Annotated in this window: 56 protein-coding genes and 2 pseudogenes (2 of these 58 cut by a window edge); 28 read left to right on the top strand and 30 right to left on the bottom strand. The window is 72.4% G+C overall.

Annotated elements, in window-relative coordinates; all coding sequences use genetic code 11:
- Positions 1–654: the 5' portion of a DUF1206 domain-containing protein gene (locus HNR22_RS29795; RefSeq protein WP_179783167.1), read on the bottom strand. Its footprint begins 168 nt before the window's first position; only the first 654 of its 822 coding nucleotides appear in the window; the start codon lies at positions 652–654; its stop codon lies beyond the left edge, outside the window.
- Between the two features lie 59 nt (positions 655–713).
- Positions 714–1,079, bottom strand: coding sequence for a hypothetical protein (locus tag HNR22_RS29790; RefSeq protein ID WP_343060018.1), 366 nt, complete (start codon positions 1,077–1,079; stop codon positions 714–716).
- 96 nt (positions 1,080–1,175) lie between these two features.
- On the opposite strand from HNR22_RS29790, the gene HNR22_RS29785 reads away from it, so the two are divergent.
- Positions 1,176–2,402 carry a cysteine desulfurase-like protein gene (locus HNR22_RS29785; protein ID WP_179783166.1) on the top strand — a complete coding sequence of 409 codons (1,227 nt, stop codon included), beginning with the start codon at positions 1,176–1,178 and terminating at the stop codon, positions 2,400–2,402.
- Positions 2,399–2,686: a GNAT family N-acetyltransferase gene (locus tag HNR22_RS29780; RefSeq protein ID WP_179783165.1), complete on the top strand. Its 288-nt coding sequence runs from the start codon at positions 2,399–2,401 to the stop codon at positions 2,684–2,686. Before HNR22_RS29785 ends, HNR22_RS29780 begins: the two co-directional genes overlap by 4 nt.
- Before the next feature lie 14 nt (positions 2,687–2,700).
- Here HNR22_RS29780 and HNR22_RS29775 read toward each other — a convergent pair whose 3' ends face one another.
- Complete coding sequence (locus tag HNR22_RS29775; protein WP_179783164.1) at positions 2,701–4,191, bottom strand: glycoside hydrolase family 3 N-terminal domain-containing protein; 1,491 nt, start codon at positions 4,189–4,191, stop codon at positions 2,701–2,703.
- A 215-nt stretch (positions 4,192–4,406) separates the two neighbouring features.
- Here HNR22_RS29775 and HNR22_RS31780 point away from each other — a divergent pair, with 215 nt between their 5' ends.
- The 4 genes from HNR22_RS31780 to HNR22_RS29760 all read left to right on the top strand — a co-directional run bounded on the left by HNR22_RS31780 (position 4,407) and on the right by HNR22_RS29760 (position 7,912).
- Positions 4,407–4,532: a hypothetical protein gene (locus HNR22_RS31780; protein WP_255421242.1), complete on the top strand. Its 126-nt coding sequence runs from the start codon at positions 4,407–4,409 to the stop codon at positions 4,530–4,532.
- Positions 4,533–4,631: 99 nt separating this feature from the next.
- Positions 4,632–5,582, top strand: coding sequence for a TIGR03557 family F420-dependent LLM class oxidoreductase (locus HNR22_RS29770; protein ID WP_179783163.1), 951 nt, complete (start codon positions 4,632–4,634; stop codon positions 5,580–5,582).
- 105 nt (positions 5,583–5,687) lie between these two features.
- Positions 5,688–7,319: a RecQ family ATP-dependent DNA helicase gene (locus tag HNR22_RS29765; RefSeq protein WP_179783162.1), complete on the top strand. Its 1,632-nt coding sequence runs from the start codon at positions 5,688–5,690 to the stop codon at positions 7,317–7,319.
- An 89-nt stretch (positions 7,320–7,408) separates the two neighbouring features.
- A complete protein-coding gene (locus HNR22_RS29760; RefSeq protein ID WP_179783161.1) occupies positions 7,409–7,912 on the top strand; it encodes a hypothetical protein in 504 nt (167 codons plus the stop codon).
- Between the two features lie 145 nt (positions 7,913–8,057).
- Here the strand turns inward: HNR22_RS29760 and HNR22_RS29755 are convergent, their stop codons facing one another.
- Positions 8,058–9,644, bottom strand: a complete 1,587-nt coding sequence (locus HNR22_RS29755) for an MFS transporter (RefSeq protein WP_218906791.1) — start codon at positions 9,642–9,644, stop codon at positions 8,058–8,060.
- Between the two features lie 82 nt (positions 9,645–9,726).
- On the opposite strand from HNR22_RS29755, the gene HNR22_RS29750 reads away from it, so the two are divergent.
- Together HNR22_RS29750 and HNR22_RS29745 are read left to right on the top strand one after the other, a co-directional pair.
- Positions 9,727–10,488, top strand: coding sequence for a TetR/AcrR family transcriptional regulator C-terminal domain-containing protein (locus tag HNR22_RS29750; RefSeq protein WP_179783160.1), 762 nt, complete (start codon positions 9,727–9,729; stop codon positions 10,486–10,488).
- A 9-nt stretch (positions 10,489–10,497) separates the two neighbouring features.
- Positions 10,498–11,532, top strand: coding sequence for a helix-turn-helix domain-containing protein (locus tag HNR22_RS29745; protein WP_179783159.1), 1,035 nt, complete (start codon positions 10,498–10,500; stop codon positions 11,530–11,532).
- 153 nt (positions 11,533–11,685) lie between these two features.
- Here HNR22_RS29745 and HNR22_RS29740 read toward each other — a convergent pair whose 3' ends face one another.
- The 9 genes and pseudogenes from HNR22_RS29740 to HNR22_RS29705 form a co-directional block, all read right to left on the bottom strand.
- Positions 11,686–12,669 carry a DNA topoisomerase IB gene (locus HNR22_RS29740; RefSeq protein WP_179783777.1) on the bottom strand — a complete coding sequence of 328 codons (984 nt, stop codon included), beginning with the start codon at positions 12,667–12,669 and terminating at the stop codon, positions 11,686–11,688.
- Positions 12,653–13,606, bottom strand: a complete 954-nt coding sequence (locus HNR22_RS29735) for a glycosyltransferase family 9 protein (RefSeq protein WP_179783158.1) — start codon at positions 13,604–13,606, stop codon at positions 12,653–12,655. Before HNR22_RS29735 ends, HNR22_RS29740 begins: the two co-directional genes overlap by 17 nt.
- Positions 13,603–14,304, bottom strand: a complete 702-nt coding sequence (locus HNR22_RS29730; protein ID WP_179783157.1) for an SDR family oxidoreductase — start codon at positions 14,302–14,304, stop codon at positions 13,603–13,605. The genes HNR22_RS29735 and HNR22_RS29730 overlap by 4 nt, the downstream gene beginning before the upstream one ends.
- Positions 14,301–14,792 (bottom strand): annotated as a pseudogene (locus HNR22_RS32095) (adenylyltransferase/cytidyltransferase family protein); the annotation flags it as partial. The gene HNR22_RS29730 and the pseudogene HNR22_RS32095, both read right to left, overlap by 4 nt.
- A gap of 150 nt (positions 14,793–14,942) precedes the next feature.
- Positions 14,943–15,713, bottom strand: a pseudogene (locus tag HNR22_RS32090) (PfkB family carbohydrate kinase); the annotation flags it as partial.
- A gap of 76 nt (positions 15,714–15,789) precedes the next feature.
- Positions 15,790–16,491 carry a D-sedoheptulose-7-phosphate isomerase gene (locus tag HNR22_RS29720; protein ID WP_425488084.1) on the bottom strand — a complete coding sequence of 234 codons (702 nt, stop codon included), beginning with the start codon at positions 16,489–16,491 and terminating at the stop codon, positions 15,790–15,792.
- The gene (locus HNR22_RS29715; protein ID WP_179783155.1) at positions 16,491–17,708 is read right to left on the bottom strand and encodes a glycosyltransferase; all 1,218 of its coding nucleotides are present in this window, start codon (positions 17,706–17,708) and stop codon (positions 16,491–16,493) included. Before HNR22_RS29715 ends, HNR22_RS29720 begins: the two co-directional genes overlap by 1 nt.
- On the bottom strand, positions 17,693–18,667 hold the full coding sequence (locus tag HNR22_RS29710; protein WP_179783154.1) for a glycosyltransferase: 975 nt from the start codon (positions 18,665–18,667) through the stop codon (positions 17,693–17,695). The genes HNR22_RS29715 and HNR22_RS29710 overlap by 16 nt, the downstream gene beginning before the upstream one ends.
- The gene (locus HNR22_RS29705; protein ID WP_179783153.1) at positions 18,664–20,355 is read right to left on the bottom strand and encodes an HAD-IIIA family hydrolase; all 1,692 of its coding nucleotides are present in this window, start codon (positions 20,353–20,355) and stop codon (positions 18,664–18,666) included. The genes HNR22_RS29710 and HNR22_RS29705 overlap by 4 nt, the downstream gene beginning before the upstream one ends.
- 154 nt (positions 20,356–20,509) lie before the next feature.
- Here HNR22_RS29705 and HNR22_RS29700 point away from each other — a divergent pair, with 154 nt between their 5' ends.
- The 3 genes from HNR22_RS29700 to HNR22_RS29690 all read left to right on the top strand — a co-directional run bounded on the left by HNR22_RS29700 (position 20,510) and on the right by HNR22_RS29690 (position 22,905).
- A complete protein-coding gene (locus HNR22_RS29700; protein WP_179783152.1) occupies positions 20,510–20,956 on the top strand; it encodes an SRPBCC family protein in 447 nt (148 codons plus the stop codon).
- Complete coding sequence (locus HNR22_RS29695; RefSeq protein WP_179783151.1) at positions 20,953–21,954, top strand: SDR family oxidoreductase; 1,002 nt, start codon at positions 20,953–20,955, stop codon at positions 21,952–21,954. The genes HNR22_RS29700 and HNR22_RS29695 overlap by 4 nt, the downstream gene beginning before the upstream one ends.
- A 183-nt stretch (positions 21,955–22,137) precedes the next feature.
- Positions 22,138–22,905 (top strand): polyprenol monophosphomannose synthase, encoded by a 768-nt coding sequence (locus HNR22_RS29690; RefSeq protein WP_179783150.1) that lies wholly within the window; start codon positions 22,138–22,140, stop codon positions 22,903–22,905.
- A gap of 50 nt (positions 22,906–22,955) precedes the next feature.
- Here HNR22_RS29690 and HNR22_RS29685 read toward each other — a convergent pair whose 3' ends face one another.
- On the bottom strand, positions 22,956–24,563 hold the full coding sequence (locus HNR22_RS29685; protein WP_179783149.1) for a phytoene desaturase family protein: 1,608 nt from the start codon (positions 24,561–24,563) through the stop codon (positions 22,956–22,958).
- Positions 24,564–24,635: 72 nt separating this feature from the next.
- On the opposite strand from HNR22_RS29685, the gene HNR22_RS29680 reads away from it, so the two are divergent.
- Entirely contained in the window at positions 24,636–26,069 is a 1,434-nt protein-coding gene (locus tag HNR22_RS29680; RefSeq protein ID WP_179783148.1) for an aldehyde dehydrogenase family protein, read from the top strand.
- 54 nt (positions 26,070–26,123) lie between these two features.
- Here the strand turns inward: HNR22_RS29680 and HNR22_RS29675 are convergent, their stop codons facing one another.
- Positions 26,124–26,525: a ChaB family protein gene (locus tag HNR22_RS29675; protein WP_099852103.1), complete on the bottom strand. Its 402-nt coding sequence runs from the start codon at positions 26,523–26,525 to the stop codon at positions 26,124–26,126.
- 175 nt (positions 26,526–26,700) lie between these two features.
- On the opposite strand from HNR22_RS29675, the gene HNR22_RS29670 reads away from it, so the two are divergent.
- The 4 genes from HNR22_RS29670 (at position 26,701) to HNR22_RS29655 (ending at position 29,089) form a co-directional block, all read left to right on the top strand.
- Positions 26,701–27,687 carry a YihY/virulence factor BrkB family protein gene (locus HNR22_RS29670; RefSeq protein ID WP_179783147.1) on the top strand — a complete coding sequence of 329 codons (987 nt, stop codon included), beginning with the start codon at positions 26,701–26,703 and terminating at the stop codon, positions 27,685–27,687.
- A 99-nt stretch (positions 27,688–27,786) separates the two neighbouring features.
- The gene (locus HNR22_RS29665; RefSeq protein WP_179783146.1) at positions 27,787–28,203 is read left to right on the top strand and encodes a DUF2795 domain-containing protein; all 417 of its coding nucleotides are present in this window, start codon (positions 27,787–27,789) and stop codon (positions 28,201–28,203) included.
- A 51-nt stretch (positions 28,204–28,254) separates the two neighbouring features.
- Complete coding sequence (locus HNR22_RS29660; protein WP_179783145.1) at positions 28,255–28,716, top strand: SRPBCC family protein; 462 nt, start codon at positions 28,255–28,257, stop codon at positions 28,714–28,716.
- 109 nt (positions 28,717–28,825) lie between these two features.
- Entirely contained in the window at positions 28,826–29,089 is a 264-nt protein-coding gene (locus tag HNR22_RS29655; RefSeq protein WP_179783144.1) for a hypothetical protein, read from the top strand.
- On the opposite strand, the gene HNR22_RS29650 is transcribed toward HNR22_RS29655, so the two are convergent.
- A complete protein-coding gene (locus HNR22_RS29650) occupies positions 29,044–30,333 on the bottom strand; it encodes an MFS transporter (RefSeq protein ID WP_179783143.1) in 1,290 nt (429 codons plus the stop codon). The two genes, HNR22_RS29655 and HNR22_RS29650, sit on opposite strands and share 46 nt — an antisense overlap.
- A 158-nt stretch (positions 30,334–30,491) precedes the next feature.
- On the opposite strand from HNR22_RS29650, the gene HNR22_RS29645 reads away from it, so the two are divergent.
- Positions 30,492–30,701, top strand: a complete 210-nt coding sequence (locus HNR22_RS29645; protein ID WP_179783142.1) for a hypothetical protein — start codon at positions 30,492–30,494, stop codon at positions 30,699–30,701.
- Here HNR22_RS29645 and HNR22_RS29640 read toward each other — a convergent pair.
- A complete protein-coding gene (locus HNR22_RS29640) occupies positions 30,698–31,147 on the bottom strand; it encodes a hypothetical protein (RefSeq protein ID WP_179783141.1) in 450 nt (149 codons plus the stop codon). The two genes, HNR22_RS29645 and HNR22_RS29640, sit on opposite strands and share 4 nt — an antisense overlap.
- 161 nt (positions 31,148–31,308) lie before the next feature.
- Between HNR22_RS29640 and HNR22_RS29635 the strand changes: the two genes are divergently transcribed.
- On the top strand, positions 31,309–31,662 hold the full coding sequence (locus tag HNR22_RS29635) for a DUF6401 family natural product biosynthesis protein (RefSeq protein ID WP_179783140.1): 354 nt from the start codon (positions 31,309–31,311) through the stop codon (positions 31,660–31,662).
- Between the two features lie 69 nt (positions 31,663–31,731).
- Here HNR22_RS29635 and HNR22_RS29630 read toward each other — a convergent pair whose 3' ends face one another.
- A complete protein-coding gene (locus tag HNR22_RS29630; RefSeq protein ID WP_179783139.1) occupies positions 31,732–32,541 on the bottom strand; it encodes a mechanosensitive ion channel family protein in 810 nt (269 codons plus the stop codon).
- A 198-nt stretch (positions 32,542–32,739) separates the two neighbouring features.
- Here HNR22_RS29630 and HNR22_RS29625 point away from each other — a divergent pair, with 198 nt between their 5' ends.
- The 3 genes from HNR22_RS29625 to HNR22_RS29615 all read left to right on the top strand — a co-directional run bounded on the left by HNR22_RS29625 (position 32,740) and on the right by HNR22_RS29615 (position 36,983).
- Entirely contained in the window at positions 32,740–34,878 is a 2,139-nt protein-coding gene (locus HNR22_RS29625; RefSeq protein WP_179783138.1) for an ATP-binding SpoIIE family protein phosphatase, read from the top strand.
- A 25-nt stretch (positions 34,879–34,903) separates the two neighbouring features.
- Positions 34,904–35,581, top strand: coding sequence for an HAD family hydrolase (locus HNR22_RS29620; protein ID WP_179783137.1), 678 nt, complete (start codon positions 34,904–34,906; stop codon positions 35,579–35,581).
- Positions 35,582–35,687: 106 nt separating this feature from the next.
- A complete protein-coding gene (locus HNR22_RS29615) occupies positions 35,688–36,983 on the top strand; it encodes a cation:proton antiporter domain-containing protein (protein WP_179783136.1) in 1,296 nt (431 codons plus the stop codon).
- Between the two features lie 63 nt (positions 36,984–37,046).
- Here the strand turns inward: HNR22_RS29615 and HNR22_RS29610 are convergent, their stop codons facing one another.
- Positions 37,047–37,985: an FAD-dependent oxidoreductase gene (locus HNR22_RS29610; protein ID WP_179783775.1), complete on the bottom strand. Its 939-nt coding sequence runs from the start codon at positions 37,983–37,985 to the stop codon at positions 37,047–37,049.
- 109 nt (positions 37,986–38,094) lie between these two features.
- Here HNR22_RS29610 and HNR22_RS29605 point away from each other — a divergent pair, with 109 nt between their 5' ends.
- A complete protein-coding gene (locus tag HNR22_RS29605) occupies positions 38,095–38,310 on the top strand; it encodes a DUF3072 domain-containing protein (protein WP_172861994.1) in 216 nt (71 codons plus the stop codon).
- A gap of 110 nt (positions 38,311–38,420) precedes the next feature.
- Here the strand turns inward: HNR22_RS29605 and HNR22_RS29600 are convergent, their stop codons facing one another.
- From HNR22_RS29600 to HNR22_RS29590, 3 genes are all read right to left on the bottom strand, one after another.
- Entirely contained in the window at positions 38,421–38,921 is a 501-nt protein-coding gene (locus tag HNR22_RS29600; protein WP_141908735.1) for a metallophosphoesterase family protein, read from the bottom strand.
- 80 nt (positions 38,922–39,001) lie between these two features.
- Positions 39,002–41,896, bottom strand: a complete 2,895-nt coding sequence (locus HNR22_RS29595) for a ricin-type beta-trefoil lectin domain protein (protein WP_179783135.1) — start codon at positions 41,894–41,896, stop codon at positions 39,002–39,004.
- A 152-nt stretch (positions 41,897–42,048) separates the two neighbouring features.
- Entirely contained in the window at positions 42,049–43,878 is a 1,830-nt protein-coding gene (locus tag HNR22_RS29590) for a glycoside hydrolase family 15 protein (RefSeq protein WP_179783134.1), read from the bottom strand.
- A 122-nt stretch (positions 43,879–44,000) separates the two neighbouring features.
- Between HNR22_RS29590 and HNR22_RS29585 the strand changes: the two genes are divergently transcribed.
- On the top strand, positions 44,001–44,588 hold the full coding sequence (locus HNR22_RS29585) for a YflT domain-containing protein (RefSeq protein ID WP_179783133.1): 588 nt from the start codon (positions 44,001–44,003) through the stop codon (positions 44,586–44,588).
- 44 nt (positions 44,589–44,632) lie between these two features.
- On the opposite strand, the gene HNR22_RS29580 is transcribed toward HNR22_RS29585, so the two are convergent.
- Positions 44,633–45,220 carry a DUF1684 domain-containing protein gene (locus HNR22_RS29580; protein ID WP_179783132.1) on the bottom strand — a complete coding sequence of 196 codons (588 nt, stop codon included), beginning with the start codon at positions 45,218–45,220 and terminating at the stop codon, positions 44,633–44,635.
- A 33-nt stretch (positions 45,221–45,253) separates the two neighbouring features.
- Positions 45,254–45,823 carry a TetR/AcrR family transcriptional regulator gene (locus tag HNR22_RS29575; RefSeq protein ID WP_179783131.1) on the bottom strand — a complete coding sequence of 190 codons (570 nt, stop codon included), beginning with the start codon at positions 45,821–45,823 and terminating at the stop codon, positions 45,254–45,256.
- 60 nt (positions 45,824–45,883) lie between these two features.
- Here HNR22_RS29575 and HNR22_RS29570 point away from each other — a divergent pair, with 60 nt between their 5' ends.
- The gene (locus HNR22_RS29570) at positions 45,884–46,372 is read left to right on the top strand and encodes an FBP domain-containing protein (protein ID WP_179783130.1); all 489 of its coding nucleotides are present in this window, start codon (positions 45,884–45,886) and stop codon (positions 46,370–46,372) included.
- Here HNR22_RS29570 and HNR22_RS29565 read toward each other — a convergent pair.
- Positions 46,362–46,907, bottom strand: coding sequence for a GNAT family N-acetyltransferase (locus HNR22_RS29565; protein ID WP_179783129.1), 546 nt, complete (start codon positions 46,905–46,907; stop codon positions 46,362–46,364). The genes HNR22_RS29570 and HNR22_RS29565 overlap by 11 nt on opposite strands.
- 157 nt (positions 46,908–47,064) lie before the next feature.
- On the opposite strand from HNR22_RS29565, the gene HNR22_RS29560 reads away from it, so the two are divergent.
- Positions 47,065–47,547, top strand: coding sequence for a MarR family winged helix-turn-helix transcriptional regulator (locus HNR22_RS29560; protein ID WP_179783128.1), 483 nt, complete (start codon positions 47,065–47,067; stop codon positions 47,545–47,547).
- 9 nt (positions 47,548–47,556) lie between these two features.
- On the top strand, positions 47,557–48,543 hold the full coding sequence (locus HNR22_RS29555; RefSeq protein ID WP_179783127.1) for a pirin family protein: 987 nt from the start codon (positions 47,557–47,559) through the stop codon (positions 48,541–48,543).
- A 64-nt stretch (positions 48,544–48,607) separates the two neighbouring features.
- Here HNR22_RS29555 and HNR22_RS31775 read toward each other — a convergent pair whose 3' ends face one another.
- The gene (locus tag HNR22_RS31775) at positions 48,608–48,736 is read right to left on the bottom strand and encodes a hypothetical protein (protein ID WP_255508778.1); all 129 of its coding nucleotides are present in this window, start codon (positions 48,734–48,736) and stop codon (positions 48,608–48,610) included.
- A 133-nt stretch (positions 48,737–48,869) separates the two neighbouring features.
- Here HNR22_RS31775 and HNR22_RS29550 point away from each other — a divergent pair, with 133 nt between their 5' ends.
- Positions 48,870–50,459 carry a phospholipase D family protein gene (locus HNR22_RS29550; protein WP_179783126.1) on the top strand — a complete coding sequence of 530 codons (1,590 nt, stop codon included), beginning with the start codon at positions 48,870–48,872 and terminating at the stop codon, positions 50,457–50,459.
- Here the strand turns inward: HNR22_RS29550 and HNR22_RS29545 are convergent.
- A complete protein-coding gene (locus HNR22_RS29545; RefSeq protein ID WP_179783125.1) occupies positions 50,408–51,163 on the bottom strand; it encodes a hypothetical protein in 756 nt (251 codons plus the stop codon). The two genes, HNR22_RS29550 and HNR22_RS29545, sit on opposite strands and share 52 nt — an antisense overlap.
- 375 nt (positions 51,164–51,538) lie before the next feature.
- Between HNR22_RS29545 and HNR22_RS29540 the strand changes: the two genes are divergently transcribed.
- Positions 51,539–52,363 carry a SigB/SigF/SigG family RNA polymerase sigma factor gene (locus HNR22_RS29540; protein ID WP_088947300.1) on the top strand — a complete coding sequence of 275 codons (825 nt, stop codon included), beginning with the start codon at positions 51,539–51,541 and terminating at the stop codon, positions 52,361–52,363.
- 89 nt (positions 52,364–52,452) lie between these two features.
- Here the strand turns inward: HNR22_RS29540 and HNR22_RS29535 are convergent, their stop codons facing one another.
- The 3 genes in view from HNR22_RS29535 to HNR22_RS29525 are tightly spaced (at most 47 nt apart) and all read right to left on the bottom strand, a layout consistent with a single transcriptional unit that may run on beyond the window.
- Positions 52,453–53,043, bottom strand: coding sequence for a GNAT family N-acetyltransferase (locus tag HNR22_RS29535; protein WP_179783124.1), 591 nt, complete (start codon positions 53,041–53,043; stop codon positions 52,453–52,455).
- A complete protein-coding gene (locus tag HNR22_RS29530) occupies positions 53,040–54,551 on the bottom strand; it encodes an APC family permease (RefSeq protein WP_179783123.1) in 1,512 nt (503 codons plus the stop codon). The genes HNR22_RS29535 and HNR22_RS29530 overlap by 4 nt, the downstream gene beginning before the upstream one ends.
- Before the next feature lie 47 nt (positions 54,552–54,598).
- On the bottom strand, positions 54,599–54,953 hold the 3' portion of the coding sequence (locus HNR22_RS29525; RefSeq protein ID WP_179783122.1) for a GOLPH3/VPS74 family protein. 272 nt of this gene lie beyond the right edge of the window; only the last 355 of its 627 coding nucleotides appear in the window; its start codon lies beyond the right edge, outside the window; the stop codon is at positions 54,599–54,601.

The following is a 54,953-nucleotide window of genomic DNA, read 5'->3' as shown; positions in this document are numbered from 1 at the left end:
GACCAGCAGACCGGCGATGCCGTACGCGACGCCCTTGGCCACGTACCCGGCCATACCGAGACGGCGAGCCAGTTGGCGGGTCTTCGGGCTCATCTCACCGGTCTTCAGGTGCTTCTCGAACTTCTTGCGGATGCCGTAGATGACCAGGCCGATGCCGATCGCGGCGAGCACCAGGCCCGCCAGGCCGACGAGCCAGCGACCGCCGCTGGAGGTCATCAGCTTGCCGGTCAGCGCCTCCTGCTGGTCGGCGCTGTTCGACCCGGCGTCCTTGAAGACCTTGAACGCGGTCCAGGCGAAGTAGAGGTAGACGATGGTCCGGCCGGCCGAGGCGAGCCGTTCGATGACCCGCTCCCTGCCCCGCTCGGCGCGGTGCCCGACCGCCGCCTCCAGCGCCTGCCAGATCGCCATCGCGAGCAGGCCGACCGCGACGGCGATGACCAGGAACTTACCGAGGGGCTGTTCGGAGAGGGTACGCAGCGCGCCGGACTGGTCGCCGTCGTCGGACGACTTGTCGAAGGCGATCTGCAACGCCAGCCAGGCGAAGAGGAGGTGGACGATGCCGTAGCCGATGAAGCCGGCCCGGGCGAGGAGTTCCAGCCACCGGCTGTCCGCCGTACGGGAGGCGGTGGCTTCTGCGCTACGGGTGAGTGACATGGCGCCACAATCTCCGATTCGGAAGATTCCCAAACGTCGGCCACCGCCGCCCGCCCAGGTCAGCTGCCCGGGTTACGCGACACGCGAATCTTGACCTGTTGGTCGGTGACGCTGTCCAGGGTCACCCCGAAACCCCCGGCCTCGGCGGCCTGCTGGCCGGTGGTGAGGGTGAGCTGTTCGCCGGCGACCTCGACGGTCACCTGGTCACCCTCGGCGCCGACCAGCTTGGCCTCGACGCCCAGGATCGTGGTCCTCGCGTCGACACCCCGATCGAAGGTGACAGTGCAGGCGTCCACCGAACAGTCTGTGGAGGCGCCCTGGGAGCTGCAGCCGGCGAGCACGGCGATGCCGAGCGCCAGACCGGCGAACAGACCGGCGGCGCGGCGGACGGGGGGCATGGGCATGGTGGCGGGTCGGTTCGTCACCTCGCCAAGAGTACGAGACGCCCGCGATGTCACGGTCGATCGGTGATCACCCGGTGGCCGGACGGCGTCGCGGGAGCACCGGCTAGGGTCCGGGACATGCCGTTCGACATCGCCCGCACCCGGGCCGCGTACCCCGCCCTGACCGAGGGCTTCGTCCACTTCGACGGGGCCGGGGGCACCCAGACCGCCGCCGGTGTGATCGACGCGGTCGCCGACGCCATGCGCGCGGCGGTCGGCAACCGCAGCGCTGCCAACGTAGCGGGCCGCCGGTCGTTGGAACTGGTGGCCGAGGCCCGCTCGGCGGTGGCCGACCTGCTGGGCGCCGACCCGGCCGGGGTGGTGCTCGGCCCGAGTGCCACCGCGCTGACGTACACCCTGGCCCGCACGCTCGGCGCGACCTGGCGCCCGGGTGACGAGGTGGTGGTGTCCCGGCTCGACCACGACGCCAACGTCCGGCCGTGGGTGCAGGCCGCCGAGGCGGCCGGTGCGACGGTGCGCTGGGCCGAGGTCGACCGGCACACCGGCGAGCTGCCCGCCGCCCAGTACGCCGACCTGGTCGGCGAGCGGACCCGGCTGGTCGCGGTGACCGCCGGCAGCAACGCCATCGGCACCATGCCGGACGTGCCGGCGATCGCCAAGATCGCGCACGCTGTCGGCGCACTCGTCCACGTCGACGGGGTGCACTCCGTTCCGCACGGGCCGACCGACCTGACCTCACTCGGTGCCGACATGCTGGTGACCAGCGCGTACAAGTGGTCCGGGCCGCACCTGGCGGCGATGGTGGCCGACCCGGCCCGCTGGGCGGCGCTACGCCCGGCGAAGCTGGTGCCGTCCTCCGACGCGGTGCCGGACCGGTTCGAGTACGGCACGCCGAGCTTCCCGCTGCTGGCCGGTGTGACGGCGGCGGTCGATCACCTGGCCGGCCTGGACCCGGACGCGGTCGGGGACCGGCGGGCGCGACTGCGGGCCGGTCTGGCCGCCGCCCAGGCGCACGAGGAGGCGCTGCTTGACCGGTTGCTCGGCGGGCTGGCGGAGCGGCCGGCGATCACCGTCTACGGCTCGCCGGCCCGGCGCTGTCCCACGGTGTCGTTCCGGGTCGCCGGGATGTCACCGGCGGCCACCCAGGAGGCGTTGGGCGCCGCCGGGTTCTGCCTGTCGGTCGGCGACTACTACGCCTACGAGTACTTCCAGATGATGGGTCTGCGGGACAGCGGCGGCGCGGTGCGGGCCAGCATCTACCACTACAACACGGCCGACGAGGTGGACCGGTTGCTCGGCGAACTCGACGCGCTGACCGGCGGCACGGGGAGAATGGCCGGATGAGCACCCTGGTCGAGGACAACCCGGCGAAGCACCGCTTCGAGATCCTGGTCGACGACGCGTTGGCCGGCTTCACGGCGTACCTGATGCGCGGGGAGGTCCTGGTCTTCACCCACACCGAGGTGGACCGGGGCTTCCAGGGCAAGGGCGTGGGCGGCGCGTTGATGCGGGGCACCCTGGACGAGGTCCGCGCCCGGGGCGCCACGGTGGTGCCGCAGTGCCCGTTCATGGCCGCGTTCATCGACAAGCACCCCGAGTACGCCGACCTGGTCGCCGACCTGCCGTAGGCGCGACGGTCGGCTCAGCGGGTGCCGGTCAGCACCTCGGCGGCGGCCCAGCCACTGGCCCGGGTCGCGCCGTGGGTGGCCAGGTGCACCGACCCGGTCACCAGCTCCGGCACACCCAGCTCGACAACGATCGCGTCCGGCCGGGCGGCGAGGGCCCGCTGCACGGCGGAGCGCATCCAGTCGTGCCGGTGCAGGTCGCGGACCACCAGGACCAGTGGGCGGGTGCCCGCTGCGGCGCCCGGGTCGGCCGGCACGTCGGGCTCGGCGTAGCGGACCGTGCTGGTGCCGGGCAGCAGCTCGCCCAGGGGAGCGCCGATCCCCCACGGGGTCTCCACGCCGATGGCGATGTTGCGCAGCGGCTCGAACTCGACGACGTACGCCGGGCGGGTCAGCGGCAGCGCGTCCGTCGCGGTCCGGGAGGCGGTGACCCGCACCGCGCGGCGGGCGGCGACAAGCCCGACGTCGGCGGCGTCACGTCGCCCGGCCGACCCGGCGGTGCGGGCGGCCACCGTCCAGGCGGCGAGTTGCCCGACCCGCTTGGCCGCCTCGGCGAGTCGCTCCTCGGGCAGTTCACCGGAGACGACGGCGGCCACGATGGCGTCGCGCAGCTCGATCGCCGCCTGCTCGTCGGCCCGCTCGCCGCCGATGCAGATCGCGTCGGCGCCGGCCGCCAGGGCGCGAACCGTCGCACCGGCGAAGCCGTACCGGTCGGCGACGGCGCGCATCTCCATCGCGTCGGTCACCACCACGCCGGAGAAGCCCATCTCGTCGCGGAGCAGCCCGCTCAGGATGCGCTGACTCAACGTGGCCGGCAGTTGCGGGTCGAGCGCCGGCACCAGCAGGTGGCCGGTCATCACCGCCTGCACTCCGGCGGCCACGGCGGCCCGGAACGGGGCCAGTTCGTAGGCGTCCAGCCGGTCCCGGTCGGCGGTGATCCGGGGTAGGTCGTGATGCGAGTCGACGCGGGTGTCGCCGTGCCCCGGGAAGTGCTTGGCGCAGGCGGCCACGCCGCCGGCCTGCAAGCCGCGTACCCAGGCGGCGGTGTGCCGGGCGACCAGCGCCGGGTCGGCGCCGAAGGAGCGCACGCCGATCACCGGGTTGTCCGGGTTGGAGTTGACGTCGGCGTCCGGGGCGTAGTTGAGGGTGACGCCGGTCGCGGCCAGCTCGACGCCGAGGTCCCGGGCGACCGCCTCGGTCAGCTCCGGGTCGTCGACAGCGCCGAGGGCGAGGTTGCCGGGTCGGGAGCTGCCGTGCACCGATTCGAGCCGGGTCACGTCGCCGGCCTCCTCGTCGATCGCCACGATGACGTCCGGCCGTTCGGCGCGCAGCGTCGCGGTGAGCGCCGCCACCTGCGCGGGGTCGACGACGTTGCGGGCGAAGAGCACCACCCCGCCGAGGCCATCACCGAGCCAGCGGCACACCCACGGCGGCGGGGTGGTGCCGACGAACCCGGGTTGCAGGACGGCGGCGGCGAGCGCCGGAAGGTGCCCGGCGGACGCGGTCACACCGCCCCCTCGGGACGGTCGGTCTCCAGCACCGGCGTCGGTGCGCCCCCGTCAAACCACTGGTCGCGCTCGTTCATGCGGCCCCGTACCCCATCTCTCGCGCGCCCTCGGCGCACCGCCACCGGCAGGCGGTCATGCCATGGTCACACCGTGCGATTCAATAGTCAATAAACCTTACAGTTGCCTGCCGGCCCGCTCCCCGGGAGAGTGCGGGGATGGACCCCGCCCTGCTGGCCGACGCGACGAGCCCGGCCGACATCCCCGGCGTACGCCTGCTCGGCCTGGTGGTCGGCGCGCTGCTGCTGCTCGCCGCGATCCGGGCGATGTTCGGTCGACGCTGAGCGCCCCGCACCAATCGGGGCCCGGCGAGCCGTGTGTGGCCGTCCGCGCCCGGGGTACGGCATTCCCCATCAGCAGGATCGCGCGCCGAAGGGGAAACGATGAAGATCGGATATTTTCTGTCCAGTGAGGAGTTCACGCCAGCCGAGCTGCTGGAGCAGGCGCGCGGTGCCGAACGGGCCGGCTTCGAGGCGCTGTGGATCTCCGACCACTACCACCCGTGGGTGGACGCGCAGGGCCAGAGCCCGTTCGTCTGGTCGATGATCGGCGCGCTCAGCCAGGTCTGTTCGCTGCCGGTGACCACCGCGGTGACCTGCCCCACGGTCCGGATCCACCCGGCCGTGATCGCGCAGGCGGCGGCGACCAGCGCGGTGCTGCACGGCGGGCGGTTCGTGCTCGGCGTCGGCACCGGCGAGGCGCTCAACGAGCACATCTTCGGCGACGCGTGGCCGCAGGCCGACGTCCGCCTGGAGATGCTGGAGGAGGCCGTCGAGGTGCTGCGCAAGCTGTGGACCGGCGACTTCGTCAACCACCACGGCAAGCACTACACCGTCGAGCACGCCCGGATCTACACGCTGCCGGACACTCCCCCGCCGATCTACGTCTCCGGGTTCGGCCCGAAGTCCATCGAGCTGGCCGCCCGAATCGGTGACGGGTACGTGAGCACCATGCCCGACGGCGAGATGGTCCGGCGCTTCCGGGAGAACGGCGGCGGCGACAAGCCGTGCCAGGCCGGCTTCAAGGCGGCGTACGCGGACAGCGAGGACGAGGGCATGCGCATCGCGTACGAGCGCTGGCCGAACGCGGGGGTGCCGGGCGAGCTGTCCCAGGTGCTCCCCTCACCGCGCCACTTCGAGCAGGCCGCCGAGCTGGTCAAGCCGGAGATGGTCAGGGACGCGTTCGTCTGCGGCAACAACGTCGACGCGCACCTGGAGATGATCGACAAGTACGCCAAGGCCGGCTTCGACGAGGTGTACGTGGCCAACACCGGCCCGAACTACCAGGGCCTGTTCGACCTGTACCAGCGCGAGGTCCTGCCCCGAGTCCGCTGAGCCCCGGATCGGACGAGCCGGCTACCCAGGGGCATGGCCGATGCCCTGCCCATGATCGTGCGAATGTGTTTCGGCGGTCATGGGCTCGGGTACCTCCGGCCCTCGATGAAACTGTCCACGCACTCGATGACGTTGCGCCGCGCGGCCCGCAGCCTTTTCGGCTGGAAGGCGCTGCGGCCCAACCAACTGGCCGCCATGCGCGCGGTCATGAAGCGACGCGACGCACTGGTGGTGTTGCCCACCGGTGCCGGCAAGTCGGCGATCTACCAGATCCCGGCCAGCCTGATCCCCGGCCCTACCGTGGTGATCTCCCCACTGCTGGCCCTCCAGCAGGACCAGATCGCCTCCCTCAACGAGCGGCAACGCCCGGAGTTGCGAGCGGTGCGGATCAGCTCGAACGAGTCGCCCACCCAGCAGGCCGAGGCGATCACCGAGATCCGCGAGGGCCGGGCGGAGTTCCTGTTCATCACCCCGGAACAGCTCAGCAACCCGGACCGGATGGCCGAGGTCGCCGATCTGAAGCCGGCGCTGGTGGCGATCGACGAGGCGCACTGCATCTCGGCGTGGGGGCACGACTTCCGCCCCGACTACCTGGCGCTCGGGCACCTCATCGACGGCATCGGTCGGCCGCCGGTGGTCGCGCTGACCGCCACCGCTTCCCCTCCGGTACGCGACGACATCATCGCCCGGCTGCGGCTGCGCGAGCCGGAGGTGGTGGTCTCCGGGCTGGACCGGCCGAACCTGTTCGTCGAGGTGGCGCACTGCCCCGATGAGGGCTACCGGTGGCGGCGCCTGATGACCCTGCTCCGCGACGAGGGGCGGCCCGGGATCATCTACGTGCCGACCCGTCGGGCCGCCGAGGAGTTGGCCACCCGGTTGACCGACGCGGGCTTCCCGGCGCAGTTCTACCACGGTGGGATGGCCGCTGGCGCGCGCAACGAACTGCACGAGGCGTTCCTCGCCGACCAGGTCCCGATCATGGTGGCGACCTCGGCGTTCGGCATGGGCATCGACAAGCCGAACATCGCCTGGGTGGTGCACATGGCGCTGCCCGACTCGCCGGACAGCTACTTCCAGGAGATCGGCCGGGCCGGTCGGGACGGGCAACCGGCCCGGGTGCTGCTGCTCTGGCAGGCCGAGGACGTGGGTCTGCAACGGTTCTTCAGCGGCGGCCTGCCCGACGTCGACGAGCTGCGCGACCTGGCCGCGCTGCTGCGCCGTAAGCCGGCCACCAAGACCGAGCTGCGCGAGACCACCGGTCTCGGGCCGCGCAAGCTGGGCCAGTACCTCTCCCTGCTGGAGCAGATCGGCGCCGCCGAGCCGCGCGCACGGCAGCGCATCGGCGCTCCCCGCTACTCCCCCGCCCCGGCGGACGCCGCCGCGGCAGCGCTGGCCGAGGCGGAGCGCCAGCAGACCGTGACCCGGTCCCGCACCGACATGATGCGGGCGTTCGCCGAGACCCGGGCCTGCCGGGGGCAGACCCTGCTGGCCTACTTCGGCGAGCAGATGACGGACGTCTGCGGCCACTGCGACAACTGCCACAACGGCACCAGCGTGGCCGACCAGGGCGCGGTCGGGCCGTTCCCGGTGCACAGCCAGGTGCGTCACCCGGAGTGGGGACCCGGCATGGTGCTCTCCTACGAGGAGGACAAGATGACTGTTCTCTTCGATGAGGTCGGGTACAAGACGTTGTCGGTGCGCGTGGTGTCCGAACAGGGCCTGCTGACCCTGGACTAGCCTGACCCGGGCTCCCGTTGTCGGGCCCGGTGGATCGACCAAGCGAAGCACCGAGTGACCAAACAGAGCAGGGCGGAAGGGGCATTGCCGTGATCGAGCAGCCGGCGTACACCGGTTTCGGTTTCTCCGACGGGGAGTGGGGGCTGCTGGTCGGCCTGCCGCAGTCGGTTCTGACCGCGGCGAGCGCCGCCGAGTCCGACGGCACCCGTCGCACCATGGCGGAGAACGCGGCCGGCCTGGAGACCATCGCCGCCGGCCGGGAGTCGGCCAGCCCGCTGGTCGCGGCCGTGGCTGGCGAGATCGTGACCCGGGTCGGTGACCCGGATACCGGCGAGGAGTTGCCGGTCATCGCGCCCGCCGACCCCGGGGCGTACATCGACGACGTGCTGCTGCGGGCCGGCCAGGCCTCCGCGCTGCTGGCCGCCCGGGTCGACGAGGGCGAGGCCGGCGCGTACAAGCACTGGCTCGTGAAGATCGCCGAGCAGGTCGTGGGCGCCGCGTCCAGCGGTGGGCTGCTGGGCATCGGAGGCGAGTCCGTCAGCGACTCGGAGCGGCGTTTCCGCGACCGGCTCGCGCACGTGCTCAACGACTGACGCGCCCCGAGCAGCCCTTCCGGTGGCGCGACCGCCGGGTGGGTGCGGTGCGCACCGTTGATCGACTCGGTTTCCTGGAAACCGTGGCATCCCCGCGTTCGGGACGCCCCGACTTCCGGGAAACCGAGTCGATCATTTGGGGCGGCTACGCCTCGGCCGGCGCCGGCAGCGCGGTCGGCGTCGGGTCGCTCGGGAGCGCCTCGGTCGGGTCGGCCGGTTGGACGCCGCGCAGCGTGACCAGCGCGGCGACCGCGCCCAGCACCATCGCCACCATGGCGGCGACCGCCGCGAGGTGCAACCCGTCGGTGAACGCGACCCGGGCGGCGTGCAGCACCGCGTCGGCCAGATCCGCCGGTAACGCCTGGGCCACCGCGAGCGCGCCACCCAGCGTCTCCCGGGCAGCGTCACCGCTGTCGGCGGGCAAATCCGCCGGCAGGCCGTCGAGGATCTCGCGACGGTAGACCGCCGCGCCCACGCTGCCGAGGATCGCCATTCCCAGCGCACCGCCCAGCTCACTGCTGGACTCGGTCAGCGCCGACGCGACTCCGGCCTGCTCGGGGGGCGCCGCGCCGAGGACCAGCTCGGTGACGAGCGACATCACCATCACCAGGCCACCGGCGTAGACACTGGCGCCGACGAGCAGTAGCCACAGCGGCGACTCCGGCGTGACACGGGTCAGCACCGCGAAGCCGAGCACGGCGATCCCGAACCCCGCTCCGATCAGGTACGCCCGCTCGACACGCTGGGCGAGCGCGGCGGCGGCTGGCGCCACACCGCCCACGGCGAGGGACGGCACCAGGCTCCACAGTGCCGCTCGCAGCGGGCTCAGGCCGAGCACCAACTGGAGGTGCTGGGTGGTGAAGATGGCGAAGCCGACCAGCGCGAACATCGCCAGCAGGTTGACCGCGAGCGACCCGGCGAAGCCGCGGCGACGGAACAACGCAAGGTCGATCATCGGGTACGCCCGGGTCCGCTGCCGGTGCAGGAACAGCGCACCCATCAGCAGGCCGGCGACGATGGCGAGCACCCGCGTCGGGCTGAGGCCGTCGCGGGCCATCTCCTTGATGCCGTAGATCACCGGCAGCAGCGCGCCGAGGGACAGCGCGGCGCTGAACAGGTCGAACCGCCCGGTGGCCGGGTTGCGCGACTCCGGCACCAGGACCGGGGCGAGCAGGAGCAGCATCAGCATCGCCGGGATGTTGATCAGGAAGATCGACCCCCACCAGAAGTGCTCCAGCAGGATGCCGCTGAGCACCGGGCCGAGCGCGATGCCGCCGGTGAGTGTGGCGGTCCAGATGCCGATGGCGGTGCCCCGCTGCCTGGCATCGTGGAACAGGTTGCGCACCAGGGCGAGCGTGGACGGCATCAGGGTGGCCCCACCGATGCCGAGCACGGCGCGCGCGGCGATCAGCGTCGCGGCGCTGTCGGCATACGCGGCCAGCAGCGACGCCGCCCCGAAAGCGGCGGCGCCGATCAGCAGGAGCCGGCGTCGGCCGATCCGGTCGCCCAGAGCACCCATGGTGATGAGCAGCCCGGCCAGCACGAAGCCGTAGATGTCGAAGATCCAGAGCTGCTGGGTGGCCGTGGGGCGCAGCTCCTCGCTGATGAACGGGACGGCGAAGTAGAGCACCGACACGTCCATCGAGACCAGGAGCAGCGGCAGCATCAGCACCGTGAACCCGATCCACTCCCGTCGGCCCGCCCGTGGTGCCGGTGTGGTCGTCGCCATCATGACCAGTCCCCCTTCTGCGTATGTCGTACGCTGTTATGCGTAGACCATACGCAGAACTAGGATGGCGAGGCAAGGAGGAAATGTGGCGGCACAGACGGACGACAGCGGGCCCGCGATCCCGGCCTCCATCGAGAGCGCCTGGGGGCTGCGGGAACGACCACCCAAGGGCCCCCGGCCGGGGATGAGCGTGCCCGCCATCGTGGACGCCGCCGTACGGGTGGCCGACGCCGACGGGCTGGCAGCCGTCTCGATGAGCCGGGTCGCCAAGGAGCTGGGTGCCGCCACCATGGCCCTCTACCGTTACGTCGGCTCGAAGGACGAGCTGCTGATGCTCATGGTGGACACCGGCTACGGCCCGTCGCCGGGGCCGCCCCCGCCGGAGACCGACTGGCGCGCTGGCCTGACCCGGTGGGCCTGGGCCGAGCACAAGGTGCTGCGGCAGCGCGCCTGGCTGCTGCACGTGCCGATCACCGGTCCGCCGATCACCCCGCAGCAGCTCGGCTGGATGGAGGACGGGCTGCGCTGCCTCGACGGCACCGCCCTCGGCGAGGGCGAGAAGATGTCCGTGCTGCTGCTGCTCACCGGGTACGTCCGCAACGAGGCCACCCTCACGTCGCAGATAGCCGAGGGCGGCAAGGCGGCCGGCGTCGCGCCCAGCGAGATGATGCCGGCGTACGGTCGGACGGTGGCCCGGCTCATCGACCCGGCCCGCTTTCCGGCGCTGCACCGGGTGCTGACCGCCGGCGTGCTCACCCAGGACGACGACCCCGACGACGAGTTCGCCTTCGGCCTGGACCGGATCCTCGACGGCATCGAGGCCCTGATCCAGCGCCGAGCGGGCTGAGGGAACCGGATGCTTCCGAGAGAGACCATCGACACCACGGTCCTGCCCCCGGGCGAGCGGTTCGGGATGTGGCTCGACCTCGTCGCGCGCACCTCCGCGCCGCTGCGCATCCAGTCCGCGCACGCCGACGACTTCGCCGCCCGCGCCGACTTCATCGAGCTGGGCCCGATCCAGCTGGTGGAATACCAGTACCCGTCACTGGACGCCACCCGCACCCGCAAGCTGGTCCGCCAGTCCGACCCGGAGCTGTACATCCTCGCCTTCACCACCGGCGGCATCGGCACGTCCAGCCAGGACGGTCGCCGCAGCGAGATCCTGGCCGGCGAGTTCACCTTCTACGACGGGTCCCGACCGCACGACGTCTGCCACCACGCGACCGACCCGGAACGGGACCAGGCCACCTCGATCATCACGTTGATCCCGCACGCCGCGCTGCCGTTGCCGCCGCAGCGGATGGCCGCGCTCTACGGCGGTCGGATGTCCGGCAGCGAGGGGATCGGGGCGCTGTTGGCGCAGTTCCTGTCGCAGGTGACCGGGCATCCCGAGCAGTACCATGCTGCCGACGCCAGCCGGCTCGGCACTGTGGGACTGGACCTGGCGACCACCATGCTCGGCCGGCACCTGGTCGCCGAGGACGCCGTGCCCACCGAGGTGCGCCGGCGGGCGCTGCTCAACCAGGTGCAGGCGTACGTCCACCGGCACCTCGGTGACGCGACGCTCGGCCCACAGATCCTCGCCGACGCCCACCACATCTCGGTGCGGTCGCTGCACCGGCTGTTCGAGGCGGAGCACACCACTGTGGCGTCGTACATCCGGAGTCTGCGGCTGGCCCGGTGCCAGCGTGACCTGTCCGACCCGGCGCTGCGCAACCAACCCGTACAGACCATCGCGGCGCGTTGGGGGTTTTCCGACAAAGCCCATTTCAGCCGGGCGTTCCGGGCGGCGTACGGGGTGAGCCCGCAGGAACACCGCGACGGCGGCTCGCATCCGGCGCGGATCGTCAACCGGCCGGCATCAACGGTCAACTCACTGCCGGCAGACTGACACCAGCGCGTCCACCGTCCGATCGGTGGGCCGCCAACGGGGGCCGTGGCGCGGCGCCCGCCGCGAAAGTGCGGCGGGCGGCCGCCCGGTGCACCCCTCATGCCTGAGGCCCCGGTCCCGCCACCTCCCCCCCAGGATCGTCGGCGGGGCCGGTCAGGTCTTCTCCAGCAGCTCCAGGACGACCCGCTCGGCCTCCTCGCGTGGCGCCTGCGGGTCCACCGACGCCACCACCCCGTCGTGGTACAGGTCAACGACCCGCGGATCCACGTAGGACGTCCGCGCCACCGTCGGGGTGTTGCCCAGCAGCTCGGCCACCTCGCGCATCACCGCGACCACCGCCTTGCGCCGGGCGGTGACCGAGCGGGCCGGGCCGGCGGTGGCCAACTCGGTGGCGGCGAGCACTGTGGCGTGCCAGGTGCGGAAGTCCTTCGCGGTCATCTCTCCGCCACTGGCGTCACGCAGGTACCCGTTGACCTCGTCGCTGCGCACGTCGCGCCACTCCCGGCCGTCCCAGTAGCCGAACAGCCGGTCCGCCCACCGCCGACGACGGCGCAGATCGACCAGCACCTGGCACAGCTCCGGGTCCTCGATCCGGCGTACCTGCTCGATGCCACCCTTCGCGGGGAACACGAAGACCACGCAGCCGCCCCGGGACCGAGCATGCTCGGGACGCAGGGTGGACACCCCGTACGTCGGGTCGTCGCCGGCCGCGTACTGGTCGCTGCCGACCCGGAACATCCCCATGTCCAGCAGTCGGGCCACCGTCGCCAACACCCGGTCCCGGCTCAGTCCCCGGCCGTCCAGGTCACGCCCCACCCGCTCGCGCAGCACCGGCAGCCGGCGTGCCACCTCCAGCATGTGGTCGAACTTCGCCTCGTCCTGCTTCTCCCGCCACCGGGGGTGGTAGACGTACTGCTTGCGCCCGGCCGCGTCGATCCCGATCGCCTGGATGTGCCCGTTGGCGTGCGGCGAGATCCAGACGTTCTGCCAGGCCGGAGGAATGACCAGCTCCCGCAGCCGGGCCAGGACGTCCGGGTCACGGACCGGATCGCCGGCCGGGTCGACGAAGGCCCAGCCACGTCCGCGCCGACGCCGCCCGTACCCCGGTCGACCCGGGTCGCTACGCCGCAACCGCACCGGAGACACGCACCAGCCTCTCCACCTCAGCCACGGCGGCCAGCACCTCGTCGAGACGCAGGGCCACCATCGTCGGGTGGCTTCCTACCCCGTCCCACCTGGGCCAATCCCCGTCGCCGGCCCAGAGCACCCGGTGCCGGGGCCGGTCCGGCGGCGGCCCCCAGTGCGCCGGCCGGACGGGCCCGAAGAGGACGACCGAGGCGGTGCCGTACGCGGTGGCCAGGTGGGCGACCCCGGTGTCCCCGCTGACCACCAGCCGGGCGTGCGCCACCAGTGCCGCGAGCGCGCCGAGGTCGGTGCGGCCGGCCAGCACGGCGTCGGACGGTAGGCCGGCCGCCTCGGCCACCCGTCCTGCCAGTGCCCGCTCGTCGGCCGATCCGGTGAGCAGCACCCGGTGCCCCTGCTCGCCGAGCGTCCGGGCCAGCGCGGCGAACCGTTCGGCGGGCCACCGCTTGGCGGGGACCTTGCTGCCCGGATGCAGCACTGTGACACCCGTGGGCAACCCGGCCGCCCCCGGCCGGCGCAGGTCGAGGTCGGCGCGGTCGGCCGCGATGTCGTACCAGGACAGCAGCCGGCACCACCGGTCCACCTCGTGCTCGTCGGCGGACCACCGCGGGCCGTCGGTGTGGCCAGCCTCCGGGTTGGCGAAGGCGAGCAGCCGGCCGGGCCGGGTGGCCGCGAGCAACCGGTGCGACTGCGGGCCGCGCCCGTGCAGGTTGACCGCGACCTGCGGGGCCGCCCCGACCCCGATGGGCCGGTCCAGCCCGGCCGTGTCCACCAGCCGGTCGACACCGCCGACCAGGTCGACCAGCGGGGCCAACCAGGCGGGCGCGGCGAGCGCCAGCTCCCGGGACGGGTACGCGGCCCGCAGCGCCCGCAGCGCGGGCACCGCGGTGACCAGGTCGCCGACGCCGAGGGCGCGCAGCACGAGGATCACGGGTACGACGTCTCCTGCTCGGCGCAGACCACCAGCTCGCGAACCGCGCAGCCGGGCGGCTGGTTGAGCGCGAACATGACGGCGGCGGCGGTGTCGGCGGGATCGTTGAGGATCGCGTCCGGCCCCGGCCTGTACTGCGGGTCGCGCTCGTCGAAGAACGCGGTGCGCATCCCGCCCGGGATGAGCAGGGTGACACCGACCTGCCCGGCGAGCTCGGCGGCGAGGGCGCGAGTGAAGCCGACCACGCCGAACTTGGCCGCGCAGTAAGCGGTGGCGTCGCTGACCGCCTTGACGCCCAGGGTGGAGGCGACAGTGACGATGCGCCCCCGAGACGTCAGCAGGAACGGCAGGGCGGCCCGGATCACCGCCGCGGTGGCCAGCAGGTCCACCGCGACGATCCGGTCCCAGGTCTCCCCCGGCACGTCGGCGAGTCGACCCGGCACGTCCGTGCCGGCTGCGGTCACCACCGCGTCCAGGCCGCCGGCCTGCTCGGCGAGGTGCTGGGTGGCCACCTCGGCGGCCCGCGTGTCGGCCAGGTCGCACTCGGTCCAGGACACCCCGTCGGCCGGCGGCTGCCGGTCCAGCACGATCGGTCGGCCACCGGACGCGGCCACCGCCGCGACCACCGCCGCGCCGAGCCCGCTCGCGCCGCCGGTGACCAGGACGGTGGGCCCGGCTCCGGGCCGCGTCGCGGTCATCGGACCCGCTCCGCGAGCGTTCGGACGATCATGTCGGTGGTGGACCGACCGTCCAGGTAGGGCACGACCACCGTGTTTCCGCCCCACCGGCGCAGGACCTCCGCCTCCGGCAGGGTGGCGGCGGCGTCCCCGCCGCCGGTGGCGTAGTCGCCGCCCTTGACCCAGACGTCGGGTCGTATCCAGGACAACGCCGCGTCCGGGGTCGGCTCGTCGAAGACGAGGACCGCGTCGACACAGCTCAGAGCGGCCAGCAGCCGACTGCGGTCACCCTCGGACATCACCGGCCGCTCCGGGCCCTTCAACCCGGTCACGCTGGCGTCGGAGTTCAGGCAGACGATCAGGCAGTCGCCGAGCTGCCGGGCGGCCTCCAGGGTGGCCACGTGCCCGGCGTGCAGCAGGTCGAAGCAACCACCGGTCGCCACCACCGTGCCACCTGCGGCCCGTACCTCACCCAGGAGCGTGGCGACCGCCGCGACTCCGACCCGGTCACCACCGGGGCTGACCAGAGCGGCGTTGGCAGGGCCGCCCCTCGTTCGCGACTGCGCGGATCGCAACCCGGACTCCCTCCTCGCGTTCGCCGCCGGAAGCGCCGCCGCCACTCCTCCACCCGCCACGAACCGGGACGCCTCGGCGACCGCCGCCTGCACCGCCTCGGAGACCAGGGCGCCCTGAGCCAACGCGAGGCTGGCGGCGGCCGCGAAGCGGTCGCCGGCTCCGCAGGTGTCCCCCTCCGCGCTGCCGGGGGTCGGCACCACCAGCGGCGTCGACCCGGCGTGGCAGAGCAGCGCGCCGTCACCGCCCAGCGTCACCGCGACCGCGCCGGCCCGCCAGCGCCGCCGGAGCCCCTGCGCACCACGCGACGCGGTGGCCAGCCGGGAGGCACCGGGCAGCGCGGGAACCAGCTCGCGCACCTCCGACTCGTTCGGGGTGGCCAGGTGGACGCCGGGCACCGCCGCCGGACCGCGCGGATGCGGGTCCCACACCACCGGCGCGCGGGTCCCGGCCAACGCGTCACGCAGCGCGGGCTGCCGGGCCACCCCCCGGCCGTAGTCGCTGACCAGCACCGCCGACGCTCCGGCGATCACCCGCAGCACCTCGTCGGAGGGCTGGCCCGGCTCCCCGGACGCGCCGCCGCGATCGTGGCGCAGCAGCACCCGACCCCGAGCCCGTAGCCGGATCTTCTCCGGCGTCGCGCCGGAGAGAGCCAGGGGATACACCTGCACGCCGGCGGCGGCGAGCAGCGCGCTCAGTCGGGCTCCGCCGGCGTCGTCGGCGAGGGCGGTCACCAGCACCACCTCGGCGCCCTGCGCGGCGGCGAACACCGCCGCCAGACCGGCGCCACCGGGTCGGTCGGTGGCCACGGTCTCGTCGAGCACCGGCACCGGGGAGTCCGGGCAGAGCCGGTTCACCACCCCTTCCACGTCCCGGTCGAGCAGGGTGTCGCCGAGCACCACCACGGGTCCTCTCACGCTTGCCTCCTCATCCTCACGCGTCGACCTGCTGTCCGGTCCCACCGTCGAGCACCACTTCGACCCCGGTACGCACCGATCGAGCCGGCGCCGCGGGCTCCCCCGGGTCGTGGTGGACGGCCGTCGGGTCGGCGACCGCGGCCAGGGCGGCGGGCAGTTCCTGTTCGAGGTACTCACAGAGCAGGTGGCTGGTCACGAGGTGCAGCTCCTGGACGACCTGGGTGTCGGGGGACGCGACAGCCAGCACCTCGTCACAGGCGTCGGCGAGGGGATTGGGCGCCGCCCCGGTGAGCGCCCAGCTCGTCAGGCCGGCCTCCCGGGCGGCCAGCGCGGCGGTGACCAGGTTGGCGCTGCTGCCGCTGGTGCTCAGCAGCAGCAGGACGTCACCGGGACGACCATGCGCGCGCACCTGGCGGGCGTAGACGTCGGTGTAGCCGTAGTCGTTGGCGATGGCGGTGAGCGCGCTCGTCTCGGCGTGCAGCGCGATCGCGGACAGCGGCTGCCGGTCGTGGTGCAGCTTGCCGACCAGCTCGGCGGTGAGGTGCTGGGCCTCGGCGGCACTACCGCCGTTGCCGGCGACCAGCAGACGACCCCCGCCGGCCAGCCGGTGGGCCAGGTCCGCACCCCAGCGGGCCAGCTGCGACTCACACCGCCGGTACGGCACCAGCGCCGCGGCGAGGTTCGTCAGGTGTGTGTCGAGCAGGCTTCCCGACGGCATCAGGCCACCACCCGGGTCGGGCGGCGCACGGCGGCCACCTCGCTGTAGACCTCGACCAGCCGCTCGGCGGTGGCCGCCCACGAGTACCGCGTCCGGGCACGCTCACGCGCCGCCGTCGCGTACGCGAAGCGCCTGATCCGGTCGTCGAGCAACCCCTGGATCGCGGCGGCCAGCGCCTGCGGGTCCCGCGCCGGCACGAGGTCACCGGTCGTCCCGTCGACAACGGTGTCCCGGATGCCGCCGACGGCGGTGCCGACGACCGGCACCCCACAGGCCATCGCCTCCAGCGGGGTCAACCCGAACGGCTCGTACCAGGGTGCGGCGACCAGCAGGTCCGCCGAGCGGTACCAGCGGCCCATCTCCTCCCGGGGCACCGCGCCGACCAGGTGCACCCGGTCGGCCACCCCGCACGACTCCGCCAGTGCCCGAAGCCGCCGGGCATACGGGTCGGTCTCCAGCAGCCCCTCGGGCGGGCCGCCGACCACCACGCACTCGGCGTCCGGGACCAGGGCCATCGCACGGACCACGGTCTGGAAGCCCTTGCGTTCGACCAGTCGACCCACGGTCAGGACCCGGGCCCGACCCGGCTCGCGGTCGGCGGCCGGCCCGAGCGGGGCGAACGTGGCGAGGTTGACTCCGGAGGGCACGACGGTCATCCGGGACCGGGGCACGCCCATCCGGACCAGTTCGCCCACCTCGTCGCGGCACTGGGCGACGATCCGGTCCACCGAGCGGCCCAGCTCGCGCTCGTAGGACACCCGACGTGCCGGGCTGGTGTCCTGCACGCCCTGGTAGCGGCGCTTCACAGTGCCCAACGCGTGGTACGTCTGCACCACCGGCACCCCGGTCTGCCGGCCGGCGGTCAGCGCCGCCAGGCCACTCATCCAGAAGTGCGCGTGGATCACCTCGGGCACCCAGTCCCCGCCCCGCCAGCGCTCGATCAGCCAGGCACTGAACTCCCGCATGTGCGGCAGCAGCGCGTCCTTGGCCACCGGCTCGGCCGGCCCGGCGGACACGTGCACCACGTCGTACCCGTCCGGGCTGCGGACGGTCACCGGCAGGTCGGGCGCGTCCCGCCGGGTGTAGACCCGTACCTCGTGCCCGGCGGCGGCGAGCGCGGCGGACAGCTCCGCGACGTGCGTGTTCTGGCCGCCGGCGTCCTCCCCTCCGAGGACGGCGAGCGGGCTGGCGTGCTCCGAGATCATCGCGATCCGCATACTTCCTCCTCCAGCAGCCGGTCCCAGTCAGCGAGGAAACGGTCGAGGCCGTACCTGTCGCGTGCGGCCGTTCGCGCCGCCGCACCGGCCTGGCGCGCGGTCGCCGGTTCGGCGATGAACCGGCGGGCGGCGTCGAGCAGGGTGTCCGTCCGGGTGGCGAGGGCGCCCGCCTCCGGCGGCACCGCCGTCACCGCCTCGGTGGTGGCGAGCGCGACGACCGGCATGCCGATCGCCATCGCCTCGATGAGGCTGAGCCCGAGCGAGGTCCACCGGCACAGGTGCAGGTAGGCACGCCGCCGGGCCAGCTCGGCGTGCATCCGGTGCTGGGGCACGTCGTCGTGGCTGGTGAGCCGGTCGGCGGGCAGCCCGAGGTGGTCGGCCAGGCCGGCGACGCCCATGCCGAACACGTCCAGCGGTGCGATCTCGGCGAACCGGGGCAGCAGGTCGGTGCCGGTGACCCGTCCTCGCCGGATCGGCTCGTTGATCACCACGGCGAGCCGGTCGAGTTCCCCGGTGTAGGAGACGGAGGGGTCGACGATGCCGTGGTCGACCACTGTGGTGCGGGTGGCGCCGGTGTCCCAGAAGATCTGGTTGAACCCGGTGACGTGGGCGATGAGCAGGTCGTCACGGTCGGCCATCGGGTGCCGCGTGTTGGGCACGTCGCCCTTCGGGGTGTTGTGTTCGACGTAGATCGCCGGGAGGTCGCGGCCGGGGCGGCGGCGCAGCCACGCCTCGGCCCGGTCGATCTCCTCCGGCCGTTGCAGGATGACCAGGTCGACGTCGGTGTCCGGCAGGTCCTCCGGGGCGACCTCGACCGCGCTGTCCGGCCAGGGGTAGGTGCGGGCCCGGCCGAGGCCGTAGGGGCCGCGGTCGGGTGTGGTGGGGATCAGGTAGCGATGGCTGCCGTGCACGAACGACGTGGTCCACGAGCCGTGCACGTGCCAGAGCAGGATGTTCATCGACCGCCACCACCACTGACGGCGAGCGTCCGCAGCGCGTCGACCACCTCGTCCGGGTCGATGCCACGCAGGCAGGGGTGCCCGGGGACCGGGCAGCTGGCGGCACGGGTGTCCCGGCAGGCCGCTGCGGCGTCGCCGAGCCGAATGGTGGGCACCCGGTAGGGACCCCACTGACCGAACGGGACGGTCGGCGCGAAGAGACTCACCACCGGCACTCCGGCCGCGGCGGCCAGGTGCGCGGGCCCGGTGTTGCCGACCACGACCGCGCTGGCGTCCGCCACGATCCCGGCCAGCCCGGCCAGGTCGGTTCGCCCACCCAGGTCGGTGCCGCCGGCCGCCGCGACCCGGGCGGTGACGTCACGCTCGTCGGAGCTGCCGGTGACCAGCACCCGGTGCCCGGCGGCGGTGAGCACCCCGGCGATCCGGGTCGCCACCTCGGGCGGGCAGGCCCGGCTCGACGCGGCCGAGCCGGGGTGCAGCACCACGTACCCCGGGTCGCCGAGGTCGGCCGGGCGCGGCGGCACGGCGTCGCGGCGGAGCCGGAGCACGGGTTCGTCGCCGTCGGGCAGCCGGTGACCGGCGGCGGCGGCGAGGGAGAGGGCACGTTCCGGTTCGGGGACTCCCACCGGCACCCGGTGCCGGATGTCCAGCAGCGAGCCCGGGTAGTCGTCGCTGATCGCCGCGATCCGGCCGACACCCGCCATCCGCAGCAGCAGCGCCAGCGGCAGGGCGGACTGGTGGAACGAGGTGAACACCACCGCCTGGTCCGCGCCGAGCGCGCTGAGGCGGGCGGTGAGGCTCCGCACCGCCTCCGGGTCGACCGGCCCCGGCGTGGGGTCGATCCAGGGCAGCGGGTGCTCGATGATCTCGTCGACGCCGGGCAGCAGGTCGGCGGCGGCGCGACCACGCGGCCCGCACAGCAGCACCACCCGCTGCGCCCCCGCCGCGACGGCACGGATCGCCGGCCCGGTGACCAGCACGTCCCCGGCCGAGTCCGACCGGACCACCAGTGCCGTGCGCACCGCGTCACCGGTCCGGGTCGCCGGTCGTACGGCCTGCTGGCGGCGCAGGATCTCGTCCACCGCCGCCGGCAGATCGGTGGCCACCCACCCGGCGGCCGCGATCTCCTCCGGTCGGGTCACCGGGGTCGGCACCAGCACTCCCGCCGCCCCCGCGGCCAGCGCGGCGCCGATGTCCCGGCCGATGTCGCCCACCAGCACGCACCTGGACGCGGTGGTGCCCAGTTCCCGAGCGGCGGCGTACACCAGGCCGGGTGCCGGCTTGCGGCAGTCGCAGCCGTCCTCGTCGTCGTGCGGGCAGACCAGCCACGCGTCGAACCGGCCCAGCAGCTCCTCGACGCGGGCGTGCACCGCCCGCATCTGCTCCCCGGTGAAGTAACCCCGGGCCAGGCCCGACTGGTTCGTCACGACCGCCAGGCGCAGCCCGGCCGCCCGCAGCCGGTCCAGCGCCGCCCGCGCCCCCGGCACCGGCCGCACCTTCTCCGGGTCGCCGTTGTACGGCACGTCCTCGATCAGGGTGCCGTCGCGGTCCAGCAGCACCGCGTCGTACAGGACGGGTCGAGGGCTTCCGACAGCTGTGCGAGCGGACCCGGCGGAACCGGCGCGGTCAGCAGCGGCGTAAACCGGGGCTGACCTGCGCTGATACGGATCCTCCTGGTCCTGTCGCACAGCCGGCGGGTTCCCTGCGCCCCGAGGAGTAAACGTCGTCGTCGAGGGGGTGGGCCAGCGCCGCCAGCGGTGCCCCGCGTCGGCCTTACCCGCCGTGCCGGAGAAGCTAACCCGCCGGCCGTTAGCCGGTGCCTGCCGGGGGTATGAAAGCCCAGTGGCGATTGTGGAGAAAGTGATCGACGCTCCCCCGCAGCAGGTGTTCGATGTGCTCGCCGACGGGTGGACGTACAGCGACTGGGTGGTCGGGACGACACACGTGCGGGACGTGGACGACGCCTGGCCCCGGGTGGGCAGCCAACTGCACCACAAGGCCGGGCCGTGGCCGTTCTCCTTGCAGGACGCCTCGACGGTGCTGGCCTGCGAACCGCCGCACCGGCTCGTGCTCAAAGCCGGTCTCTGGCCGGCCGGCGAGGCGATCGTGGCCTTCACGCTGGAGCCGGTCGGCGACAACGCCACCCGGGTACGCCTCGGGGAGGACTTCGCCGCCGGTCCGCTGCGCTGGGTCCGCAACAAGGTCAACGATCTGGTGCTGCACCTGCGCAACCGGGAGACGTTGAACCGGCTCTCCGACATCGCCACCCGGCAGAAGGGGTCGCCGTGACGCAGACCGTCGTGGTGACCGGGGCGAGCGCCGGCGTCGGTCGGGCCGTCGCCCACGCGTACGCGGACCGGGGCGCCCGGCTGGCGCTGCTGGCGCGGGGCGAGGCGGGCCTTGCCGCCGCCGAGCGGGAGTGCCGGCTGCGGGGTGCGACCGACGTGCGCGCTTACCGGGTCGACGTGGCCGACGCGGGCGCGGTGCAACGGGCCGCCGACGACGTGGTGCACCGGTGGGGCGACATCGACGTGTGGGTCAACAACGCGATGGCGTCGGTGTTCGCGCCGGCCTGGGAGATCCCGGCCCGCGAGTTCCGCCGGGTCACCGAGGTCACCTACCTCGGCACGGTGCACGGCACCCTGGCGGCGCTGCGGCACATGCGGGCGCACGGGCGGGGCACGATCGTGCAGGTGGGCTCGGCGTTGGCCTACCGAGGGATCCCGCTGCAGTCGGCGTACTGCGCGAGCAAGCACGCCGTTCAGGGTTTCAACGACTCGTTACGCGCCGAGCTGCTGCACGACTGCCCGGGGGTGAAGCTGTCGATGGTGCAGCTGCCCGCCGTCAACACGCCGCAGTTCTCCTGGGTCCGCACCCGGCTGCCTCGGCATCCGCAGCCGGTGCCGCCGATCTTCACGCCGGAGTTGGCCGCCCGGGCCATCGTGTGGGCCGCCGACCGTGGCACCCGGGAGCTGAACGTGGGCGGCCCGACGTGGCGGGCCCGGCTGGGCGACATCCTGTTCCCGGGCCTGCTCGACCGGAAGCTGGCCCGCGACGGTTACGAGAGCCAGCAGACCGGCGAGAAGATCGACCCGGCCACCTGGCGGGACAATCTCGACCATCCCGGCGACGAGGACACGGACCGGGGCACGGCGGGAGTGTTCCACGACCGGGCGCGCGACCGCTCGGCGGCGCTCTGGGTGGGCACCCACAAGCCGGCCCTGTCCGGTGTCGCGCTCGCCGCTGCGGGACTGACCCTCGCGGCCGTGGCACGTCGCTGGCGCTGACCGACCCCGGAAGCGCTGGCCGGCCCCCGCGCCGGCGTTCACCTGGCAACGCCGCGACCAGCGATGGGTGGACACGGCCGGCGGCGCCGTCCGCAACGCCCGGAAGGGGTGCCTCTTCAGACCGAATGCGCCAACTGGATACCCTCAGCGGTGAGCCCTGTCCGCGAACCGAGGATGTCCCGCATGATCGAGCCTGTGCAGCTGCCGTCGCCGTGGCAGGACGCGCGTCTGACCGTCGTCGTGCCCACCTACAACGAGGCGGGCAACCTGCCCACCCTGGTGGAGCGGCTTCTCGCACTGCCGCTGCCTGGTCTGCGCATCCTCGTCGTCGACGACAACTCCCCCGACGGCACCGGCGACGTGGCCGACAAGTTGGCCATCGAGCATCCAGCCCGGATCGAGGTCGTGCACCGCGCCGGCAAGGAGGGCCTCGGCCGCGCGTACGTCGACGGGCTGGGGCGGGCGATCGAGGGCGGCGCCGAGTACGTGGCGCAGATGGACGCCGACCTTTCGCACCCGCCGGAGGCTCTGCCGGGCATGCTGGGCGCGCTGATCTCCACCCAGGCCAGCGTGGTGATCGGTTCCCGCTACGTGCCCGGTGGCGAGCTGGACGAGAACTGGCCGTTGTACCGCCGGGCCCTCAGCGGCTGGGCGAACCTCTACGTGCACACCCTGCTGCGGGTACGCATCCGGGACCTGACCGCTGGCTTCAAGGTCTGGCGTGCCGACGCGCTGCGCGACATCGGCCTGGACCGGGTCCAGTCCAACGGCTACAGCTTCCAGGTGGAGATGCACTACCTCGCCACCAAGCTGGGGCACACCATCCTGGAGGTGCCGATCCGCTTCGAGGAGCGGCAGGAAGGCCTCTCCAAGATGACCACCGCGACCAAGGTGGAGAGCGCCCTGATGCCGTTCCGCCTGCGCAGCAAGCACCGCAACATCACCCGCTGACCCACCCAACCCCGCCTTGGTGAGGGCTGTGGAGCGGGGCCTGGGCGGGGTCAGTCGGGATAGATGGCTCGGTGGGCCGTTGCGATGGCCGCGGCGTAGGCACGCCCGGTGAGGGCGCGGTCGCGGGCCAACGCCGCGCGGGCCGCGTTCGCACCGGGGGCGCCGTGCACCCCGCCGCCGGGATGCGCCGACGCGCTGGCCAGGAAGAGCCGGTCCACCGGAGTGTCCGCCCGGCCCAGGCCGGGGATGGGACGCAGGAAGAGCTGCTGGTACGCGGCAGCGGTGCCACCGCCGAGGGTGCCGCCGACCAGGCTCGGGTTGCCCTTCTCCAGGTCGGCCGGCCCGGCCACGTGCCGCCCGACGATGAGCTGCCGGAAACCCGGGGCCGCCTCCTCCAGCACGTCCTCCATGCGCTGCACGTGACCGGCGACGTCCTCGGCCCGCCAGTCCCGGCGAAACGGCAGGTGGGTGTACGACCAGAGCGACTCGGTGCCCGGCGGGGAGTGACTAGGGTCGGCCACGGACATCTGCCCGACCAGCAGGAACGGGTCCCGGGGCAGCTCACCTCGGGCCAGCTCGCCCGCGTAGTGGGTCAGCCCGTTCAGGTCCGCGCCAAGGTGCACGGTGCCGGCCCCGGCCAGCTGCTGGTTCGTCCAGGGCATCGGCGCGGACAGCGCCCAGTCGACCTTGAGTGTCGAACCGTCCCAGCGGAAGTGCGCCAGGTCCTCCACCAGCCGCGACGGCAACGCTGCCGCGCCGACGAGGTCGAGGTAGAGCGCAGGCGCCGGCACGTCGGCGAGCACGGCCCGGCGGGCCCGCCACAGCGTGCCGCCCCGCGTGCGTACGCCCATCGCCCGACCCCGGGCGGTGAGCACCCGGTCGACGTGGGCGCCGTAGAGGATCGCGCCGCCGCGCTCTTGCAGCCGCGCCACCAGCGCGTTGGTGATCTGCTGCGCGCCGCCGGCGGGCACCGGCCAGCCGACCTGCTGGCCGAGCATGGCCAGCAACCAGCCGTACACCCCGGAGCCGGCCTCCTCGGGGGACAGGTCGGTGTGCAGGGCGCAGCCGGCCAGCAGGGCCGGCCCGCCGGGGCCGTCGAAGAGTTCGTCGCCGAGCTTGCGCACCGGCACCACCAGGCGCCGGGCCAGCCGCAGCGCCCCGGCGACGCGCAGCTGACGCAGCAGACCAAGCCCTCCGCGGACCGGCGGGAACGGCGTGGTGATGGTCTCCAGCATCGGCTCGGCCACGTCGAGCCAGTCGGTGTACGCGTTGAGCCAGCGCTTGCCGTCACCAGGGGCGAACTGCTCCAGTGAGGCGGCTGTGACGTCCGGATCCCGGTTGATCACGGCGGCCCGGCCGTCCGGCAGCAGGTGCGCCAGCACGTCGGGCGAGTGCCGCCAGGACAGCCCCTGCCGGCCCAGGTCCAGGCCGGCGAGCACCGGAGAGGCGTACCCGAGGGGGTAGAAGGAGCTGTAGAGGTCGCTCAGATAGCCCGGCGCGGTCACCTCGGCGGAGCGGACGGCGCCGCCGGGTGTCGCGGTGGCCTCCAGCACCACCACCTCCCAGCCGGCGTCCGCCAGCAGGTTCGCCGCCACCAGGCCGTTGTGACCGGCACCGACGACGACGGCGTCCGCGCTCTGCGCGGCGGTGGTAGTCATCCGATCCGCCTACCCTGCGCGCAACCGGGCGAAACGCGTTTGCCTCGCCGAGGCCGGGGCATCCAGCGCCGCATGTACACGGTTGCGCAGTTGGTGGGTGGGGTGTGGGGCGCCGGCGGCGACGGCGGTGAACTGGTGGTGCGTGACCCGGCGGACGACTCGCCGGTCAGCACCGTGCCGGTGGCCACCGCCGACGAGGTCGGCAAGGCGACCCAGGCGGCCCGCAACGCGGCGGCGCAGTGGGCGGCGACCGCGCCGGCCGAGCGGGCGGCGGTGCTGCACCGGGCCGCGGACGCGGTGGCGGCGGCCACCGAGGAGCTGGCGGCGGCGGTCACCGCGGAGATGGGCAAGCCGTTGGCGGACGCCCGCGGCGGCGTCGAGGCGGGTGTCGGCACCCTGCGACAGTACGCGGAGCTGGCCCCGCTGCGCGGCGGGCGGACGCTGAACGGCGAAGCCGACGCGCTGGACTTCCTCACCCCGCAGCCGCGCGGTGTGGTCGCCGCGATCACCCCCTGGAACGACCCGGTTGCGGTCTCCTGTGGGCTGCTCGGCGCGGCCCTGGTGACCGGGAACGTGGTGCTGTACAAGCCGAGCGAACGGACGCCGGCGACGGGTTGGCTGCTGGCGCGTGCGCTGGACCAGGCACTCCCGACCGGTGTGCTGTCACTGCTCACCGGCGGCCCGGAGGTCGGTGCGGCGCTGGCGGCGCAGGACGTCGACGTGGTGGCTCACGTCGGGTCCACCGCGACCGGACGGGCGATCGCCGCCGCCGCGGCCCGCACGGGCGCCAAGGTGCTCCTGGAGAACGGGGGCAGCGACCCGCTGATCGTCGACGCGGGCGTCGACCCGCTGTGGGCGGCCGGTCAGGCCGCGATGGGCGCGTTCGCCAACGCCGGTCAGATCTGTGTGGCGGTGGAGCGGATCTACGTGCACCGGGAGGTGGCCGGGGACTTCGTGGCCGCGCTCGCGCGTCACGCCGAGGCGCTGCGTGTCGGGCCGGGTCGGGACCCGGGCACCGAGCTGGGCCCGCTGGTCGACCGACGGCACCGCGACCACGTGCACGGGCAGGTCGCGGCGGCGGTGGCGGCCGGCGCTCGGGCGCTGGTCGGCGGTGAGGTGCCGGACGGGCCGGGGGCGTTCTACCCGGCCACTGTGGTCACGGACTGCCGACACGACATGCCGCTGGTGCGGGAGGAGACGTTCGGGCCGGTCGCGCCGGTGGTGGTCGTCGACTCGTTCGACGAGGCCCTGCGCTGTGCCGCGGACTCCCCGTACGGGCTGGCCGCCACGGTGCTGACCGCGTCGATGAGTCACGCGCAGCGGGCCTGGCGCGAGCTGCCGGTGGGCACTGTGAAGGTCAACGCGGTGTTCGGGGGCGCGCCGGGTGGCGCCGCGCATCCGCGCCGGGCCAGTGGGCAGGGCTTCGGGTACGGCCCGGAACTGCTGGACGAGTTCACCGCCACGAAGGCGGTGCACATCGAGGCGCCGGGCGGCGGGCACTGGTGAACGGCACGGACGGACGCAGGGGTGGTGCGTCCGCCCGTGCCGTCGTCCGTGCGGTCAGTCGCCGCGAGCCTTGCGGGTGGCCCGGTCGTTGGCCTTCTCGATGGCCTTGACCAGGTCCGGCTTGGTCATGCTGGACCGACCGGGTACGTCCAGTTTGCGGGCCACCGACATCAGGTGGTCCTTGGTGGCATTGGCGTCCACCCCGCCGGCGGTGGGGGCTCGCCGTTCCGGCCCGCCACCGGCGGCCTGCTGGTCGCTCGGGCCCTTGCGGCCTTTCGGCTCCCAGTGGTCGCCCACCTTCTCGAACTGGTGCTTCACCGCGGCGAAGGCGGTGCGGTGCGACCGCTGCCCCTCGCCGTAGGTTTCTACCGCCGAGTCGTGCGTCTTCTCCCAGGTGCGCTGCGCCTTCTCCGGGGAGCGCCGCAGCGTGCTGGGCAGGTCTTCGCGCCCGGGCATCTCGTCCTCCTCCGTTTCGACGGGGTTCCCCTTGCCGTTCCCCGGTGTCGCGGCGGCAAACCATAGGCGGGATCCGCACGCGCGGGGCGAGTTTCTCAATTTCCCGATCCGGGTATCGGGGGCCAGGCCCGACCGGACGACCGGTCATCCGGTGGCCGGGGCGCAGGGAGCGGGCATGACGACCACGGAGCCCGGTACGACGCGCGAGGGCGCGCACGACACGCGTGTTCCCCTGCGGATCCGGCAGCTGAGCTGGCGGACCTGGCGCGGGGTGCTGGTCCGCAGTGTGCAGAACTTCGTCAACGACAACTGCTCCGACTGGGCCGCCGCGCTGACCTACTACGGCGTCCTGGCGCTCTTCCCCTCCGCCATCGTGGTGGTGGCGCTGGTCGGTCTGGTGTCCGACGGAGAGCGGACCCTGGACACGGTGGTCGACCTGGCCAACCAGGTGGGCGCCGGGTCGGTGCTGACCGACGGCGAGGGCGGCGTGGTCGGGGTGATCCGGTCCGTGGTGCTCGACCAGAGCAACCCCAAGCTGCTGCTGAGCTTCGGCCTGCTCGGGGCGCTGTGGTCCGCGTCGGGTTTCATCGGCGCGTTCACCCGGGCCTCCAACGCCATCTACGGGGTGGACGAGGGCCGGCCGGTCTGGAAGCTTCGGCCGTTGCAGATCGGCCTGGCGGCGATCACCCTGGTGCTGCTCGCGGTGGTCGCCCTCGGGTTGATCGTCAGTGGGCCGGTCACCGACGCGGTCGGGGACCTGATCAATGCCGGCGGTCTGGCCCGCACGGTGTGGAGCGTGGCGAAGTGGCCGGTGCTCGCCCTGATCATGATGGCGTTGCTGTCGCTGCTGTTCTGGATCGCGCCCAACGTGCGTCAGCCCCGGTTCCGCTGGCTCACCCCGGGCGGCGCGGTGGCCCTGGTCTCCTGGGCGGTGGCCTCCTTCGGCTTCGGCCTCTACGTGGCCAACTTCGGCTCGTACAGCACCACCTACGGCAGCCTCGGGGCGGCCATCGCGTTCCTGGTCTGGCTCTACCTGTCCAACTCCGCGCTGATGCTGGGCGTGCAGATCAACGCCGAGGTGCAGCGCGGGCGGCAGTTGCAGGCCGGCGACCCTGACCCGGAGGAGCCGGTGCTGCCGCCCCGGAAGCCCGCCGACGACTGAGCCGGTTCGGCACCGCTCGTCCGGTTCGCGGTCGGACCATGGGCCCGTTCGTGGCCCGGTGCCGGTTTAGCGGGCGGGGTGCCGGGTAGCGCAGAAGGCATGGAGCGTGGCAACAGCAAGCACGGACCGAGGATCGACGAACAGATGAGCCAGGAGGTCAGCGGCCTCGTGCAGGGGCCGGGGACCGGTGGCTCTCGGGTCGATGAGGCGCGGGTGCCGGAACCGGCTGGCGAGGACCAGCCGGAGACGACCACCGCCCCGGCCGGCGACCTGCGCACCGGCACCCCGCAGGGGATGAGTTCCACGGACGTCGAGCAGCGCAGCCGGCTCGGCCGGTTCATCTCGATGAGCGCGCTGCCGGGCGACCGCCTGGTGCTCATTGCCAGCGCCCGGGAGAACGAGGCGCCCGACGACATCGTGGCGGCGCTGGAACGGCTGCCCGAGGGCACCGTCTACCAGACGGTCTCCGAGGTGTGGGCCGCGCTCGGCAACAAGAACGAGACAACTCGCTGGTGACCGGATCGTCCCCCGATCCGACAGCCATCGGCGACTGAAGGAGGTTCTCTGATGAGTGGCGTAACCGAACATGTCGACGTTGCCGTGCCCGTACGCACCGCGTACGACCAGTGGACGCAGTTCGAGGAGTTCCCGCAGTTCATGGAGGGCGTGCAGGAGGTCCGGCAGCTCTCCGACACGCTGACCCACTGGACGGTGGACATCGCCGGGGTGAAGCGTGAGTTCGACGCCGAGATCACCGAGCAGCTCCCCGACGAGCGGGTCGCCTGGCGCTCGACCGGCGGCACCCAGCAGGCCGGTGTGGTGACCTTCCACCGGCTCGACGAGGACAAAACCCGGGTCACCCTCCAGCTGGAGTTCGAGCCGCACGGGGTGGTCGAGCAGGCCGGCGACAAGCTGGGCATCGTCGACCGGCGCGCCAAGGGTGACCTGGAGCGGTTCAAGACCTTCATCGAGCGGCGCGGTCAGGAGACCGGCGCCTGGCGTGGGTCGGTGGACCGTCCGCAGCCGTGACCTTGAGCAGTGACACCGATGGCCGCCAGAATCCTGGCGGCCATCGCCGTGTCCGAGCCTTGTCGCACGCCACCGTTTGCGATCATCGCGCCCGGGTACGGCTGAAGACATGACCGACGACAACATCAGGGTGTGGCGGGACGAGGAACGGCTTCCATTGGAAGAGCTGGAGCAGGCCGTGTCCGGCTCCAGCCTCGACGGGCAGGCCGACGACGTGACCGGCAACGACGCGGGGGAAGAGGCGACGTTCGGTCACGGGCCGGCAGCGGACGACCGCAAGGGGCAGGCCCAGGGCAACAGCCGGGAGGACACCGATCCGGAGCGCCGCTACCGCCCGTCCACCACCGGGCGGACCGGCCCCGACGTCGGCTGACCCTCCCCGCCGGTCTGCGCGGGCACCGGGTGCGCGGTGGGCCGGCCGGTCGAGCGACGGGCGCCCCACTCGTACAGCGCGATCAACGCCAGCGCGAGCACCAGCAGGGCCGAGCCCAGCACCTGCACCGACGTGTTGCCGATCAGGACACCGAGTCCGGCCGGGACAAGCGCGGCGCCGATGCCGGACGCGCCGATCTGGAGCCCGATGGCCCGGTCCGCGTGCGCCGCGCCGACCCGGTCGGCGGTGGTGAGGGTGAGCAGCGGGAACACCGGCGCGGCGGCGAACCCGACCACGACCAGGCCGGCCACCGCCAGCGCGGCCGGACCGGGAACGGCGATCAGCAACGCGCCCACGGCCATTCCGGCCAGGCTGGCGCGTAGCACCAGGCCGGCCCCCAACCGCTCGGCCACCACCCCCTGCACGACCCGGCCCACGAAGAGGCTGCCCCAGTACGCGGAGACGCAGCCGCCCGCCACCGCGGCGCTCAGCCCGCGCCCCTCGGTGAGCAGCAGGAACGCCCAGAGGCCGGCGGACACCTCGATGGCCACGTACAGCGCGAAGGCGACCGTCCCCGACCAGACCGCCGGCAGTCGCAGCGTCGCCCGGACCGGAACCCGAACCACCGCCGGCGTCTCGGCGGGTGTGGCGTCGGCCGCCTCGGTGCCGGCCGGTACACCACGGTGCCAGGCTCGCACGGTGAGCACGAAGGCGATGGCGAGGACGATCTGGGCCCCGGCCACGATGCCGTAGCCCCAGCGCCAGGCCAGGCCGGCGCTCAGCACCCCGGTCATGATCAGCGGACCGATCGCCACCCCCAGGCCGAAGAAGGCGTGCAGCCAGTTCATGTGGCGCGGCCCGAAGGCCCCGGCGGCGTACGCGTTGAGCCCGGAGTCGACCGCGCCGGACCCGAGCCCGAGCAGCAGCGCACAGCCCACCAGCACGGCCAGCACGGGGCTCACGGAATAGCCGGTCAGCGCCAGGCTGGCCAGCAGGGTGCTCCCGGCGAGCAGCGCGCCCACGCCGACCCGGGCCAGTGTGAAGCCGGCCAGGACACTGGAGGTGAGATAGCCGACGGTGCCGGCGGTCAGCACCCACCCGACCGCCTCGGTCGGGACGCCGAAGTCGCTCCGGATCGACGGCCAGGCGACGCCGAGCAGGCCGTCGGGCAGGCCGAGGCTGACGAACGCGAGGTAAGCCAGCAGGAGCAGCGAGGCACGGGGCCGTGCAGGCGTGGTGGGCACGAGACACCATCCTGCCGCAGGGGCACCTTAGCGCCGTCGGCACCCGAGCGCCCCCGGCGCAAAGAAGTCGTGTCCGGACAGTCGAGAAAACGGACAGCTCATCCAGAATCGGCCGATCGGAGGACGGCAAGCCGGCGTGTTCGCGTAACAATTTCGGGATGCGTCAAGGCTCCGGAATCCTCTCCATGCGTCAGCGCCGCCTCGCCTGGCTCGGCTTCATGCTCGCCGCGCTGCAGGCGCCCGTGTCCGCCTGGCTCGTCGCCGACGAGTCGTGGCTGTTCAGCCTCTGCGTCGCGCTGATGGTGGCCATCGTGATCATCGCCGACGACGCGGCGCGGCGACGCCCCGCCAACGCGACCGGCGACTAGCCCTCGCTGACCGGTCGGGCCTCGTGCCCCGGCCGGCCCCGACTGCGGCGGCGCTCCTTCATCTCCGCCTCGTAGAGGTGGCGCCGCCCGCCCACCAACTCGTCACGGGCCTGTTGATCCACCTCGCGGAACAGCGCGTGGTAACCGTCGTCGAAGTCCTCGACGATCTGGAACGTCCACCGCCCGGCGATGACGTTACGACCCCGCAACTCGGTGGCGATCCGCTCGGCGAGCTGCTGATGCCCGGCGGCGCGGAACTGCTCCACCGCGTCGTCGAGCATCAGGTCGGCGTGCCCGATCAACTGGTGCAGGGAGTACAGGTGCCCCCGGGCCCGCTCCACACACTCCAGCGCCTCGCTGAGCTTGCCGAGCGCGGCGACCGTCTCGTCGCTCACCCCCGGTGGTCGCTGGTGCTGCTCGTCCGGTCCGTCCGGCTGCTGTCCCATTCGTGCCTCCGTGCCGTGTGCCGTCATCCACGGGCTTTTTCCTGGTGCCCCGTCTGTGCCGGATCAACCCCCGCGGTCAGCCCTGGTCGCCCAGTGGCGCAGCCGACATCCGCCGAGCGGCCGAGGTAGACCCGGTCACCAGTCGGTTAGCCTCGGTCACCATGCGTGTGCCGTTCACCCGGGTCGCCTCCCGTACCGCCGTCGACTCGGCGCGGTCCACCCTGGCCGCCCTCACCGTCTCCATCGGCACTGTCGGGCTGACCGCCGCCGCGGCGCGACCGGGGCTGCTGGCCCTCGTCGACCAGCACGCGGCCGCCGTCCGGGACAGCCTCGACGGGGACCGTCAACCGCTGACCGCCGCGGCGCTCGCCGGCTACGCCGAGGGGGTCCGCGAGGCTGCCCTGGAGCACGGGTGGACGCCGCCGGGTGGGCCGGTCGACTGGAGCGAGCCGGAATGGCTGCTCACCCGACTGCTCGCGGTCTGCGCGCTGGCCCGCTCGCTCGACGGGGCCTGACACGCGCGGGGAGGGCACCCCGCGTCGTACGCGGAACACCCTCCCCACCCGCCGTACCGTTACGAACCCTTACGAGCGGTACTGCTGGGCTTCGTCCGCCCGAGGCATCGCCTGGGTGCGGTCGCCCCCGCGGTCGGCCATCTGCCGCTCCACGTCGCTCCGTCCGGCCGCCGTGGCCTGACGCTGCTGCTGCACCGCCCGGGCCTCCCGGGCGGCCCGGTCCAGCCAGCCGTCCCAGCGGTTCTGCATCGGCTTCACGAGGCCGCCACCGACACCGACGATCAGGATGCCAGCCACCGTGGCGAGCACCGCGATCAGCACCGGAGTGGTCACCGTGGTGGCGATACCCACCTGGTTCAGCGCGGCGATCACGCCGAGAGCGATGATGAAGATCGCCGTCAGGTCGGCCAGAACCTTGCCGTACGAGAGCCCGCCCAGCGCCCCGGTGACCAGATCCCGGACAGCGTTGGCGATCGCAGCCGCCACCACCACGATGACGATCGCGATGAACGCACGTGGCAGCCAGGACACCACGCCGCTGATCAGGTCACTGATCGCGTTGGGCCCCCAGACTCCGAAGGCGAACTGCAGCGTGAACAGCAGTACGGCGTAGTACGCCAGTCTGGCCAGAATGTCGCTGGCGTCGTACTTCGTTCTCTCCAGGGCCCGTTTGATGCCGCCACGTTCGACCGCCTGGTCGAAGTGCACCCGTTCCAGCACCGTATCCACGATCTTGAGGACGGCTCTGGCGATGAGCCAGCCGACCACGAGGATGACGATGAAGGCCACTGCCTTCGGGATGAAGAGCAGCACCGACCTCCAGGTGTCGGCGATGGCATCGCCGATGTCGGCCTGCCGGACCGCGAGGGTTTTCAGCATGATGTCCCTCCTGTCGCATGGACTGCGCCGGGCGCATACCCGGCTACCGGTGCGGCACTCCGCGCAGAGCGCCGCGTTTTTTGCGACAAGCCGCCGAACAGGGGCCCTGAACTGCCCGAACGGCCACCGCGAATCGGGCCGTGCCAGCCCACGGCCATGATCGGATGCCTTTTCCGGTCGGCCGACTAGGCTGCGGACATGCCAGGAACGGTCGGGCGAGTCCCCATGCCAGCAACCCCGGGCCCGGGCGCACCCACCGGCTCCGGTGCGGCCGCTGCCGTGCTCGCCCACGACTGGGCCGGCACCCCGCTGGGCCCACCCGAGAGTTGGGACATGGCGATCCGGGTCGTGGTCGAGCTGATCCTCGCCTCGCCGATGCCGATGGCCCTGGCGTACGGCGACGACCTCGTGCTGCTCTACAACGCCGGCTACGCCGAGTTGCTGGGCACCAAGCACCCGAGCGCCCTCGGCCGCCCGGCAGCGGAGGTGTTCGCGGAGATCTGGGCGCTGCCCGGCGTCGGTGAGGTGATCGAGCGCAGCTACCGGCAGGGCGAGCCGTTCCTGGAGAAGGAGTCCACCCTGCCGCTGGTCCGTGGGCATTCCCCGACGGTGGAGCAGGCGGTCTTCACCCGGGGCTACTCGCCGGTGCGCGACAGTGCCGGGCAGATCGTCGGCGTGTTGACGGTCGCGGCCGAGACCACCCACGTCACCGAGCAGTTGCAGAGCCTCAGCGAGGTGGCCGCGGCGCTCGCCGGCACGCTCACCCTCGACGACGTGGCCCGGGTGGCGCTGCGCTACGCGCTCACCACGTTCGACCCCGACCAGGTCTCGTTCGCGGTCGACGAGGGCGGCGGCGGTTGGCGCATGGTGCGCCGGGTCCGCGGCGAGTTGCTGGACGAGGCCGACGAACGACTTCCCCCACTCTGGCGACGCGCCCCGGCTGACTGGTCGACGCCGGTGGTGCAGGCGGCGCGTTCCGGCGGGCCGTCGTTCGTTCGGGACGGGCAACCGCTGCGGGAGACGGCGGTGGACCGCCACGACCAGAAGATCCGCTCGATGGCGGCCCTGCCCCTGGGCACCTCGGTGGTCCGCGGCGGGCTGGCGGTCGGCTATCAGATTCCGCACACCTGGTCCCCCGCCGAGCGGGCACTGCTGGCCGCGTCGGCCGAGCTGATCGGCCAGGCCGCGGAGCGGGCCCGCCGCTTCGAGACCCAGCACGGCACGGCCCAGCTGTTGCAACGCAGCATGTTGCCGGAGCACCTGCCAGATCTGCCCCGGCTGCGGATCGCGGCCCGTTACGACCCGGGGGTCGACGGCAACGCGGCCGGCGGCGACTTCTACGACGCGTTCCTGCTGCCCGACGGCACGCTGGGCGTGGTGCTGGGCGACGTCGCCGGGCACGACGTGCAGGCCGCCGCGCGGATGGGGCAGGTCCGGGCCGCGTTGCGCGCGCTGGCCCTGGCCGACCCGGCACCGGACGCGGTGCTGGGCGGTCTGGACCGGCTGGTGACCAGCCTGGGCGCGGAGGCCGGCACCCACGAGCTGTTCGTCACCGTGGTGTTCGGGGTGATCGACGCGGAGCGGCGGGAGCTGACCCTGGCAAGCGCCGGCCACCCCGCGCCGCTCATCCGCCGAGGGGACCCGGAGGGCCGCTCCCACGCGGAGTACGCGGACGTCCCGGCTGGGCCCCCGCTGGGTCTGGGCGGCCGGCCGGGCACCACGACTGTCGAGTTCCGCCCGGGCGACACCCTCCTGCTGTTCAGCGACGGGGTGGTGGAACGTCGCCGGCAGAGCCTGACCGTCGGGCTGGCCACCCTCAGTGACGCGGTCGCGAAGGCCGGCAGCGGCGACCCGCGTGCCCTCTGTGCGGTGGCCACCGCCTCGGTTCCGGGCGGCACCGAGGACGACGTTGCCGTGCTGGCGGTCGAGCACGCGCTCAAGCCGAGTCGCTCGGCGAGCATGGAGGTGCCCGCGGAGCCGACCGCCCCCAGCCGGGTCCGGCACTGGATGACCGGCCAGCTCACCGACTGGCAGGTGCCCGAGTCGGTGATCGGTGCGGCGGTGCTGTGCACCAGCGAGCTGACGACCAACGCGCTGCTGCACGCCGGCACCGCCGCCCGGGTGGAGATCGACCTCAGCCCCGAGCGGCTGCTGGTCTCGGTCGCCGATTCCGGCACCCGGGGCACCGTGACCCGGGCCCGCACCGACACGTTGAGCAGTCGTGGGCGTGGGCTCGGCCTGATCGAGGAGCTCAGCGACGCCTGGGGCACCGACCCGTCGGTCCGCGGCTCCACGGTCTGGTTCGAGATCCTCACGCCGCCAGCCGCGCATTCCTGAGAGGCCCCGAGGGTAGGAGCACGCCATGCGTACCGACGAGCCCGCCGGAGTCTTCTTCGACGTCGATGGCACCCTGGTCGACACCACCTACCTGCACACCGTGAGCTGGTGGGAGGCGCTGCGTCAGACCGATCAGCCGGTGCCGATGGCGATGGTGCACCGGTCGATCGGGATGGGTTCCGACAAACTCCTGGATCACCTGCTCGGCCCGGAGCGGGACCGCGACGCCGACACGAAGCTGCGCGACGCGCACGACACCCTGTACGCCGAGTACTGGGAACGGCTCACGCCGCTGCCCGGGGCGGCGGACCTGCTGCGCGCCTGCGCCGAGCGAGGGCTGCGGGTGGTGCTCGCGACCTCCGCCTCGGAACCCGAGGTCGATGCGCTCCGTCGGGCACTGGACGCCGACGACGTGATCGACACGGTCACCTCCTCGGCGGACGCGAAGCAGAGCAAACCCGCACCGGACATCCTGGTCGCCGCGTTGGAGCAGTCCGGGTTGGCCGCGGAGCGGGTGGTCTTCGTCGGCGACTCGGTGTGGGACGTCGTCGCGGCCGGGAAATTGCACATCCCGTGTGTGGGGTTGACCTGCGGCGGCACCAGTCGGGGCGAGCTGGCCGGCGCTGGCGCTGTGGCGGTGTACGACGACCCCGCCACACTGCTGGGCGAGTTGGCGGACTCGCCGCTCACCCGACCCCGGTGAGGATCACTCAGGTTCGCCCACCCGTCCGCGCATAGCGACCGGCCCTGCGGGGCATGGTCTGTCACCACCTGCCCGCGCCTCGCGGGTGCGGCTGAAAGGTGGTGCCGTGGAGCCGGTAGATGTGGCGTTCGCGCTGGTGGGCCTGGGCGCTCTGCTCGCGGGCATCCTCCCGCGGGTGTTGGAGCAGCGTCCCCTGTCCATGCCGATCGCCTTCCTCGCCCTCGGCATGCTGGTCTTCCTGCTGCCGGTGGGGCTACCGACACCGGATCCGCTGGCCCACCCGGAGTTGACAACCCACCTCACCGAGATCGGGGTGATCGTCGCGCTGATGGGGGCCGGGCTCAAGATTGACCGGCCGTTGAGTTGGCGGCGGTGGTCGTCCACCTGGCGGCTGTTGGCGATCGCGATGCCACTGTGCATCGCGGCGGTGGCCCTGCTCGGGTGGTGGTGGGCGGGGCTGGTGCCGGCCGCCGCGCTGCTGTTGGGCGCCGCGTTGGCCCCGACCGACCCGGTGCTCGCCGCCGACGTGCAGGTCGGCGAACCGACCGACGTGGAGGATTCCGAGGACGAGGTCCGCTTCGCGTTGACCTCCGAGGCCGGTCTCAACGACGGGCTGGCGTTTCCGTTCGTCTACGCCGCGATCGCCATCGCCTCGACGAGTCTCGCCCCCCGCGACTGGTTCGCCGAGTGGTTCACCGTGGACGTGCTCTGGAAGGTGGGTGTCGGCGTCGGCGGTGGCCTTCTCATCGGTTGGCTGCTGGGCAAGTTGTTCTTCCGCGCGCCCAGCAAGCTGCGGTTGGCCCGGCACGCCGAGGGCTTCCTGGCGCTGGCCGCCACGTTCCTGGCGTACGGGTTGGTGGAGGTGGTCGGCGGGTACGGCTTCCTGGCGGTGTTCGTGGCCGCCCGGGCGATCCGGTCCGCCGAGCGGACCAGCGAGTTCCACTCGGTGCTGCACGACTTCGCCGAGCAGGTCGAACGGCTGCTCACCCTCGTGCTGTTGCTGCTGCTCGGCGGCGCGATCGTCGGTGGCCTGCTGGTTCCGTTGACCTGGTCGGCCGCCGCCGTCGGGCTGGCGCTGGTGTTCCTGATCCGACCGCTGATCGGCTGGTTGTCGCTGCGCGGCGCGCCAGGACGGCCGGCCGAGCACTGGGTCATCTCGTTGTTCGGCATCCGGGGCGTCGGCTCGTTCTACTACCTCGCGTACGCCACCACGAAGGCCGACTTCCCGCAGGCCGAGCTGCTCTGGGCGACCGTCGGGCTGGTGGTGCTCGTCTCCGTGGTGGTGCACGGCATCACGGCGACTCCGGTCATGCAACTGCTGGACCGGGAGGGCGAGCGGACCTCCGACCCGGCCGAACGGCACACCGACGACCCCCGGCCGGTCGCGGCGGGGCACGCCTAGGCCTGCGTCAACGCTCCGGGGCCAGGGTCCTACGACAGCGGCCAAGGGGCACGGGCACGCCGCTCAGGTCAGGCGGGCGACCAGGGCACGGCCGAGGTCCCGGCCGGAGCGCCAAGCGCTCTGCACCCGGGGCTTGCCGAACGCGTCGCCGGCCAGACCGATCCCGTCGGGGTCCAGGTGGTAGGTGTCGCCGCCGGCGTCGCTGGTCGGCTTCGCGTACGTCCAGCGGTGCACGTGCACGTCGGCGGCGTCCTCGGGCAGTCCCAGCAGGTCCCGGACGGCCTGCTCGATGGCCGGGCCGGCCCCGGTGGGCTGGGCCAGATGCCCGGCGGCGAACTCCGGCACGGTGTGCGCGACGAGCACCGGCGCGCCGTCGCCGCGTCGGTCGCCGTCGTCGCAGACCAGGTTGAGGACCGGGTGGTCGTTGACGAACGCGCCCCGGAAGTCCGGCCAGCGGCGGGTCGGGAACCGCAGCACCGCGGCCAGCGTCGGCGACCAGCGTTGCGCCTGGACGACCTGGGTGGCGGCCGTCAGGGCCGGGTCGAGCAGCAGGGCGGCCTGCGGCCCCGGCATGGCCAGTGCGACCGCCGCGCACGACTCGCCGTCCACTGTCGGCCCGGGCTCCACGATGAGCACCAGCCGGTCGACGGTGACCGGCACCTCGCTGGCCAGGTGTTCGACCAGGGAGCGCAGCCCACGTGGTGCGGCGAAGCGCATCGGCCCGGGCACCTCCTGGCGGCCGGCCCGGTCGTAGGCCTGGAAGGTGTCGGTCCATTCGCGGACCAGCCCGGCGGCGCGCCACTGCTCGACCACCTCGGCGAAGTCCGGGTCGCTGGCGGTGAAGTACGCGGCGCCGATGTCCGCGGGCCGGCCCTCGAAGCGTTTGGTGGCCATCCGGCCGCCACGGACGTGGCCTCGCTCCCGGACCTGCACCGGCACCCCGGCACGGGTCAGCTCGACCGCACAGGCCACCCCGGCGATGCCCGCCCCGACCACCACCACTCGCGTTCGGTCCACCCTCATCCGGTGATCGTAGGTGGCGGCGACGGCCCGGCATGAACCACCGACGATCAGGGTACTGGCACACCTGTTCGAAGAAAGGATGATGACAATGACGGACCGCCGCAACGAGCAGGCCGACCAGAATGCCGCGATCAAGGACCCGGACGAATGGGTCACCGGCGACGAGCCGCCCACGGCCGCTCAGGAGTCCTACCTGAACACGTTGGCCCGTGAGGCCAACGCGGACCTTCCGGACGACCTGACCAAGGCCGAGGCGTCCAAGCGCATCGACGAACTCCAGGCCGAGACGGGCCGGGGCCAGTAGTCAGTGGTCGACTCCGCTTCCGGGACCATGGGGTGTCCGCGAGACCTGGACACCGCGAGATCAAGGAAGCGGAGTCGATCACGCTTCGGACCAGCACCGTGGGCCGGTGGTCAGCCGCGGGTCAGCCGGTGCAGCTCCACCTCCGCCAGGCGGCCGGCACTGATGGTGGCACTGAGGTAGGTGGCGTGCGGTTGCGAGCGCCGGTCGGTGGGTGAGCCGGGGTTGAGCAGCCGCAGCCCGCCGGGCGCCTCGGTGTCCCAGGGGATGTGGGAGTGCCCGAAGACCAGCAGGTCGACATCGGGAAACAGGGCAGCACACCGCTTTTCGCGACCGGTCCGTGGCCCGGTCTCGTGCACCACGGCGACGCGCAGGCCGTCGAGTTCGACCCGGGCCACCTCCGGCAGCCGGGCGCGCAGCGCCGGCCCGTCGTTGTTGCCGTACACCCCGATCAGCCGGCGCGACCGCGCGGTCATCGCGTCGAGCAACGCCTCGTCCACCCAGTCACCGGCGTGTACGACCACGTCCGCCGCCTCGATCGCCGCCCAGAGCGGCCCGGGAAGGTCCCGGGCCCGCTTCGGTACGTGGGTGTCCGCCGTGAGCACCAACCGCATCCCGGCATTCTCCCCCGCGTCCCGGCCGCCCGCCCGGGGACGCGGGCGGACGGCGGGGACACGAACCGGTCAGGGGCCGGTCACGGCAGGGTCCAGCGTTGCGCCCCGGTGCCGTTGCAGGTCCAGATCCGCAGTTGCCGGCCGTCGGTGAGGTCGGAGTTGGGGATGTCCAGACACCGGCCCGACTGGGGATTGCGCAGGCTGCCGTCCGGCTGGGCGGCCCACTGCTGGGCCCCGCTGCCGTTGCAGTCGTAGAGCTGCACGAGCGTGCCGTCGGTGGTGCCGCTCGCCTTCACGTCCAGGCACTTGGCCAGCCCGCGCACCGTCCCGTCGCCGGGCAGGGTCCAGCGTTGCGCGGCGGAGCCGTTGCAGGTCCAGGTCTGCACCCTGGTGCCGTTGGCGGTCTGGCTGGAGGCGATGTCCGCGCACTTGCCGAGGGCCTTGACCTCACCGGTGCGCGCCCCGCCGGTGCCGACGCCCGGGCCGGTGAAGGTGTAGCTGTCCACGTCCAGCAACGCGCCGGTGCCACCGGTGACGACCAGGTACAGGTCGTGGGTGCCGTCGTCGGGCCTGGTCACCGTGGCGCTCAGCTCGGTGTAGTTGTCCCAGCCGCCGGTGTTCGGCACCGCGATCCGGGCGACCTCGGTGCCGGTCGGTGAGTCGTACCGGAAGGAGAGGGTGCCCCCGGGGCCGCCGGAGGAGACGCGAGCCCGCACACCGGTGATGCCCTTGAGGCTCACGGCGTGGTGTCGGACGCTCTCACCGTTCTGGATGTCACCGAGCCGTTTGCCGCCCTCGGCCGCCGCCTGGTCGATCACCTTGGGCCCGTTGAGTTGGACGAGGTGCTCGGCCTGCCACTGTTTCGGGTAGAGGATGATCTCCTTCTCGCCGGTCAGGCCGGTCGAGCCGGTCGCGCCGCGATCGGTGTAGCTGCCTCGCAGGACGAAGAACAGCACCGAGTCGGGGCCGGCGTGCACCGGGCCGGTGTTGAAGGTCGCGCCGCAGCCGGTGCCCTCCCCCTCCTCGTGGGCGTGCTCCTGGTGGCCGAGCGCGGCCCGGACGACCACCGCCGAGCAGGCCGGCGTGCCGTCCTGCGGGTCACTGGCGGTGGCGCTCACGGTCAGGTCCTGCCCCCAGTCGAAGAGACCGCCGGCGGGCAGCCCGTTCACCGTGACCGTCGGCCGGTTGTTGCCGACCACCACCGGCACCAACGTGGTGGCGCTGCGGCCGGTGCCGTCGTTGACGGTGAGTCGGGCGTTGTAGCTGCCGTTGGCCGAGTACGTGAAGGACGGGTTCGCGGCGGTCGAGTCGGTGCTGCCGTTGTCGGTGAAGTCCCAGGCGTACGTGAGCGGGTCACCGTCCGGGTCCGAGCTGCCGGCACTGGAGAAGGTCACGGCCAGCGGCGCCAGACCGTTGTCCCTGTTGACGGTGGCCTTGGCCAGTGGCGACCGGCCACCCTGCACGTAGTTGATTTTGTATAGACCGGCGTCGGCGGCGCCGGAGAAGTAGCCGCTTCCGTATTCGAGCAGGTAGAGCGAGCCGTCCGGGCCGAACTGCCAGTCGATCGGGTGGACGAACCTCATGCCGGCGAGCACCGGCTCGATCACTGTCGGCGCGCCGGTGGCCGGGTTGCCGTTGTCGAACTGGACCTCCTTGATCCAGTTGCGGCAGTACTCGGAGATCAGCCACTTGTTGTCGTAGTAGGCCGGCCACTTCACGTCCGAGACGAGGTTCGGGTCGTAGTGGTAGACCTCGACGTGGTTCGGCGACCCGCACCCACCCGGGTTGTCCAGCGCGGGCCAGTCTTCGCTGCCGCCGTGCTGCTCCCAGACCAGCGCCGGCTTCGTCGCCGGAAGCTGCTGGAGACCGGTGTTGCGGGGGGAGTTGTTGACCGGGCCGGTCGAGCCGCCGCACGGGAACCAGCCGCGCGGCGAGGCGGTGGCGAAGTCCCAGTCGTTGTAGGCGACGTTGGGACCGCCGCAGTACGGCCAGCCGTAGTTGCCGGGTCCGGCGGCCCGGTTGAACTCGTCGTACGCCGCCGGGCCACGGTTGGCGAGGTCGACGCCGGCGTCCGGGCCGACCTCGCCCCAGTAGAGGGTGTTGTTGGCCTTGCGGTCGACCCAGATCCGGTACGGGTTACGGACACCCATCACGTAGATCTCCGGTCTGGTGCGAGCGGTACCGGCGGCGAAGAGATTGCCGGAGGGGACGGTGTAGCTGCCGTCGTTCTCCGGATGGATCCGGTTGATCTTGCCGCGCAGGTCGTTGGTGTTGCCCGAGGTGCGCTGGGCGTCGTACTGCGCGTTGCGGCTGGTCCGCTCGTCGATCGGGGCCATCCCGGCGGAGTCGCCGCCGGAGTTGGTGTTGTCGCCGACGGCGAAGTACAGGTTGCCGGCGGTGTCCCAGCTCATCGAGCCGGCCGAGTGACAGCACAGGTCACGTTCGGTGGGCCACTCGATGAGCAGGTCCTCGCTGGCCGGGTCGAGCAGCAACGTGGACGGGTTGAAGGTGAACCGGCTGATCCGGTTGACCAACGGGGTGACCTTGGGCGAGTAGAAGAGGTAGACCCAGCGGTTGCTCGCGAAGCTCGGGTGCAGCGTGATGCCGATCAGGCCGTCCTCGAAGCGGGCGTCCAGTGGCAGGGTCAGCGCGACAGTGGTGGATCTGGTCGCCGGGTTGTAGAGACGGACCTGGCCGCCGCCGCTGCTGGTGCCTCGATTGATGTAGAAGACCTTGCCGTCGGGGGCGACGGCCAACTCGATCGGCTCCCCCATGGAGAGCCCGCCGTCGAGGGCGATCTTTTCGAACCCGACGGTGGCGGGCGGCGCCAGGGCAGCGGCGGCCCGGGCCGGAGATGCGGTGGCCGCTTTCTCGGTGCCGCCGCGTGCGGTGGCCGGCGGGGCGAGGCTGAGGGTGGCGAGGACGGTGAACAGGGTGGTGGCGGCGACGAGACGTCGACGCAGAGTGCGGGACACGAGACCTCCAGCTGTCCGGGGGATCTCGGTGCCGCTCCCGCCGACTGGAGGAGCACCGCGGTGTGTCCCGGACATTAACGTCTTTCACTGGAAGGCGATAGAACTTCACGTCAACGAATCGAAAGTTGTCAAGGTCTGGACGAAAGTACGGGTCAGCGACGCGGCGTGAAATGCGCCGGGGGCATCCCGCACTCGCGCAACGTCGGGTCCTGCTCGACGTCGGTGAGCACACCGGCGGCATTGATCAGGCCGATGTGCGAGAACGCCTGCGGAAAGTTGCCCAACTGCTCCCCGGTCTGCTGGTCGATCTGCTCGGCGAACAGGCCCAGGTCGTTGACCCGACCAGCCAGATCGCGGAACAACGCGTGCGCCCGGTCCCGCTCACCGGCCAACGCCAGGCAACTCACCAACCAGAACGAACAGATGACGAAGCCCGCCGGGTCGCCGTCCCAGCGCCGCAGCAGGCCGTCGTGCGACAGCCGCCGCTCCACCGCGCGGACCGTCGAGCGCATCCGCGGGTCATCGGCCCGCAGAAAACCCACCAGCGGCATCACCAGCACCGACGCGTCCAGCTCGTCGGAATCAAAAACCCCGGTGTACGACTGGAGCCGGTCGCTCCACCCCCGCTCAAGGATCGCCGCGCGCACCTCGTCCCGGGCCGCCGTCCAGCGGGCCAGGTCCTGCGGCCCGCCGAGCTGGTCGCCGAAGCGGACCGCCCGGTCCAGCGCGACCCAGCACTCCACCTTCGAGGACACGTGGTGGTGTTGCACACCACGCTCCTCCCACATCCCCGCGTCCGGCTGTTTCCAGTCCTGCTCGGCCTGATCGGCGAGCACCCGGAGCAGGTGGTAGACGTCCCTGTCGAACGGCTCCAGCTGGTCCCGCATCAGCCAGGCGGCGTCCATGGCCGCGCCGTAGATGTCGTTCTGCCGCTGCCGCCACGCGTCGTTGCCGGTCACCACCGGCGGACTGTCGCGGTAACCGCCGAGCTGGTCCAGCCGATGCTCGGTGAGGTCCCGCTCCCCCAGCACCCCGTACATGATGGGCACCGGCTGGTCGCTGACCCGGCCCATCGCCCGGCCCAACCAGGCGAACTGCCGCCGCACCTCGTCAAAGCACGCCGACCGCCACAGCGCCCGCAGGGTGTGGCTGAAGTCGCGCACCCAGACGTAGCGGTAGTCGTAGTTGCGGTCCCCGCCGAGCTTCTCCGGCAGCGAGGTGGTCACCGAGGCCACCACAGCGCCGCTGGGCCGGTACGTCATGCCCTGCACCACCAGCCCGCTGCGCCGCACCTCCTCGGCGTAGAGGCCCTGGTAGTCGTGCTCGTCGGCCCAGGACCGCCAGCCGGCGACGGTGTCGGCGATCGTCTGGTCGGCGTCCGGCACCTCCGGCAGTGGGGCGTCGTAGGTCGGGGCGTACCCGAGAGTGAAGTTGTGGGTCGTGCCGGCGCGGACGGTGAACGTCGCCGCGGCATCGCCATCGTCGCCGCACGCCAACCGCACGCTGCCGCGGAACGTGAGTCGCGCGGCCCCGGCGATGGCCTCGAGCATGTCCTCCCGCTCGACCAGGTACGCGATGGTGCGCCCGTACTCGAAGCGCGGCCGATAGTGCACCCGCATCGGCACCGCACCGGAGAGTCCCTGCACGCTGCGGACCAGCACCTGCGGTGGGTGCATCCCGATGTCGTGACCTCGCGAGCCGGGCTCGAAGGCGAGCGCGTCGGTGAGCGCGACCTCCCCCTTCGCGGTGCGGAAGACGGTCCGCAGCACCAGGGTGTCCCGCAGGTAGCTGCGTTCGACAGTGAAGTCGGCCTCCGGTCGGATCGACCAGTGCCCCGCGCCGTCGTCGAGCAGCCGCCCGAACACCGACGGGGCATCGAACCGGCCCGGGCACCACCAGTTCACCGAGCCCGCGGCGTCGACCAGCGCCGCGCTGCGGCCGTCGGCGAGGAACCCGTAGTCACTGATCTGTCCGCTCTCCACCTGACTGGCTACCCGGGCCGCCCGCGCACATTCCTCCCATTCGGGGACGACACTCACCGTGCTGGACGGCGTTACCGCTCGGCATGGCCGGGAACCCGGGAAGCTGACGAGGGAGGATGCTCATGACGTCAGCTTCGGGGCCGACCGCCGCGTGGCGGCCCGGCACACAGGGTGGCGACCTGCTTCCATCCGGGCCGGCCGGCCGATTGGCGACACCGGCCGGTGACGGTCACGGACCGCAGGCCGGGCCGCCAACCGTGACGATCGGCTCGTACCCGGACTATCCGGCCGCGCAGCGGGTCGTCGACTATCTGGCCGACAACCGGTTCCCGGTGGAGCACAGCGCCATCGTCGGCACCAACCTCACCCTGGTGGAGTCGGTGCTCGGGCGGATGACCACCGGTCGCGCCGGCCTGCTCGGCGCCGGCACCGGCGCCTGGTTCGGTCTCTTCATCGGCCTGTTGTTCGGCATCTTCACCGTCGGCAACTGGCTGGCGGTGATCCTGGTCGGGCTGGTCATCGGTGCGATCTGGGGCGCCGTGTTCGGCGCGGTCGCACACGCGATGACGGGCGGGCAGCGCGACTTCACCTCGGCCAGCTCACTGCGGGCCGGCCAGTACGCGGTGACGGTCGACGCGCAGTTCGCCGACCAGGCCCGCCAGCTGCTGGGCCGGATGCAGATGCCCAACCCGGCCGCGAACACCCGCTGAGCGACGATCGACCGGCCGTCCCGGCAGTACGCCGGGGCGGCCGCTCAGTCGTGGTACGTCAACTCCCCGGCGCGGATGTCGACCTCGACGCGGTTCTCCGGGGGTGCCAGTGGGCAGGCCCAGCGGTCGTCGTAGGCACAGCTCGGGTTGTAGAGGTAGTTGCCGTCCAGCCGGACCCGGTCGCCGGGCAGCAGCTCGACGCCCCGCCCGAAGGTGCCCTTCACCGTGTCGGTGAGGTAGCGGCCTCCCCCGTAGGTGTCCCGCCCGCAGGTGCCGTCCCGCAACGGCACGAACAGACCGCCGCCGTACGCCTCGATCCACCACAGGGTCAGCGGCCCCCACGGTGTCTCGGCCACCGCGACCCGCCGGTACGCGACCACCCCGTCCGGACCGCCGGTGTCGATCCGCAGCTCTCCGCTGGCCGCCCGCAGGGGCGCCTCCACCACGGCGTCCGGGTTGGGCGGGAAGTAGCGCACCCCGAAGAAGCCGACCCGTTCCGCCGGTGGGATCGGGCTCTGCGGGTGGGTGGCGAAGAGTTCGTCGCGTCCCGCCCGGAACCCGGTCAGGTCGACGTCGGACAGGTACAGCCGGGCGACCCGCTCCCGCCAGTCGGCCAGCTCCAGATCATCCACGCCACCGAGCCTATGCCGTCCCGCGGCGGCACTTCAGCGTGGCGGCCAGTTGGTCAGGACGGCGTCGAGGGCGTCCAACGTCCGGGACCAGGAGTCGTCCGTCGGACGCGGGGTGTGCCGGAAGCCGCCGGTCTTCTCCAGGCTGACGAACCCGTGGAACGTGCTGTGCATCATCCGTACCGCGTCGGTCTGGTCCGGCTCGGAGAGTCGGTAGCCGCGCAGGATGGCCCGGGTCATCTCGGCGTGCCGGACACCGGCGCTCGCCGCGGCCGTCTCCGGGTCGAGGTCGATCTGCATCGCGGCGTACCGACCGGGGTGCTGCCTCGCGTAGTCCCGGTAGGCGTTGGCGAAGGCCACCAGCGCATCCTTGCCGGCCCGGCCGGCGAGGGCGGCGGCCACCCGGTCGACCAGCTCCGCCAGGGCCAGCAGGGCGATCCGGACCCGCAGGTCCCGCGCGTTCCTGATGTGGAAGTACAGGCTCGCGTCCTTGACCCCGAAGTGGCGTGCGAGCGCGGCGACGGTCACGTTCTCCACGCCCACCTCGTCGGCCAGGTCGGCGGCGACCAGGGTCAGGCGCTCGGCGGTAACCCCTGCACGTGCCATGCACCACACCCCAAACCTAGCCGCAATAATCGTTTGCCTAGGAGGGCTAGGCTACTACCTATGCTACAGCCGACCGAATCCGCGATCCGCAAGGCCTTCGTCAACTGCACCCAGGGTGAGGCGAAGCGGATGGCCGTACCAAATGATCTTGGCACTCGCCCCTGGGACGACCTCGACTTCTTCGGCTGGCGGGACCCGGCCGCACCGCAGCGGGCCTACCTGCTGGCCGAGTCCGACGGCAAACTCGTCGGCGTGGCGCTGCGGGCCGCGACGCACCAGATCGGGCGGGTGCGGCGCAGCATGTGCTCGCTCTGCCTGACCACACACCTCGGCGACGGCGTCTCGTTGATGACCGCCCGTAAGGCCGGGCCGGGTGGACGGCAGGGCGACTCCGTGGGCACGTACATGTGCTCCGACCTGGCCTGCTCGCTCTATCTGCGGAAGAAGAAGCACGCCGGGCCGCCCATGCCCGACCCGCTGCCCCTGCCGGAGAGGATCGACCACGTCCGGGCCGCCCTCGCGGCGTTCCTGCGCAAGGTCAACGAGTGATCTGAGGGTCGGTGGCCAGGCGGGCGTGCAGGTGCTCGTCGTAGCGGCGGCCGTCGCCGTAGCGGTACGACTCGCGCAGCGTCCCCTCGGCCGCGTAGCCGGCCCGGTCCGCGACGCGGCAGGAGGCCGGGTTGGCGACGGCGTGGCACAGCTCCACCCGGTGCAGCCGGAGGTCGGTGAACGCCCAGTCGGTGAGCCGGACGACGGCCCGCACCGCCACCTGACGCCCACGCGCCGCAGGCACCGTCCAGTAACCGATGGACGCGTCGCCGTCGTGGATGCGGTGCAGTGACACCGAGCCCAGCAGTTCGCCGTCGGTCGGCGCGGTCACCGCCATCGAGACATGGCCACCGGTGGACCAGTCGGCCCGGCGGCGAACCCAGAGCAGCGCGACCTCGTCGTCGATCGGGTCGCCACCCTGCGGGTTCCACTGGGCGATCGCCGGGTCGCGCAGGGCGTCGCGGACCGCCGGGGCGTCCTCGTCGCGCCAGGGGCGCAGCAACAGGTCGGCGGCGGTGAGTTGCACGTGTTCCACGAGGCCGGAGTCTGGCACATCACGTCACCACAGCGCCGCCGGTTTAGCGTCGATTTCCTTCAAAGCTGCACGACCGGGTGCCGCACGGCGGAAAACGTGACCCAGGTGACGCGTTACGCCACTAGTTAAATTTTTAAGTAGTGCTATCGTCGTGGGCATGACCGAGAGCCTGGACAGCACCCGAGAGGCCGCCTGGCGCGCCTACATCGAGGCCAGCCAGCGTCTCTACACCCAGTTGGAAGAGGACCTGCGCGCCCAGAGCGATCTCAGCTTCGCCGACTACCACGTGCTGGTCCTGCTCTCGGAGGCACCGGGGCAGCGGCTGCGGATGGGTGAGCTGGCCAGCCGGCTCATCTTCTCGCCCAGCCGCCTGACGTACCAGATCTCCTCCATGCAGCGCCGGGGCATGGTCAGCAAGGAGCCCTGCCCGGACGACCGACGCGGCAGCGAGGCGGTCCTCACCGCCGCCGGGCTGCTCGCCCTGCGGGATGCCGCACCTCACCATCTGGCGTCGGTGCGCACCTACCTGATGGACGACCTCGACGACGCCGAGGTCGCCTGCCTCACCCGGGTCTTCGGCCGGATCGGTGACCGCCTGCGGGCGTCCCGGGCCGGCTCGACAACCCACGCCACGAGCTAGGAGCCCTCGATGCCCGCGATCACCGTTGACAACGTCCTCGTCCTGCCCCGCCTGCCCCGGCTGGAGGAGTCCACCACCTTCCGCCCGGTGCGCAAGGTGACCACAGCGCCCACCAGCTTCGAAGGTGAGGGCTTCCCGGTCCGTCGCGCCTTCGCCGGGGTGTCGACCACCGACCTGGACCCGTTCATCCACCTCGACCAGATGGGCGAGGTCGACTACGCGCCGGGCGAGCCGAAGGGCACCCCCTGGCACCCGCACCGCGGCTTCGAGACCGTCACCTACATCATCGACGGGGTCTTCGACCACCAGGACTCGAACGGCGGTGGTGGCACCATCACCGACGGCGACACGCAGTGGATGACGGCGGGCAGCGGGCTGCTGCACATCGAGGCGCCGCCGGAGCACCTGGTGGTGAGCGGCGGGCTGTTCCACGGCACCCAGCTCTGGGTCAACCTGCCCCGCTCGGCCAAGATGAACCCGCCCCGCTACCAGGACATCCGCGGTCGGGAGTCGGCGCTGCTCACCACGCCCGACGGTGGCGCGCTGATCCGGGTCATCGCCGGCGAGATCGCCGGGCACCGGGGCCCGGGGTCGACCTTCACCCCGATCACCATCACGCACGTCACAGTGCAGCCGGGGGCGCAGGTCGACCTGCCCTGGCAGCCCGACTTCAACGCCCTGGTGTACGTGCTGGGCGGTCGCGGCACGGTCGGCACCGACCGGCGGCCGGTGCGTACCGGCCAGCTCGCGGTGCACGGCCCGGGTGACGCGCTGCGGTTCAGCGCCGACACCGCGCAGGACAGCAGCACCCCCGCGCTGGACCTCTACATCATGGGTGGCCAGCCGATCCGGGAGCCGGTGGCACAGTACGGCCCGTTCGTGATGAACACCCGGGACGAGCTGCTCCAGGCATTCGAGGACTTCCAGGCCGGCCGGCTCGGTGTGATCCCCACCGAGCGACTGCCGCACACCGACGGCCAGGGCACCCGGCCCTGACCCCGCGTCACCACTGAGATCGGCGCTGGCGCCCCCGGTTCATCACGAGGGCGCCAGCGCCGCCTCAGGAGACCGCAAAAATCCCGGCGACCCCCAGAATCACCATCACCAACACCGCTACCAGCGCACCCCGCTCGCTCTCCACCGCCGGCTCGCGGTACTCGGTCACGGGATTCGTCGTGTCGCGGGGCATGGTGTGGCCTCCTCGGCTGTTGTCGCGTCGCTTCCGATGGCGTTGACCAGGGGCCGGTCTGCCGGCCCGGCATGCGGACCCGCGTCGGGGGTCCTACCGTGAGGACGTTGCCGACCTCCAGGGGGGCTGGACGTTGCCGTTGCAGGACTGGTTCCTCACCGCGGAGGAACGCGCCAACCCGGTGTCTGGGTTACCCGTCTGGACCAGGGAAAACCTCGCCGAGCCGTTGATTCACGGCGTCGCGTACTTCGACCGGTTGGTCGACGAGGTGGAGGCTCTGGGCCCCGGCGATCACCTGTTCTTCACCGACTGGCGGGGCGACCCGGACCAGCGGCTGCGCCCGGACGGCCCGACCGTGGCACAGCTCTTCGCCCAGGCCGCCCAACGCGGCGTGGTGGTCAAGGGGCTGATCTGGCGCTCACACCTCGACGTGCTGGCCTACAGCGAGGCGGAGAACCGCGACCTCAGCGAGACGATCTCGGCAGCCGGCGGCGAGGTGCTGCTCGACCAGCGGGTCCGGCGCGGCGGGTCGCACCACCAGAAGCTCGTGGTGCTGCGGCACCAGGGCGCACCGGAACGGGACATCGCGTTCGCCGGCGGCATCGACCTGTGCCACAGCCGCCGCGACGACGCCGACCATCATGGCGACCCGCAGCCGGTGCAGATGTCCCCCCGCTACGGGCCCAACCCGCCCTGGCACGACGTGCAGCTCGCGGTGCGTGGTCCGGTCGTGGGCGCTCTGGACACCCTGTTCCGGGAACGCTGGACCGATCCGATGCCCCTGGACTCGGAGAACCCGATGGCCTACCTGCGGGATCGGCTGCGCGGTGCCGACCTCCGCCCTGACCCGCTGCCCGAGCAACCGGCCGACCCGCCGCCCTGCGGTCCGCACCAGATCCAGGTGCTGCGCACCTACCCCGCCGTCCGCCCGCGTTACTCGTTCGCGCCCGACGGCGAGCGGACCGTGGCCCGGGGTTACACCAAGGCGGTACGCCGCGCCCGCCGGCTCATCTACCTGGAGGACCAGTACCTCTGGTCCGCCGAGGTCGCGGATCTGTTCGCGCACGCCCTGCGGGACAACCCGGAGCTGCACCTGGTCGCCGTGGTGCCCCGCCACCCGGACGTGGACGGCAGGCTGGCGCTGCCGCCGAACATGGTCGGGCGGGAGCAGGCGCTGTCGCTGTGCGAACGGGCCGCACCGGACCGGGTGCACGTGTTCGACGTCGAGAACCACGCCGGCGACCCGGTCTACGTGCACGCGAAGGTGTGCGTGGTCGATGACGTCTGGGCCAGCGTGGGCAGCGACAACTTCAACCGCCGTTCCTGGACGCACGACAGCGAGCTGTCCTGCGCGGTGCTCGACGACACCCGTGACCAGCGGGAGCCCACCGACCCGGCCGGCCAGGGCGACGGTGCGCGCACCTTCGCCCGGGACCTGCGGCTGCGGCTCTGGCGCGAGCACCTGGACCGGGACCCGGCCGGCGCGGACGACGCCGACCTGCTCGACCCGGCGGACGCGGTCGCGGCTGTCACGGCCGCCGCCGACGCCCTCCAGCAGTGGTACGACGACGGCCAGGTGGGCGAGCGACCGCCCGGACGGCTGCGCCCGCACCGCCCCGAGCGGTTGCCGTGGTTTACCCGGGCCTGGGCGTTGCCGGTGTACCGGTTGGTCTACGACCCGGACGGCAGACCACTGCGGGCGAGGCTGGCCGGCACCTGGTGAACCGCTCGGGCCGGCTCCGGTGCCGTGGCGACCGTCGGGTGCACGCTCAGCCCACCGGGGTAGGCGAACGAGGAGCGCGGCGAGTAGTAGCCGAAGCCGATGGTCAGCGGGTTGTCCGGGCGGAGCGCGTACGTCGGGTGCCCCGGCTGGAGGAACTCCACCGACTCGATCTCGAACGGGGCGACCGGCTCGGCGATGAACGGGTAGACCGAGCTGAGGAGCTGCCCGTCCCGACGGGTGAAGTAGCGGTGGTGCCCGCTGCTGATCGCGTGACCGGTCTCCCCCACCCGGCACCGTGCCCGGATCAACGGCGTCCGGTCGATCGTCGTCTCGGAGAGCAGTTCCTCACCGCTCACCTCGATCCGGGTGCGGCCGGCGAGCACCGGGGCACCGCGGGCGGCAGCGTACTCACGGACCAGGCGACTGGAGGCCACGTAGTGGGTCCACCAACCGCCCGGGCTGAGGCCGTCGGGGGCGTCGACGCCCAGCAGTGAGACGCCGAGATAGGTCAGCGTGTACGCGCCGAAGCCGGAGGTCTGCGTCTCATCCTCGACGATGTACTGGTTGAGGAACACCTGGCGGTCGGGGCGGGGGCACAGGCCGGCCGGGACCAGTGCGGCGACCGCGTCCGGGTCCGCCGGCAGCCAGCTGAAGTAGAGCGTCCGACTGTTCACGACGAGCTGGGGAGCGGCTGGATCGAGCACGGTGCCTCCGAACCGGGTGTGTACACCGACGCTACGGCCGGTCCCACCGGCGGGACAAGGACGGATAGTCGACACTGCTGCCCCATTGTCGGATTTCATGTTGACCGCTCGGCGCGGGCCGCAGGCCGTTCGCTCGAAACCGAGGGATGAACGGGCGGCAAGACATGGCCGAAAAATGGGTAAGGACCCTCACAGTCCTCTCGACTTCCGCCGCGTTCGCCCCTTTTGTGGTTCGACACACCTTAAGTACATCAGCCTTTCGGCTAGATTTCCGCGAGACGATCAGGTTAAGGTGGGTCCCGAACGGCCCATAGGAAGCTAAACCAAAGCGTCACACCTTTTTTGTCCGCGGACGAGGTGCAGGGAGGACCACCCATGACCGCTTCAACGATCACCGAGCAGCCGAACACCGCTGCCAAGGCGAGCACCAAGCTTGACCCGCGCGCCCTCACCGACAGTGCCGCCGACCTGCTCAACGCCATGGCCGCGCTGCCCGCCAACCACCCGTCGCGTGCCGCCCTGCGGGACCGCGCGATCGAGGCCTGGCTGCCGCTGGCCAACCACCTGGCCCACCGCTACAGCGGGCGTGGCGAGCCGACCGACGACCTGGCCCAGACCGCCGCGGTCGGCCTGATCAAGGCCATCGACAAGTTCGACCCCTCCCGCGGCGTCGACTTCGCCGGCTACGCGATCCCCACCATCATCGGCGAGCTCAAGCGGCACTTCCGGGACCGCACCTGGGACATCCGCGTGCCGCGCCGGCTCCAGGAGCTGCGTCTGGCCATCTCCGACGCCAACAGTTCGCTGCTGCAGACCCTCGGCCGCTCGCCGACGGTCGCCGACATCGCCGCCCACCTCAAGCTCACCGAGGAAGAGGTGCTGGAGGGCCTGGAGGGCGCCCGCGCGTACAACGCGGTGTCGCTGTCCACCCCGACCGGCGACGGCGAGCGGGCGACCGAGCTGGGCGACATGCTCGGCGGCGAGGACAGCGAGTTCGAGCTGGCCGAGCTGCGGGTCGCCCTCGGCCCGGCACTGGCCACCCTCGACGAGCGCGAGCAGAAGATCCTGACGCTGCGCTTCTACGGCAACCTGACCCAGTCGCAGATCGCCGACCAGATCGGCGTCTCGCAGATGCACGTCTCGCGGCTCCTGACCCGGGCGCTGACCAAGCTGCGCGGTCAGCTCGACGGCACGTACTGATCAGTTAACGACAGGAGGGCCGGGTCCATGACCCGGCCCTCCTCCGTGTCCGCGTTGTCACGGGAACGTGACAGTGCGGACCGAGCCGGTCAGCGGCTGACCGGCTCCCGCCACATCGGCCAGAACGGCGTGCCGTCGGGCACCCGGAACGGCTCCCCGGCCAGGTAGCCGTTCTTCGCGTACAGGTCCCGGCTGCGCGGGCTGCTCGCCTCCAGGTACGCCGGCATCGCGTTCGCGTCCAGCCAGGCGTGGTGGTGCCGCATCAACGCGGTGCCCAGCCCCTGACCCTGCCGGCCCGGCTGGGTCGCCAGGAAGGCCAGGTGGTGGTGCTCCGGGTGCGGGTGGTGCGCGGCGAACAGCTCGTCGAGATGCTGGAACCGGTCGGTCCACTCGCCGCAGGCGGCAGCCAGTCGGGCGTCGTAGTCCACCGGCGGCGGAGCCGGCTCGCCGACCGACGGAAACCAGACCGCGACCGAGGCCCGGTCCTGGGTGGCGTGGACGAAGCCGTGCCGCATGGCGTGCCCGACCAGGATCTCGAAGTCCCCGGCCAGCACGGCCTCCCGCTTGCTCGGGTCGGGCACCAGCCAGCGCGTCACCTCCAGGACGGTGAACGCCTCGGCGATCCGGCCGGCCACCAGGCTGGTCTCGTCGGGTCCGAGTTGCTCGATCACGATGCTCATCGGTTCACCTCCACGCTGGTCGGCGCGGTCGGCGAGACGGCGGTGGCGGCGCTCGCCGCGCCGAGGCCGATCCGGGCGTACGTGTCCGGGCGGTTGCTGCGCAGCACCAGCCCCCAGCCGATGCCCAGCAGGGCCGCCACCGGGTACACGGCGGGCAGCGCCCAGCGCAGGGTCGAGTCCGGCGCGACGCCGAGCAGGTTGGCGAAGTTCGACACGGCCAACCAGATGATCACGAAGAGCGCGAGGGTGGCCAGGCCAGGTGCGATGGCACGTCGCCAGAGGTTCTCGCCGCCGCCGGTGCGGGCGAAGTAGGCGATCACCGCCACCGAGGTGGTGGCGATCAGCAGCAGGACACCGAACCCGCCGGTGGTGCCGCCCCAGAAGAACAACTGGACCACCGGGTCCCAGCCGTTGACCGCGTACAGCAGGATGACCACGAGGCCGAGGACGCTCTGCGCCACCGAGGCGGCCCGCGGTGCGCCGGTACGGGCCGAGGTCTGCCCGAATACCGCCGGCAGCACCCGCTCCCGGCCGAGCGCGAACGTGTACCGGGCCGTGGTGTTGTGAAACGAGATCATCGCGGCCAGCACCGAGGTCAGGAAGAGCACCTGCCCGATGGTGACGGCGGTGTCGCCGAGGTGCGCGGCGGCCAGGTTGAAGATCAGCCCGACGCTCTGCTCGCCGGCCTCGGCGACGATCTTGTCCGGCCCGACGGCGACCGTCATGGTCCAGGACGACAGCGCGTACAGCCCGGCGATGATCGCCACCGAGAGGTAGGTCGCGATCGGCACCGTCCTCTTCGGGTCCTTGCTCTCCTCGCTGAAGACCACGGCGGACTCGAAGCCGACGAAGCCGAGGATGGCCAGCACCAGCACCGCGCCGACCCCCGGCACGAAGAGGTTGTCCGGCGAGAACGTGGCGAAGCTGACCTGACCGTCGGCCGGGTTGCCGATCTGTCCCAGGTCGAAGACGAGGATCACCACGATCTCGGCGATCAGCAGTGCGGCCAGGACCAGACCGTTGATGTCCACCCGGAGCAGGCCGAGCACGCCGACCAACGCCCACGCCACCAGGGCCACGACGGCCCAGTGCGGGTGCCCGCCGAAGATCCGGTCGAGCACCGGCTCGGCCGCCACACCGATGGTGCCGTACAGCCCGACCTGGAGCGCGTTGTACGCGATCAGCGCCACCCAGGCGGCGCCCACGCCGACCGGTCGACCCAGGCCACGGGAGATGTAGGCGTAGAACGCGCCGGCGTTCTCCACCCGGCGGGACATCGCCACGTAGCCCACCGAGAACAGCGCGAGCACCGCGGCGACCAGCAGGAAGGCCAGCGGGATGCCGGTCACCCCGACCACGCCGTAGCCGGTGGTGACGACGCCGGCCACCACGGTCAGCGGCGCGGCGGCGGAGAGCACGAAGAAGATCACCGAGGGGATGCCGAGACGGCCTCGGGCGAGGGCTTCGGAGACGTTGCTGGGTCGGTCGACTGTCGATGTCGGGGGCATACGACTACTCCGGTTGTCGAGGGGAGGGACAGGGGGTTACCGGGGGATCAGGGGATGCCGCGCAGCACGGCGGCCCCGACGGCGGCCTCGGTGTGCCCGACGAGCTCCTTCAGGGGTGCCGGCAGCGCGGGGATGAGGACGTTCAGGCGGTGGTGGGCGCGCGGGCCGGCGCTCCACAGCACCTCGCGGGTCAGCCCCGCCGCCACGACCAGGCCGAGCAGCAGAGCGTCCGGCACGCCCGGCGGGTCCGGTCGGTCCAGCAGTGCTCGCAGCCGGGTGGCCGGCCAGGCCACCGCGTTGAGGTCGATCGGCAGGTAGCTGACCGAGGTACGCAGCAGCCGACGGCTCTCCTGGCGGCGCAGCACGCCGGCGCGGGCCAGCCGCTCCCCCACCGAGGTCGTC

It is taken from the genome of Micromonospora jinlongensis (assembly GCF_013410645.1).
Lineage (GTDB): Bacteria > Actinomycetota > Actinomycetes > Mycobacteriales > Micromonosporaceae > Micromonospora > Micromonospora zamorensis.
This window is presented reverse-complemented; position numbering and strand designations above follow the sequence as displayed.

Coding starts and splice junctions, on each gene's coding strand:
- HNR22_RS29785 (WP_179783166.1), top strand. CDS start 1,176: ATGCCGTTCGACATCGCCCGCACCCGGGCCGCGTACCCCGCCCTGACC.
- HNR22_RS29780 (WP_179783165.1), top strand. CDS start 2,399: ATGAGCACCCTGGTCGAGGACAACCCGGCGAAGCACCGCTTCGAGATC.
- HNR22_RS31780 (WP_255421242.1), top strand. CDS start 4,407: ATGGACCCCGCCCTGCTGGCCGACGCGACGAGCCCGGCCGACATCCCC.
- HNR22_RS29770 (WP_179783163.1), top strand. CDS start 4,632: ATGAAGATCGGATATTTTCTGTCCAGTGAGGAGTTCACGCCAGCCGAG.
- HNR22_RS29765 (WP_179783162.1), top strand. CDS start 5,688: ATGAAACTGTCCACGCACTCGATGACGTTGCGCCGCGCGGCCCGCAGC.
- HNR22_RS29755 (WP_218906791.1), bottom strand. CDS start 9,644: ATGATGGCGACGACCACACCGGCACCACGGGCGGGCCGACGGGAGTGG.
- HNR22_RS29745 (WP_179783159.1), top strand. CDS start 10,498: ATGCTTCCGAGAGAGACCATCGACACCACGGTCCTGCCCCCGGGCGAG.
- HNR22_RS29730 (WP_179783157.1), bottom strand. CDS start 14,304: ATGACCGCGACGCGGCCCGGAGCCGGGCCCACCGTCCTGGTCACCGGC.
- HNR22_RS29720 (WP_425488084.1), bottom strand. CDS start 16,491: ATGCCGTCGGGAAGCCTGCTCGACACACACCTGACGAACCTCGCCGCG.
- HNR22_RS29715 (WP_179783155.1), bottom strand. CDS start 17,708: ATGCGGATCGCGATGATCTCGGAGCACGCCAGCCCGCTCGCCGTCCTC.
- HNR22_RS29710 (WP_179783154.1), bottom strand. CDS start 18,667: ATGAACATCCTGCTCTGGCACGTGCACGGCTCGTGGACCACGTCGTTC.
- HNR22_RS29690 (WP_179783150.1), top strand. CDS start 22,138: ATGATCGAGCCTGTGCAGCTGCCGTCGCCGTGGCAGGACGCGCGTCTG.
- HNR22_RS29685 (WP_179783149.1), bottom strand. CDS start 24,563: ATGACTACCACCGCCGCGCAGAGCGCGGACGCCGTCGTCGTCGGTGCC.
- HNR22_RS29680 (WP_179783148.1), top strand. CDS start 24,636: ATGTACACGGTTGCGCAGTTGGTGGGTGGGGTGTGGGGCGCCGGCGGC.
- HNR22_RS29675 (WP_099852103.1), bottom strand. CDS start 26,525: ATGCCCGGGCGCGAAGACCTGCCCAGCACGCTGCGGCGCTCCCCGGAG.
- HNR22_RS29670 (WP_179783147.1), top strand. CDS start 26,701: ATGACGACCACGGAGCCCGGTACGACGCGCGAGGGCGCGCACGACACG.
- HNR22_RS29665 (WP_179783146.1), top strand. CDS start 27,787: ATGGAGCGTGGCAACAGCAAGCACGGACCGAGGATCGACGAACAGATG.
- HNR22_RS29660 (WP_179783145.1), top strand. CDS start 28,255: ATGAGTGGCGTAACCGAACATGTCGACGTTGCCGTGCCCGTACGCACC.
- HNR22_RS29655 (WP_179783144.1), top strand. CDS start 28,826: ATGACCGACGACAACATCAGGGTGTGGCGGGACGAGGAACGGCTTCCA.
- HNR22_RS29645 (WP_179783142.1), top strand. CDS start 30,492: ATGCGTCAAGGCTCCGGAATCCTCTCCATGCGTCAGCGCCGCCTCGCC.
- HNR22_RS29640 (WP_179783141.1), bottom strand. CDS start 31,147: ATGGGACAGCAGCCGGACGGACCGGACGAGCAGCACCAGCGACCACCG.
- HNR22_RS29635 (WP_179783140.1), top strand. CDS start 31,309: ATGCGTGTGCCGTTCACCCGGGTCGCCTCCCGTACCGCCGTCGACTCG.
- HNR22_RS29630 (WP_179783139.1), bottom strand. CDS start 32,541: ATGCTGAAAACCCTCGCGGTCCGGCAGGCCGACATCGGCGATGCCATC.
- HNR22_RS29625 (WP_179783138.1), top strand. CDS start 32,740: ATGCCAGGAACGGTCGGGCGAGTCCCCATGCCAGCAACCCCGGGCCCG.
- HNR22_RS29620 (WP_179783137.1), top strand. CDS start 34,904: ATGCGTACCGACGAGCCCGCCGGAGTCTTCTTCGACGTCGATGGCACC.
- HNR22_RS29605 (WP_172861994.1), top strand. CDS start 38,095: ATGACGGACCGCCGCAACGAGCAGGCCGACCAGAATGCCGCGATCAAG.
- HNR22_RS29600 (WP_141908735.1), bottom strand. CDS start 38,921: ATGCGGTTGGTGCTCACGGCGGACACCCACGTACCGAAGCGGGCCCGG.
- HNR22_RS29585 (WP_179783133.1), top strand. CDS start 44,001: ATGACGTCAGCTTCGGGGCCGACCGCCGCGTGGCGGCCCGGCACACAG.
- HNR22_RS29575 (WP_179783131.1), bottom strand. CDS start 45,823: ATGGCACGTGCAGGGGTTACCGCCGAGCGCCTGACCCTGGTCGCCGCC.
- HNR22_RS29570 (WP_179783130.1), top strand. CDS start 45,884: ATGCTACAGCCGACCGAATCCGCGATCCGCAAGGCCTTCGTCAACTGC.
- HNR22_RS29560 (WP_179783128.1), top strand. CDS start 47,065: ATGACCGAGAGCCTGGACAGCACCCGAGAGGCCGCCTGGCGCGCCTAC.
- HNR22_RS29555 (WP_179783127.1), top strand. CDS start 47,557: ATGCCCGCGATCACCGTTGACAACGTCCTCGTCCTGCCCCGCCTGCCC.
- HNR22_RS31775 (WP_255508778.1), bottom strand. CDS start 48,736: ATGCCCCGCGACACGACGAATCCCGTGACCGAGTACCGCGAGCCGGCG.
- HNR22_RS29540 (WP_088947300.1), top strand. CDS start 51,539: ATGACCGCTTCAACGATCACCGAGCAGCCGAACACCGCTGCCAAGGCG.
- HNR22_RS29535 (WP_179783124.1), bottom strand. CDS start 53,043: ATGAGCATCGTGATCGAGCAACTCGGACCCGACGAGACCAGCCTGGTG.
- HNR22_RS29530 (WP_179783123.1), bottom strand. CDS start 54,551: ATGCCCCCGACATCGACAGTCGACCGACCCAGCAACGTCTCCGAAGCC.